The following is a 56,453-nucleotide window of genomic DNA, read 5'->3' as shown; positions in this document are numbered from 1 at the left end:
GCTTGGGGTTCTGGACATGCTAAATGAGCAGGCCACAGAGTCAGCCTCGTACTGCATCGGCGGTTTTGACTGGTTGCCGGAAGGCATTGCAGCCATTCAAAATGGTCAATTGAGTGCCAGTGTCGGAGGGCATTACATGATGGGAGCCTGGGCAATGGTGGCGGTTTATGATCATTGGCAAGGTGCCCTGCCAGCAGGTAAGTTAGCTGGTAGCCCCGCTTTCGCTCTAGAGGTGATATCCAGTGACAATGTGCAGCAATACCTCCCTTTACTGCAACCTGACTATTGGCAAAACTTTGATTTTCGAAGCTTAACTTTTCGGCATCAGCCGGAACAAAGCCACTACGCTTTTCAGCTTTTAGCAAAATAAATGACAGGTGATAGCCAATGAACTGGATCCACTGGGTGGGGATGATCCCTGCTATTATTTTTCCGGCAGCAACCATGATACAAATTATCCATTTGTTGCGGGTTAAAAACGCTGCCGGGGTGTCCGCTCTTAGTTGGAGTGCCTTTGCTGTAGGCAATCTGGCACTCTATGTGTACACTGAAAAATACTTGGAATGGCAGGCTTTGCTTGGGTTGCTGGGTACTGCTTTATTGCAGCTCTATTTAATCGTTTTGATCCTATATTATCAGCGCCAGGCTACCCAAACCGAGGTTTAAGTCTGCTCGTCAGGTTCTTGCACGCCCCAGCCATCGTATTTGCCGGCGAACTTTTTTGCTAAAGTTTCCAGCTCAGTTTCAAAGGCTGTGACAGCTTCGTAGCAAAGAGGGAGCAACTGGCTTATCTTCAGCTCCCACTGACTTGCGGCATCTAATGCCAGTTGCAAACTGGCCTCAGGGAACTGCAGGCTAAGGGCGGTCTGGGCCGCTTCTGCCTTGTCCTGTCGTTTAAAAAACACGTAAAAATCTAGTTCGGTTGCTTGATGTAACACAAAGCCTGACTCAACAAGCAGTTGCAACATATCGCCATTGGCATCGTCTGGAAATTGCATAATGGATGGTTCCTGATAGTTTCTGTTGCAGAGTATATCAGTTTCATTCGCGCTAGGCTTGAAGGAACTGGCATGGTAGGATCTTTGTAGAAAACTCAGGAGAAGAAATGGTATGAAATTTAGCTACCCGGTGCTGTTGCTGGCTCTGTTGTGTTGTAGCGCTCCGCTCTCTGCGTATACCTCGCAGTCTGAGAGCCTGGAAGTGATTATGAAAACCTTTTCATTTCAATACCGACAAGCAGTTGAAGCAGAATCAGCTGCACAACGGCTAGAATATGTACAGCAGATGCAGCAGGGCATGGTTGCTGCGAAACAAGCCCCAATGCGTGATGATCTGGCTGAAAAATTTGTCGAAGGCTTTAAAAAAGTGGCAGCAAAGCTGGATGCTATTGAACAGGCCATCCTGGCTGGTGAGCTGGCGCAGGCTGAGCAGCAGTTGCTACAAATTGACCAGTTGCGTATTGAGTACCATCGTTTGCGCAAACGCAGTTTCTGGCAATGGTTGTTTGGCAATCGTTAAGCGCGCGGGTGTCAACCAGATAATCGATGGGTTCAATTGAGAATGCGGATGCTGACACCTTTTTTACGTGCCAAGTTTGATGTGGTGGCCTTTGATTTGGATGGGACTCTGGTTGATAGTCCGTTGAATTTAGCCGCCATTCGTCAGGAACTGGGTTGGCAAGACGGCTGTGATTTATTGCAGTCACTGGCGATGTTGCCGGATGATGCCAGCCGGCAACATGCTGCTGAGGTTATTTATCGGCATGAGATGCAAGCAGCAGAAAACTCTACATTATTCCCAGGCGTGCTGGATTGCTTGCTGCAGTTACAGCAGAGTGGCATCGCTACGGCCATACTGACCCGTAATATGCGTGCAGCAACTGAGTTGATGATTGATAAGCTTGGTATTCCAATCTCGCTGGTGTTGACGCGGGAAGATTGCGCGGCAAAGCCGGATCCTGAGGGGTTGCAACGCATTGCTACTCATTATCAGGCCGCCATGCATCGCCTGTTGTATGTCGGAGACTTTCACTTTGATTTGTCTACAGCAGCCAATGCTGGCGCTCAATCTTGCCTGTTACTTAACGCGAGTAATCAGCAGTACGCTGTGAATGCGGACTGGGTGATGCAGGATTATGCGCAATTGAGCAGAGCTTTACGCTAACTGCATCAAGCAGCCTTAATCGGTATTGCTTGCTGTTAGTGTGCAATTGTTTTGAAGCAGGTGAGGTAACAACACCGGCTCCAGGCTCTTGAGAACTTGCACCGGCAAGGCCGAGGTAAAGCGCAACTGTTCAGACTGAGCTCCGGCCGCGTATGCGGTTAAGGTGCCGAAATAATCTGGTCCCAGATAAAACACAAAGGTTGCAGTGCGGTTTAGGCTGCGCTGATCTAAGCGGTTACCCCGGCTATCAACTGTAGTGATTCTGTTATCGCCCGTACCTGTTTTTCCGCCGCTGATACCAAGCTGCTGATACATACCCTGCAAGCGTCGTGCAGTCCCGTCCCGCACAACTTCACTTAATACCCAGCGCAGTGTGGCTGCAACTTCTGGTTCCATAACCCGGCTACCCTGATTGGTAGCTTGCTCCCAACGGGTGTGGTAAGGCGTATTCTCACCCAGGGTGGCGGCTCGCAGCACCTGACTGGGATAACGCAGACCATCATTCATAATAATGGCCATTAATTCGGCCAAGGCAGCCGGCCTGTCGCCAGAGCTGCCCAAAGCGGTAGCCAGCGAGGGAACCAGATAATCAAAAGGGTAACCAAGTTGCTGCCAGCGGTAATGCAGATCCCAGAAGGCTTCTACTTCCAGCATGATACTGATGCGATTATCGCGGGCGCTGCGATGACGGGTGCGAAACAGCCATTGATACACTTCTTGTCGCTCAGCTTTGCTCGTTGCCAGCAGTTCCGCCCAGCTCAGATCAGGTCTTTCTAGCAACTGCCCTACCAGCCAAAGCTCCAAAGGGTGGAGCCGGGCATGGTACGCTTGATCCGGTAAGCTAAGCTTGCGTGCGGCAAAGCTTTGATACCAGCGTTGCAATTGTTGGCTACTTACACCGCCTGCGGACTCTCTTTCCAAAAAGCGTGTCAGTTGCTCGGGGCTGGCATCCGGATACAACCATAAATAAATGGCCGCCATGCGATCCGGGCGTTGACGGGCCGTTTGCAATAACATCTCCAAGCGTTGTTCTGATGATTTCTGGCGATGCTTGCGCCAGAATTGCTGCAGGTAACTGGCTCCTTCACGCTCGGCAAAGCTACTGAGGTAAGCTGCCCGACGGGTGTCGTCATCGCTTTCAAGCAGTCGGTCACCCTGAGTGTCTTTATGGTAAGTGCTGTAATTAATGATATCGCGCAATAAACGGACAAATGGCAGATTGATGGATTCTCTGGTTGCTTCCAGTATGGTTGGATTTCGGCTGTTGTCTTCAGCCATAAAGTTGCCAAAGCTGTGCAATCCTCCTCCGGTAAAAAAGCTTTCTGCCGGGTTGGCGCTGTAGCGACGTTGCAGGGACAGTTGCAGTAAATCGGTCAGCTCCATGTCAGGTTTCAGCAGTAATTGATCGATCACCCAACGACTGATGTGGTCCTGTGGTGCTATGGTTAACAGCTGCAGTTCCTGTACCGCTTCACCAGCGTAGCGTTGATACAGCTCGGCAATAATTTCCAGGTAAGTAACCAATACCCGCAGTTTGGCGGTAGATCCCAATTCCAGTTTACTCTGACTGTTTAAATCAAAAGCTGTGGCAGAAGTGTCTGTCTGGGCCCGCAACTGATAACCGTTTTCCTGGCGTTGAAACAGCACGAAGCTGTATTCGATGTGTGCACTGTCTTGGGCGGATAGTAACCTGTGTCCAATCAGGCCATGTTGAGCCGCTACGGCTGGATCTCTTAGCTGTTGCAGGAAGTAGCCTATTTGTTGTTGTAAAGAGAGGGACACGCTACTTTCTACCCGTAAATCGAGCCTGTCGGTATCGTATGGATGCAACTGGAGCATAGGTGACAGTTGCTGGCGCAGCAGTTGGCTGGCTTTAGCATCGTGATTTTGTTGCAGTGGCAGCCAGCCCTTAGGAGTAAATTCTAGTGGTGTTGTCAGAGCCAATTGCACCAGCTCGGGTGGCAGATAATGATCAGAACCAAGGAGTTGCAGATACAGATGAACAAGCTGTTCGAGCTGAGCCCGACCTTGCACTAAGTAAAAAGATGGGCGGCGTTGCGCAATCATCAATGCCAGCACTTGTTTTAGTGCGAGAGCGGTTTCCTGATTGATATCCAGCTCTGTGAGCAACTGATTGTTGTGCTGATAGTCAGCACCAAACCAGGCCCAAAGGCCATCCGGCAAGCCATGCACCTCGCCAAAGCCAGGCGCAGCAGCCAGTGGGACGGTATTGATGTAATGCAGCAGCAACTGCTGACGGTGAGTTTCGGTAGACGGTGATATCTGATAGGCACGAACACTGGCCGAGAGCATCTGTCGGAATTTTTCGCTCATGTTGCTGGTACGGCCTGATGCGGAATGGCGGTATTTTTCCAGTTGAGTAGCCAAAGTGCTACCACCACCTGCAGCAGCATCATTGTTACCCAACCATTGCTGGGCCTGGCTCAGTGCCGCCGCTCCTAATCGCGGCCATTCTATTGCTGGGTTATGATAAGTTGATTGCGCTGATAAGATGCTCTTATTTTCGATAAAAGCCAGTAACTGCGGCAAAATCGGTGCCATCTGCTGCATAGAGTCAAACTGACGTTGCGGATAATCAAAGCGGTAAATCGTCGTCAGCTGGCAATCCTGCATATGCAAACCCGTTTGTTGTTTTTCCTGGTAAGGCGGATAGAAACCAAACCGGGTATAACGCATCAAACTGGGGGAGAACTCACTTTGCTCTGTGATCATAAAACCATGTGCAGCCAGTGAGCGTTGCCACTCCGGAGCAAGGCTGTAGCCTCGCTGTTGATTGTAAGGGCCATCAGCAGGGTAGCGAATGGCCGTGGAACCGGTTTTTATCACCTTGCTTTCCAGTTGCTGCGCATAACGATGCAGGAAATGCGCCTGATAAAAGCTGGTTTGCACCTCCTGCCATAGTAGTACTGCAAGCAGGACAATAGTCACTGGCAATAACCAGGGCCACCAGCGGCGAGTGGCACGAACTGAGAGAGTAGAGCGAGCCTCAGCCGGACCACCGAAATCTTTGCGCTTTAGCAGGGGGGCTGAACCAAACTTAGGCTCTATCCGCGGCGACATAACGTTTCTCTGCCATCAGGTTAATTTTCAGCACCCAACTGGCGGGCTCTTTGTTGGCGCTCCGGATCGCTTTTTAACTGCCAATGAGCCAGGTTCTGTTCAATTAATTGGCACAAGGCATCAATATGCTCCGGGTTATCATTCAAGGCAGGAATGTATTGGTAGTGTTCACCTCCGGCATGCAGAAAGTATTCCTTGTTTTCTTCACCAATTTCTTCAATGGTTTCCAGGCAATCAGCAGAAAAACCGGGACAAAAAACCTGAACATGTTTCACGCCCTGTGCTGGCAGGCTTTTTAAAGTCTCGTCGGTGTATGGCTTTAGCCACTCTTCCCGCCCAAAGCGTGATTGAAAGCAAGTCAGGTAATCTGCATCGGTAAGGCCTAATTGCTCGGCAATTAACCGTGATGTTTTATAGCATTCGCAGTGATAGGGATCGCCATTTAGCAGATAGCGCTTTGGTATGCCATGGTAGGAAAACAGCAGTTTTTCCGGGCGGCCATGTTGTTGCCAGAACGACTTGATCTGTTGAGCAGCCGCAGCGATGTAAGGTTGAAAGTCATGGTAATGACTGATAAAACGAAAATCCGGTAACCAACGACGTTGTGTAAAATCGCGGGCAATGGCATCAAAGGTGGACGCACTGGTAGAGCCTGAATACTGCGGGTAGAGTGGCAACACCACCAGCTTCCTTACCCCCTTGTCAAACAGATCGTTCAGCACACTTTGCATGCTGGGATTACCGTAACGCATGGCAAAGGCAACCTCCAGGTTCTGATGTCCTTGTGCGAACAACTGGTTACGAATCGCTGTGCACTGCCGCTCTGTGTGGAACAGTAATGGTGAGCCTTGCTCAGTAAAAACAGTGGCATAGGCTTTCGCTGAACGCCGGGGGCGTATACGTAAGATCACTCCATGCAGTATGAGCCACCAGAGCAGCCGTGGTACTTCAACCACTCTCGGATCTGATAAAAACTCAGCAAGGTAACGCCTGAGTGCTTTCGGGGTAGGGGCATCGGGTGTGCCCAGGTTGGTTAGCAGGACGCCTACTTTATCTTGTTGTTGGTGTTGGAAGTTTTGGCTGTTGGTATAGCGCATTGGGTTTTCTGCCTAAAAGTCGTAAGGGTTGGCTGGTCAGTACGCAGAGAATCACGATTCAGATGTCTGTTCAGGTCCGTTTCATTTGCAGGAGTACTACTCCCAGATGATTGGACTGCCTTTAGTTCCTCAGTATACGCAGTCCATTGAGGGAATGCCAAACCTGCTGCATGGAGTTGCTTGAAAACTGTACAAAAAGCGCAGCTTGCATCTATTATTTCCTGCAGGGACATGATGATAAACGAATAAAACTATGATCCAACTTGATATAGGGTTGATTTTACTATGAAATGACAGGGTGCGTACGACAGATCCTGCCAGCAGGACGAATGGTCAGCTGTTTGTACACGAATCCGTTTCACATGTATTCAGGGTCTATGGCTTACTCAGGGACTTTAATGCCATTGGGAGCTCTGATACTGGTGCAGCATGATTAAATATTTTTTCCTCATTAGTTTATTCTTTCTCAGTGTCGACTGCCATGCTGTCCAGGTGATAGCACACCCGTCCGTCGAGTTGCAGCAGCTAAGCCCGGCACAGCTTCGGGCACTATTCAGTATGCGACAAACTCAGTGGCCGGACGGCACGGCTGTGCGTGTTTATGTGCTAAGCAATGATCACTTGGTGCATCAGAATTTTTGCAAGCAGCAACTGCGAATGTTTCCTTATCAGTTGGATAATATCTGGAATCGCTTAAGCTTTTCAGGGATTGGTACCAGGCCACAGTTGGTGAGTTCAGAGGCTGAGTTGGTACAGATGATTCAACAGACACCAGGCAGCATAGGCTACCGATCGATCAGTGCAGATGAAACAGGGGTTCGTATCATTGAAATACTTTAATCCACTCCGCCAGGCTGTTGCTTCCTTTCAGCCACTTCTGTATGGCTTTATTGCCGCATTGTTTGGTGGCATGGCCTTTTCAGGTCAGGCACAGGAATGGCAATGGCATGGCTTTATGGCGCAAGGCATGATCCAGGCGGATAAAAGTAATTTTATTAATCGAAGTGGTGATCCCTCGTTTGCATTAACCGAAGTAGGGCTGAATGCATCGTTGCAGTTACAACCAAGTTTCCGCCTGGCCGGTCAAGTGGTGTATTTGGATGGTGGTAACCGATATCCGGATGGCTTAAAGCTGGATTATCTGTTTGTAGACTGGTCACTGATGAGCCAACTGGATTGGCAAATCAATGCTTATGCCGGTCGTTTTAAGAACCAGCACTGGCTGTATTCAAGTACTCGCGATGTGCCGTTAACCCGGCCAAGTATCGTATTGCCGCAATCGGTGTATTTTGATGCGTTTCGGGATATTGCGGTTAGCAGTGATGGTGTCGCACTAAAAGCTCGTGTGAACTCGGCCGTTGGGCACTGGGAGCTTAACTGGAGTTTGGGTGCCACGCCCTTGTCTGATAAGCAGACTTCATTATTGCTTGGCGAGTCAGTGCTTGGGAAATCACAGCAAAAATATGTGCATCAGGCCAGTATGTTTTGGCAACCTGAGCTTAGTAACTGGACCTTGGGTATTTCTTTACTGGATTCTGAGTTCAGCTTTCGTCGGGCCGAAGGTGATGATTTTTGGGATGCTGACTTTGTGGTGCAACGCGTTATGTTTAATGCACAATATCAGCAGGAGCGCTGGCAACTGGTATCTGAGATTTTTCAGGAGCGGATGGATACGCGAGGCTTTTTTTCGCCGGCATTTGAGGTGCAACAGTTTGGCCAGGGAGGCTATCTTCAGGGGAGCTATCAGCTAAACTCAAAGCTACGCTTTAATGCAACTATGGATTATTTTGTGGCAAATAAAGATGATCGCCAAGGGCGGCAACTGGCCGAGGCTAGTCAGGGGATGGTCCCTGAACACTTTGGCTATCAGCATAGTTTTATGCTGGCTGCCAGCAGAGAGCTGGCACCACGTGTCCGATTGCAGTTGGAGCATCACTGGGTTCATGGAACGGGACGGTTAGCTCCGGTTATTGTACCGGAGCTGGATAAAAACCGACAGCCATACTGGCAACTTTGGGCCGTACAGCTCATGTACTGGTTTTAACAGATGCGTCGTTTTATTAGTTTGCCATGGAAACTGCTGCTGGTGATGTTGCTGGTGCTTTTTATTATGGCATCTGCTTTAACCAGTTTTTCATTAATGCGGGTGCAGGATGAATTCTATCAGCAACAACAGCACAAGCGTGTGCTTGGTGAGCAGCAGTTTCGTCAGTACAACCAACTGATTGAGAATCAGTTAAGGATCTGGGTAGAGTCTTTTGCCGAGATTAGCCTGGTGTCGCAGCAGGATTCTGGCCTGGCTGATTTTAAGCGGGCGCTGGCGCAGCAAATTGAAACCTTACATCTGCATTTAAATGTTGATAATGTTTGGTTGTACTCTAATGCCGATGTGGTGCTGTATCAAAGCACAGCAGTGATTCCTGCCGCCATTGATGATTTGGTAGAGCAAGCCTTTGTCCGGCAAGAGCCTCAAAGCAAAATTCTATGCGAACAGTATTGTGTAAAATCACTGGTATTTCCACTGTTGCTGGACGATGACAATATTGCCGTGATTGCGATGACCACCACCTTGGTGGATATTCTATTTTATCTGAACCGCTCTTTGCAGGCCGAGGTTGCTATCGTCAGTCATCAGCGTAGTAGCACGGCCCGGCCGTCTGATATTCAGCTATTATCCAGTTCCAATACTTCGCTGCTCAGTGATTTGTATGGTGAGCTGCCGCAGTTGCTGGATGTGGATCGTATCAGCAGCCAGGGGTTGCGCTTGCGCGCGGGCAATCGTCATTATTTTGCTCAAATGCAACTGCTGGATGATCGGCATGAGCGTCAGTTTCACTTAATTTTGATCGAAGACATTACCAGTTATGCGAAGGCAAATCAGCGCTATCAGCTACGTATTATTTTAATTGCTCTGCTGGCGTTTGTTTTACTGGCTTTATTGACCTATGCAATTACCAAGCGACTGAGTGCACGATTAATGACCCTGGCTGCTCGTTTGCCTCTGTTAGCCAATCGTGAGTTCAGTCGTTTCCGGGCAGCCAGTGAACGTAAAACGGCTTTTTTTAGTGATGAAGTGGATAATCTCAATGAGGCGACATTAAAACTAAGCTGGCAACTGGAAGCTTTAAATGAACAGGTAGAGTTGCATACGCAAGAGCTGGAAAATATTGCGATGTATGATTTACTAACCGGTTTGCCCAACCGCAATATGCTGCAATATCAGTTAAAAAAGGCACTGGCAGCTCTGGATGAAGCGCCTGGCCTGGTTGGCTTGCTATTTATGGACCTGGACCAGTTTAAAAAAGTCAATGACAGCCGGGGACATAAGCTGGGCGACCAATTGCTTATTGAAGCCGCGACCCGCTTACGGGCCTGCATTCATAGCTCCGATACGGTTTGCCGTTTTGGTGGTGATGAGTTTGTCATTATTTTATCAAAAATGGCTGATGAAGAGGAAACCGCACGAGTGGCTCAGGCTGTGTTGCAGGTCTTCAGTCAGCCCATGACTGTACTGGGTGAAGATTTTCTGATTGGCACCAGTATTGGTATCAGCTGCACCGCCGATAGTGCGACGCCGACTGAGGATTTAATCCGTCAGGCTGATTTGGCCATGTACCAGGCAAAAGCAAAAGGTGGCAATAGTTGGCATCATTACACCGCAGAAATGTATCGTGCTTTTGCCTATCGGCTGCAACTGGAAAATGAAGTAAGGGGAGCGCTGGAGCGGCAAGAGTTCAGCTTGAGTTTACAGCCTCAAATTAACGTTGCCAGTGGCAAACTGTATGGGTTTGAAGCCTTATTACGGTGGCAACACCCCGAGCGGGGGATGGTACCGCCAGATGATTTTATTGGGGTTATTGAGAACTCGCATTTAATGGTGCCTTTGGGCTATTGGGTGATGGAACGTTGCTTTGTGATTGCCCGGCAACTGGTCGAACGGGGGTATCACAACTTAAAAATTGCCATTAATTTGTCTGCTGATCAGTTAGCCGATCCGGGGTTATCCGACTTTCTGCAGCAACAGTTGAGCAAGTATCAGCTTGCCGCCAGTAATTTTGAGCTGGAATTGACCGAAAGTACGCTGGTAAAAAATGTTGCTGAAACCCTGGCTAGCATGCATGCATTGAAAAGCATGGGGTTTGGTTTTGCGATTGATGACTTTGGAACCGGTTATTCATCCTTGAGTTATTTGAAACAGATGCCGGTTGATACCATTAAAATTGATAAAAGCTTTTTGTTCGGCATGCTGGATAACCATGCCGACTTCCAGATTATTACCTCAACCATAGCGATGGTGCATAAGCTGGATTTGAAAGTGGTTGCTGAGGGTGTCGAAAGCAGTGCGCAGCTTAGGGTGCTGCGCCAGCATCATTGCGATTATGCCCAGGGCTTTTACTTTTCCAAAGCTGTGCCTGAAAAAGAGTTGCTTCACTTTTTACAAGACAAGTTCCGAGACGGTTACTGGCTTGGCAGTGTCCGGGACGACGATTCGGGCGCATAGAGCTTAATCGAGGATGAAGACCTGTAGCTAACTGGCCTTCATCACCACTTGCTCAAGCGACCATAAGCCTCTGTTATGAGAGGCGCTAAAATCAAGATCTGGTCCGGCAGGGACGATTTGGGTTGGATTAATCATCGGGTGACTGATGTAGTAATGCCGTTTAATATGGGACCAGTTCACCGTATCGGCAATACCGGGCAATTGATACAAAGAGCGCAGGTAATTGCTCAGCACCGGGTAGTCTGCGATACGGCGCTGGTTGCATTTGAAATGCCCAACATAGACCGCATCAAATCGGATCAGGGTGGTAAACAAACGCCAGTCTGCTTCTGTCAGATAATCACCGGTTAAAAAGCGTTGTTCACTTAATAACTGCTCTGCTTTATCCAGGGCTTTAAACAAGGCAGTGAACGCTTCCTGATACGCTGTTTGTGTTGTGGCAAAACCTGCTTTGTAGACCCCGTTGTTGATGTCGTGATAAACCCACTCATTGACTTTATCGATGCTGGCTTGCAGTGCTCGTGGATAAAAATCAAGCTGATTACCGGTTTGATGATTGAAAGCATTGTTGAAAATTCGCAGAATATCGGCCGATTCGTTATTGATCAGGCTGCCTTTGGTTTTGTCCCATAACACCGGCACTGTAACCCGACCGCTGTAATCTGGCTTGGCTTTGGTGTACAGCTGATGCAAATAGCTGGCTGCATATAATGGTTCCTTGTCTCCGTTGTCACCAGCAAACTCCCAGCCATGTTGCAGCATAATAGGGGATACCACAGTCACATCGATCAGAGATTGTAGCGATTTCAATTGACGAAAAATTAAAGTCCGGTGTGCCCAGGGACAAGCCAGCGAGACATACAGTTGGTAACGACTGGCATTGGCTTGCTGTGATGGCGTTATGTTACTTCGAAAACTGGCATCCTGACGTTGAAATTTACCGGCACTCTTTTTGGTATCGTACCAGTCATCCTGCCATTTGCCTTCAACTAACAATCCCATAATGTACTCCTTAATCTATCGATAGAGGGACTGTAGCAGAGTGAAAAACGAATAATAACTGCTAAAATTAGCTTCAATCATTCTGTTTTTTTGATCTTTTGAGCATCAATGCCAAAGGTTGCGCCAGCGGCCAAGTTGTAAGCCGCGCTGAAGCCATTGATGAGCAGCACGACTGGCTGGCTCTTTTGTGGTTAGCCAGCAAACAAACGTAGAGCTGAACAAAGCGGACAGGAAAATCTCTTGTTCAATCCGGGTCATGTTCTGTGCTTTCAGATCGGCCAGCTCACGCAGCCATTGCACTGTACGACTGATCCGCAGTAATGCCGCTGCCTGCAAATGAACATGACCAGGCTCCAGTTTGTAATAGAGCATCTGCCTGGTAACCTGACGGTGTGCAGCCAGGGCATTGAGCCACTGCATGATGGCGGTTTGTAATTTTTCCTGAGGGGTACAATGTTCAAAGTCAGGCCTGTGTTGGCAGGCCAGCATGGCTTGGTCGGCCAGATCAAACCATGCATCCACCAAATCATCTTTCTGCTTGAAATGATGCTGTATATCCAGCAGGGTAATATTCAGAGCCTGGGCGATATCACGAAGTCGTAAAGCCTCCCAGCTGCTTTGTTCTGCCAGTTGCATGGCTTGTTGCAAGATAGCCTGATAGGGATCATTCATGCTTGATTACCTGTGAGTATTTCGCATTTGAAACAATATTTTGCTATAAGTATGGCACAGTTAAACGGGACGGCAGCTTTGTATGGTGCAGGCTGAATGGATCTTATTGGCGTTAAGCCCGGTTTTTCTGACACTGGTCGCTTTGGAGTGTTGGTATGGGCTGCGCTTACGGTTAGATTGGTATCAATGGCGGGATACACTTGCCAATGCTGCCCTGGCGCTGATGCACCAGGCGGCTGAATTATTAACCTTGCTGTTGCTGCTGCCATTTTACTGGTGGCTGTTTCAATACCGGTTACTGGATATTCCGCTCAATGCCTGGACCTTGCTGCTGGCTTTTTTGATGCAAGACTTTCTGTATTACTGGTTTCATCGTGCTTCGCATCACATTCGCTGGTTTTGGGCATCACATATTGTGCATCACAGTTCCAGGCACTTAAATTTCAGTACCGCTTTTCGCCAAAGTCTGATGTATCCGGTATCAGGTATGTGGCTGTTTTGGTTGCCAATGATGTTGCTGGGTTTTTCTCCCTGGCTGGTACTTGCTGTAGTGGCGCTCAATCTGGCATTTCAGTTTTTTGTGCATACACAAGCGGTACAAAAACTGGGCTGGTTGGAGTGGGTGTTGAACACTCCATCCCATCATCGGGTGCATCATGCCAGCAACTCCAGATACATCGATAAGAACTTTGGCGGAGTTTTGATTCTATGGGACAAGCTGTTTGGTACTTTTGCTGCCGAAAGCAGCGAAGAGGCTTGTCGCTATGGCATTACCACAGATTTTCAATCCTACAATCCGCTGATTATTACTTTTGATGAATGGCGCTTGCTGTGGTTGGATTGGCGTCAGGCCAAAGGTTGGCGTCGAAAACTGGCGGTCTTGGTTGCAGCTCCGGCTAAAGCTGTGCCGTCGCAGGCTCAAGCAGAAGCTAATGCATCGGATAAAAAGCAAGCTATCAAAGTGGAGTGATTTAAGGAAAAGAGGTTGATGCAAGAGGAAATTTTCTAAATTTCCACTAAGCTTGAAGTAGTTACACAAATTGCAGAGGTGTTTTATGAAATGTTTCTTGCTTGTAGTGTTTTCTACTGTTTTTTTCTTAGTGGGTTGCGAACCTCAGGTACAACCACCCAGCCTCACAGATGACACCGAACCGCTGGAGATCAGTCAGGCTTCCCAGGAACCGCAAAGTACCCCGCTGCAGGAATGCCGGCTTACCATGGGGTTCGATGCTTGGGAGCCATACCAATACATTGGTGTTGGTAATGTTGTCACCGGTCTGGATGTTGAGATTGTGCATGCCATTGCTGAGACCATGGGCTGCTCGGTAACAAAGCAGCAAGCCACCTGGGTTGAATTATTAAATGCTTTACGTAATGGGGAGGTTGATTTTGTCCTGGGTGCTTCCATGACCGAGGACCGCCAGCAGTATGCTCATTTTTCTGATCCTTACCGTGAAGAGCGCTTTATCCTCTACGTACGGCGTTACGAAGGCAATCTGCCGTACCAGACCATCACCGAGTTCGTTGAAGCGGGTCATAAGCTGGGGATAGTCAATGAGTACTTTTATGGTGACGAAATTACCAGCCTTTATACCAATGATAGTTACCACAACCAGTTTGTCGGCGCTATTATCAGCGAAATGAATATGGCCCGCTTAATTGATGAAGAAATAGATGGCTTTTTAGAAGACAGTTTTGTTGGTGCATCCATATTGCGGCGTAAAGGTCTGGATCAGTTCATCGAGCCGCATGGCATCAGCCTTGGCAGCTCTGAAGTCTATGTGATGTTCAGCAAAGAGTCGGTCGACGAAGCAACAGTCCAGGCTTTTAATCAGGGGCTGGCAGAGATTAAGGCCAGTGGACGGTATCAAAAAATTATTGAGAAATATGATCATTAGCCGGATTGTTGGAAAGTAAGGTTTTGCACTTCAACAAGCATTAGCAGAAAACTTTCCGCAACACTTGCTGAGTGAAGGCTGTTTTAAGATAGAAGCCTCTGGGTAAAGCCTTGATTGGTTGCCCGGAGGTGCCATAAGCTGAGGTGAGTGCCCTGCTATTAGCTGCTTTGGGCCTGAGTTGCAGGACCTGGCCATGTGTCCCCCGGATCTGATCGATTCCCCCCAACGTAATCAGGTCCATCAACTCTTCCCAATCCTGTTGTAATAACTGCATTTCACGCGCATCCGGCCGCCATAAAAAGCCGGTGCCAATGACGCGCTCGGCTACCGGAATACTGCGCTCAGCAAGCAATGGCAGCCAAAGCACATGACTTAGCTTTTGGCAAACCCAGGAGTCTTGCCAACGCTGCTGTGTAAGCCCGGTAAGAGGAGCCACACAAACATAGGTACTTTCTAATGGTTTTCCGTGTTGATCGATGGGCAGGGTCTTTAATTCAATGCCTAAATGAGGGAAGTCCGGCTCAGCTTTGGAAGCCGAGCTTGCACCTAAAGCCTGCTCTATAAGCTGGCCAGCCCAGCCCTTATCTTTTTTTAAGTTGGCCGGAACAGCAGCTCCCAGTTGCCTGGCTAGCTGACCAAGGGTTAAACCGGCCAGAGCCTGGCAGCGTTGCATAAGTTCATTCGTTGTTTTTGGTGGATTCATGGACACTAAAGGTAAGTCTGTCGATGAATGCAGCATAACACGAAGCAATTTTGGCCGTTGCGTAAAAAGTCAGCGATCTGTGTTATGCACAGATAATAGTGACTTCCGTCTCTTAGGTGAATCTGTAATTGCATGATATATATTGTTATTTTTGGACTTTCTCGGTAGGTTACGTCATCTGATAGAAGTTGTTCGTGGATTAAACCATGGTTTTTCACAGTGTTATGCACAGATACTGTGAAGAAGTGCACATTTCATCTTGTCAGCTGCACTTTCTGTGGGTAACTTTGTTGTGACGCGGCAAGAAAATAGAGATTGCCGTCTTTCAGACTTTGTGAAAGAATCTTTGGTATAGCTGCTGTAAATAAGCTCGAGGTTTATGTGATTGATGCCGAAGGTTTTCGGGCCAATGTCGGCATAGTGATCTGCAATCACCAGGGACAGGTGTTTTGGGCAAGACGATACGGACAGCACTCGTGGCAATACCCGCAAGGGGGCATTGATCAAGGGGAAACCCCTGAACAAGCCATGTACCGTGAGCTGAATGAGGAAGTAGGTTTAAAGGCAGAGGATGTTGAAATTCTAGCGGTAACTAAGCATTGGCTTCGTTATCGGCTGCCAAAACGACTGATTCGGCGAGACAGTAACCCTGTCTGCATTGGGCAAAAGCAAAAGTGGTTTTTATTGCGATTAACCTGCCCTGACGGCGATGTAGACCTGGCAAAAACCACGCACCCAGAGTTTGATGGCTGGCGCTGGGTGAGTTACTGGTATCCTGTACGCCAGGTTGTTGCTTTCAAACGCGATGTGTACCGTAAAGTTATGAAAGAGTTTGCCCCGATCGCTTTGCCGTTTCCCCGTAAAACAGGAAAACAAAAAGGGTAACTCGGATGGATAAACCATGGTCATGCTTAGCCAGTTAAGACGCATTGTTCAGGATGTGGCACAAGAGCCTGTTCTGAGCAGGGCGTTGTCGGGGCTGGTTGCGGATGTGAAGCAAGCACTCAAAACGGAGTGCTGCTCGGTTTATCTTGCGAATTACGATCAACAACATTTTATGCTGATGGCAACCGATGGTCTTAACCCTGATGCGGTTGGGAAGGTTGCCATTGGTTTTTCAGAAGGACTGATTGGTTGGGTTGGACAAAGAGAAGAACCCATTAATCTGGCTGCTGCACAGCAACATCCCCGCTTTAAAGTGACTCCTGAAGTCAGTGAGGATCGCTTTTCTGCTTTTTTAGGCTGTCCTATTATTCATCACCGCAAAGTTTTGGGGGTTTTAACCATCCAACAAGGCACGGAGCGTGTTTTTAGCGAGGATGAAGAGTCTTTTCTGGTGACACTGGGCGCACAGCTAGCCGCTGTGCTCGCCAATGCAGAGCTCCGTGAACTTGCCAGCAGTGGCACTGGCTCGAAAAGCCGTTCCAGCCAGTTGAATGGTCTGCCAGGTGCACCCGGCATTGCCATAGGTGAAGCCTTTGTGTTGCAGCCTGCCTGTGACTTTAATGCAGTTTCCTTGCAGCGTTCGGAGGAGCCAGATAAAGAGCTATCGCGTTTTTATCGGGCGGTAAAAATAACTAAAGCCGAGTTTAAGCGTTTATCTGAGCGCATGGCAGATCATCTGCCAACCGATGCTCTGGCCATTTTTGATGTGTACCAGCAGTTGCTGGATGCTGCCAGTCTCGGCAATGAAATTGAGCAGCAAATTGCCGAAGGATGGTGTGCTAAAAGTGCCCTCAAGCGGGTGGTGGAGAAGTTTGCCCGCCAGTTTGAGGATATGGAAGACGCCTACTTCAAAGAGAGGGCAACCGATATTCGTGACCTGGGTGAGCGTGTGCTTATTCATTTGCTCGATACCGAAAAGCGACAATTCAAGCTGCCCGAAAAAGTAGTACTGGTTGCTGAAAATGTCACGGCATCTATGTTGGCAGAAGTTCCCAGAGCGCAGCTGGTTGCTGTTATTTCGCTTTGTGGCTCAGTGAACTCGCATGCAGCTATTATGGCCAGAGCTTTGGGTATTCCTGCCGTCATGGGGGTAGAGGGTTTATCCCTGATGCAATGGCAAGGGCTTCGTTTGATTGTGGATGGTTACCAGGGGCAAATTTTATTGGATCCCGCTGAAGCCATTTATGCAGAATACCAACAGCTTATCAGTGAAGATGCCGAATTATCAGCGCATTACCAGGCTGAAGTTGACCTGGCTGCTCAGTCCCTGTGTGGTCATCGCTTTTCTTTGATGATCAATGCCGGCCTTGCTGTCGACCCAGATCAAAGCAACAGCGATGTGAGCGATGGCGTTGGCCTATATCGGACAGAGTTTCCGTTTATCGTCCGCAATCAGTTCCCAACAGAGCAGGAGCAAGTCGAGCTGTACCAAGGGATGTTGAATGCTTACCCAGGGAAGCCGGTGATCATGCGAACTCTGGATGTGGGTGGCGACAAGCCTTTGCCTTATTTTGCTATCAATGAGGAAAACCCGTTTTTAGGTTGGCGCGGCATCCGTTTGACCCTCGATCATCCTGAGATTTTTTTGGTGCAAATCCGCGCTATGTTAAAAGCCAGTATTCAATCCAATAATTTGCACATTTTGTTGCCAATGATCTCCGACTTGTCGGAGATAGATGAGTCCATACGTCTGATTAGGCAAGCTTGCTTTGAAGTGGGCGACGAACTGGCCCTGGAATTGGCCAAGCCCAAAGTCGGTGTGATGATAGAAGTGCCTTCCATCATGTATCAGTTGACCGAGTTAGCCGCTAAGGTTGATTTTTGCTCGGTGGGTACCAATGATTTAACCCAGTATCTGTTGGCGGTGGATCGGAACAATGCCCGGGTGGCCAGTTTATACGATGCCATGCATCCCGCTGTGCTTCGTGCGCTTTACCAGATGGGACAGCAGTTGCAGGCATTGCAGTTACCTACCAGCATTTGTGGTGAGCTGGCGGGTGAACCTGCCGGTGTGTTGCTGTTGGCCGCGATGGGATACGATTCCTTCAGTATGAACAGCAGTCAGTTGGCAAAAATTAAATGGTTGTTAAGGCGGGTAAGCCTGAAAGAACTACAGACTGTGTTGCGAGATGCACTCGATAGCGAGTCGCCCAAAGAAGTCAGAAATAAAGTACACCGCTTCCTCGAGCAGAAATCATTAACTGCTCAGCTGCGTTCCTAAGCTGCGACCTTGTGTTGAAACTGGTAGACTAGGCTTAACTTTTTTAATGGGACACACTCCTTGCTCAGTATCATTATTATTTCTGCCCTGATGGGGGCTATCGTCGGTTTGTTGGCCGGCTTGTTAGGCATCGGTGGCGGTTTGATTGTCGTACCAGTGTTGTTGGTACTGTTGCCTGCCTTTGGTATCGTTGCCCCTGAGCATGCCATGTTGGTGGCGATTGCCACTTCGCTTGGCTCTATTGTGATTACTGCTACTTCATCCATCCGGGCCCATCATAAGTGGGGGAATGTACCCTGGCCTTTAGCCAGCCGTATTATGCTCGGCTCTGCAGTTGGTGCCTGGTGTGTTGGTTATCTTGCGCATTTGGTCGATGGTGTTGTGTTGCAACGGATTTTCGCAGTAGCGGTTACTTTAATTGCATTGCGGATGCTGGCTTCACGCTCCGTGATTGGCAAACGGGCTTTACCCGGCAACTCTGCTGTTATTGGCGCATCCGGTGTTTTGGGAGGCCTGGCCAGTTTGCTTGGTATTGGTGGCGGGGCTTTGTTTGTACCAGTACTTAATTATTATTCGGTTGATATGAAGCGAGCCATTGGCTGTGCTGCCGCCAGTGGGGTAGCCATCGCACTTTTTGGCACTCTGGGCTATGTTATTGCTGGCTGGCAGCAGTATCAACTGAGCGATGGATTCCTTGGCTTTATCTATTTACCAGCGATGTTTGGTATTATCCTGACATCTATTTTCACGGCTCCTGTCGGAGCCCGTTTAACACAGCAGCTACCAGTGATGAAAATAAAACGCTTTTTTGGTGTTTTTCTGATGCTGGTTGCGCTTCGCATGTTTTTCGCTTAAGCAGGATTTAACAGAGCTCATGTCACAGACTTTTCTGAATTACCCAAGTATCGATCCCGTTGCTATCAGTATTGGCCCAGTGGCCGTTCATTGGTATGGTTTGATGTATCTGGTGGCTTTTTTGATTGCCTGGTGGCTGGCAAACCGTCAGGCCAGGGCACCCGCCTCTGGCTGGGACAAACAGCAGGTGAGTGATCTGCTGTTTTATGGTTTTTTGGGGGTTATCTTAGGCGGCCGCATCGGTTATGTGCTGTTTTATCAATTTGATAGTTTTTTGGCCGATCCATTGTATCTGGTAAAAATATGGACTGGTGGTATGTCGTTTCATGGTGGTTTACTGGGCGTGTTGGTTGCCATGGCTTTGTTTGCCCGCAAGTACCGCAAGGACTATCTGGCACTTGGGGATTTTGTTGCCCCGTTAATCCCGCTGGGATTAGCCGCTGGTCGCATCGGTAATTTTATTAATGCCGAGCTCTGGGGACGGGTGACCGATGTTCCCTGGGGCATGGTATTTCCTGGTGCGGGTCCACTGCCGCGGCATCCATCGCAGTTGTACCATGTCGCTCTGGAAGGGATTCTGCTGTTTGTGATCATCCTGTTGGTACGTCACTTTAAGCCAGCCAGAGGCACTCTGGGAGGCGTCTTTTTGTTAGGTTATGGCGTGGCCCGCTTTATTGTCGAGTTTTTCCGTGAGCCAGATGCACATTTAGGTGTTTTGTCACTTGGGATGACCATGGGGCAGTGGCTCTGTCTGCCAATGATACTGGCTGGGCTTGGACTTATTATCTACAGCCAGACACACAAAAACGCAGCAGCGAGGACGGCATGAAAAACTATTTAACACTGTGTCAGCGTATCCTGGACGAAGGACGCTGGGTATACAATGAGCGCACTGGTAAGCGATGCCTGACGGTGATTAACGCCGATCTGGAATACGATGTTGGCAACAATGAGTTCCCGTTGATTACAACCCGGAAAAGTTACTGGAAAGCAGCCGTTGCGGAGCTGCTGGGCTACCTACGCGGTTACAGCAATGCGGCTGATTTCAGAGCCCTTGGTACCAAAACCTGGGATGCCAATGCCAATGATAATGCTGCCTGGCTGGCGAACCCTCATCGCAAAGGCGTTGATGATATGGGGCGGGTTTATGGTGTTCAGGGCCGGGCGTGGGCCGGGCCTGAGGGGCAGGTGATCGATCAGTTAAAAAAAGTGGTGGATGATTTACGCCAAGGCAAGGACGACCGTGGCGAAATCATTACTTTTTACAATCCGGGGGAATTTGACCGTGGCTGTTTGCGTCCATGCATGCATACTCATACTTTCTCCTTACTGGAAGATACCCTCTATTTGACCAGTTATCAGCGCTCCTGCGATGTACCTTTGGGACTGAACTTTAATCAGGTACAGGTATTTGCCTTTCTTGCTCTGATGGCGCAAATTTGTGGTGTGAAGCCGGGTAAGGCGTATCATAAAATTGTCAATGCACATATCTATGAAGACCAACTAACTTTGATGCGGGATGTGCAGTTAAAACGGGATCCTTATCCGGCACCCAAGCTTATTATCAACCCAAAAATCCAATCGTTGCAGGATCTGGAAACCTGGGTAAGCATGGACGATTTTCGGGTTGAAGGCTATCAGCATCATCCTGCGATCCAGTATCCTTTCTCGGTTTAGTGCTTGCTGCAAGCTTGGCACTGTTTTTGTATTGCTTCTGCCAGTAAAGGATCATTCCAGAGGCCGTACCGTGAAAATTTGGCTACTTCTAACACTGGCGCTTACGCTGACTGCATGCAGTCAGTCTCCTGCAAGGCAACAAAGTGCCGATACTGCGGCAAAACCACGCCTTGATCCTGTGCTGTTTTATACGGAGCGGTTGGCAGAGCAGTTGCTTAGGGACTTACCTGCACTGCCACATGGTAGCATGACCGCCGTTACCTTTACCGACAGCGCAACCCTGCAACCGGATGCCACCAATGTACGGATGCGCCATTTAGGCTTGCAGCTGCAGGAAAGTATGCTGACAGTGGCCAGCCAGCTTGGCTATCAGGTCACTGAGTTTCGGGCCGGCCAGAGCCTGCAGTTGCATAGCCAACATGATAGTTTGCTAACCAGGCAACTAGCCAGCCTGGCAACAGAACAAAACATCCGCTACATCATTGCCGGAACCCTGTCACAACATGAAGATTTTACTATAGTTAATGCACGACTGGTCGATACAAAGACGAACCGGGTAGTGGCAGCTGCTGCCGATCAAATCCCAACTGCGGTATTAGGATCTGCCAAGCAGGTACAACTACGTCAGCAAATGATTTACCGGTCGTCTCATTAATTCGAAAGCGAGGGTACTATGCGCAGCGGTATTATGCACAAAGGAATCATGGGGCTGGCTATCAGCTTATTGCTAACAAGCTGTGCATCGCAGCAAAAGTGGCAGGATTACCGCGACCGCTCCTTGCAAGTGGCGCCGGCAACAGCTCCGGCACAGTCTGCGGCGGATGCCAGTTATTACCAGAGCCTGGTTAGCCAACAAGCGAGCTACAGCAGCAATCGTCGGGCTGAAGCTCGGCTAGAGCAGCGTTACCAGGGGGAGCAGCGTCGCTCGCTGAATCATTATGTCCAAGGCATGATGCATGATCTGATTGCAGTGATGAGCCCGTCTATTGCTGATTCGGTCTTTGCCGTGACCAGTTTCGTCTATCTTGATGGAGCCTATGACGATACCGATCTGCTTGGCAATCAACTGGCTGAAAGCTTTATGCATGAAGTGCATCAGTTTGGTTTGGAGCAGATAGACTTTAAAACCACCGACTTTATTCGGGTCACCCCACAAGGCGACTTTGTTTTTAGTCGTGATTTTCTGGAGCTGCGTGAAGAGCAGCCCATTGAGTATGTGCTTGGTGGAACTTTAGTCCGGCATCAATCCGGTGTTATGGTGAATGCGCGTTTGGTCGGTATTGACTCAAAGCGGGTACTGGCTTCGGCTCAGGGGTTTATTCCTCAAGCTGTGATCGCCGGCTTGCAGCCTTCTGAACGCCAACAGCGGGTGATCCTGCAGCAGGGGGCTGAATGATGCGGGGTTTGATTTGCTTAGTGCCGCTGATACTTGCCGCTTGCAGTAACTTATCATTTTGTGGGGCTTCCCATTGTCAGACTATCGACCCAGAGCCGGTAACGTTGCCAGAGCCAACTCCCTGGTACAGGGTGCCGGCAACGGCTGAACAAAGTGAACCAGCCAGCTACCAGATGCCATACTGGGCTCAGAGTCAAAAACGATTGCAACATTACGCGGACCAACTGGCGTATCAACTGGCTCAGGCCGATGCGGTCAAAGGGCAGCGATTGGCTATCAGCAGCTTTGTCGAGCTGGATGAAACCCTAAGCCAAAGCACACCGCTTGGCAACCAGCTGTCGGAATTGCTCCGTACTTTGTTGCCACAGCATGGGGTTACTGTCGTAGAGCACAAGCTAACCAGTCGCCTGTGGGTTGGCCCGCACGGTGATTTTGCTTTATCCCGGGATGCCCGCTTACTGGCAAAACAGCTGGAGATGGATGCAATTCTAACCGGGACCCTGGTGACCACTGAGCGTGGTATGGAAATTCAGGCCAGGGTGGTACAGCTGGACACTCAGTCTATCAGCAGCAGCGCCACGGGCTTTATTCCTCATCTGGTTTTAAACCAAATTCGGCCTTAAGCCTGCTTGGACTCAAGCTGATTGCTGCGCTTTAGCCAGTGCCTGAATTTTCCCAACAATGGCACGCAAGCCATTACCACGGGTAGGGCTGATATGGCGCTCTAAATCCAATGCTTTAAAATAGTTATCAATGTCAAAAGCCAGAATGTTGGCAGGAGTTTGGTTGTGATAAGCAGCCAATACAATCGCCAGCAAGCCATTGACAATGACTGCATCGCTGTCGGCCTGAAATTGCAAGACACCATCTTTGCACTGGCTTAATAACCAAACTTTGCTTTGGCAGCCAGGGACCAACAAGGCATCGGTCTTGTAGTGTTCGTCCAGTGCAGGAATGCTTTTTCCCAGATCAATGATGTACTGATAGCGTTGCTCCCAGTCATCAAAAAAAGCAATGTCGTCTACGATATCTTGATGGCTTGGTAAGGTCATAAAACACTCTTGTAATAGTTGCATTCAGATTAAAAGAACAGGCCGGCTTCCAATTGGGCTTCTTCGCTCATCATTTCACGTGACCAGGCCGGATCAAACACCAGGTTCACCTGCACTTTTTTCACGTTGGGTACCATACTAACCCGGTGCTCTACGTCGCCAACCAGGACTGGCCCCATACCGCATGCAGGTGCGGTCAGGGTCATATCAATATGAACGCTATGGTCTGATTGCTCTACCTTAACCCGGTAGATCAGCCCCAGTGACAATAAATTGATCGGGATCTCTGGATCGTAAACAGTTTCAAGCGCCTGATAGATCTGACGTTCTTCGATTTTGTCATCTTTGGGTGTGCTGAACTCCAGCTTGAGTGGTTTGCGGCCAATCGCATCGGCATCGGTACCGTCTACCCGGTACATGTTACCGCGCCAGGTGATGGTAAAGTTACCTCCCAGATCCTGGGTAATGGTGACAAACTCTCCCTCGGGGATAAGCTGCTTATCCCCATTGGGAACCCGCCGCACGATGCAATCGCGCTCGGTAGAAACTATTTTTTGTTGCATTCATCCACCTGCAGAGCAAACAGCAGCAGCACAGCAGTGCTGCTTAGCTCACATTAAAGCTTTCGCCGCAACCACATTCTGCGACCACATTCGGATTGTTGAACTTCAACACACCGTTTAAGCCTTCTTTGACGTAATCAATTTCCGTGTTGCGCACCAGCGGCAGCGCATCAGCTGCAATGCAAAACGTCAGCTGTTCACTGACATGCAGCTCAGTATCGCCAGCTGTAGCTTGTGCGACAATATCCAGAACATAGGCATAGCCGGTGCAGCCACTGGTTTTGGTGGATAATCGCACCACATGGCCAGGAGTTTTTGCGACTTTGCTTTCAAAGTGGCGGATAGCGGCATCTGTCAGCTGCACTGCATCGCCACTAACTGTCTTGCTTGGGGTAAAGGTTTCTACCTGCATAATCTATCCTTAAGCGAGCATACGCTGGGTTTTCTTTAATGCGCGGAATAGGGCGTCCACTTCTTCCAAGGTATTGTACACCGAAAATGAGGCTCTGGCGGTGCCGGGTAGGCCCAGACGCTGCATCAGCGGTTGGGCGCAGTGTGAACCAGTGCGAATGGCAATACCTTGTTTATCGAGCAGAAAGCCGACATCTGCCGGGTGACTGCCTTGCAGCACAAAGCTAAAAACACCGATCTTATCGGCAGCGGTACCCACCAGTTGGATGCCTTCAAAGTCGGTTGCCAGCGTTGTTGCGTAAGCCAGCAGGGCGCGCTCGTGTGCCTGGATGGCCGATACATCAAACTGAGTTAACCAATCAATAGCCGCTGCCAGACCAATCACGCCGGCTATGTTGGGGGTACCAGCTTCCAATCGGTTGGGTAACTCGCCCCAGGTCGCGTTGTGGTAAGTTACCTGAGCAATCATTTCCCCACCGGTTTGCCATACCGGCCAGTCTTGCAGCACTTCTGCTTTGCCCCAAAGTACACCAACGCCAGTTGGGCCAAATACTTTATGACCCGAGAAAGCGTAAAAGTCACAGCCTATCTCGCGGACATTGACGCCACCATGCGCAATGCCCTGAGCACCATCGATCAGGACCAGTGCACCATGGGCTTTGGCAAGCCTGGTTAAATCCTGAATGGGATTCACGGTGCCAAGTGCGTTGGAGACATGGGGTAGGGCAACCAGCCTGGTATTGGCTGATAGCAGGGCTGCAAAGGCTTCAGTATCCAAAGCACCATTGTCGTGGATAGGCACTATTTTTAAGCTGGCACCACTACGCAGGCATGCCTGTTGCCAGGTGACCAGATTGGCATGGTGCTCCATTTCCGTCACCAGAACTTCATCACTGGGTTTCAGGCGCTGTGCGATGCCATTGGCTACGATATTGATGGCTTCGGTAGTGCCGCTGGTCCAGATCACCTCGCAGCGATCGTAGGCTTGTATAAAGCTAGCTACTTTATCCCGGCTAAGCTCAAAGCGGCGGGTGGCTTCATCTGCCAACTGGTGAGCACCACGATGCACATTGGCGTTGCACTGGCTGTAATAATCTGTAATGGCCTGTATTACCGCCATGGGCTTTTGGGTGGTGGCAGCGTTGTCCAGATAAACCAGTGGTTTGCCTTCCAGTTGCTGTTGTAAAATTGGAAACTCAGCCCGAATGGCGGCTACATCAAATGGGCGTAGGGCTGCATTCATCGAACTTCCATCTCCTTAAAGCGGGCACGTAACTGTGGTGCCAGCCAATGGGCCAGTTGCTGGTTTGGCATCTGGTTGATTAGCTCCTGAATAAAGCCAAAGTTCAGCATGATCAATGCCTGCGAGCGTGAAATTCCGCGCGAGCGCAAGTAATAAAGGGCTTCTTCTTCAATTTCTGCCACGGTGGCACCATGTGCACACTGCACATCATCGGCATAAATTTCCAATTCGGGCTTGGTATTGATTTGACCACGACGCGATAGCAACAGGTTACGGTTGTTCAACTCTGCCAGTGTTTTTTGAGCATCGCGATGGATATGAATGCGGCCATTGAATACTGCATTGGCTTTATCACCAACAATACCACGTACGTTTTCATTGGTGGTGCCATTGGGCTTGGCATGCTCGATGGTAGTATGTAAATCGAAATGCTCGCCTTCAGCCAGCAAATACACCGCATTCAGCTTAGCATTGGCATGCTCGCCGTTGTGAATCACATCGACATCGGTGCGCGACAACTGACTGCCATAACCGATCAGGGTGCTGTCAAGGCGGGCCTGATCATGCAGGCAGAAATGACAACCGCCAAAGTAGATAGCCTGCTTGGTATGCATAAGCAGGCGGTAATGCTCCAGTTGTGCGTGTTCACCCAAATCAAACTCGGTAAACCCAGTGCTCAGACTGTTGCTCTGTCCCTGGGTTTGTTCAATGATGCTTGCTTTTGCCTTATTGCCAAGCTGAACCAGTACGCGCTGGTGCGATTCATGACCATCGCTGCTATGGCTGATAATGCGGATTGGTTGCTGGATGTGGCAGTCCTGTTCAATGCGAATAAAGAGGATGTTTTGAGCCAATACATCGTTGACCAAACCAAAGAGGTGACGCTTAGGTTTGATTTGAGCGTACAGGCTGGTTGCTGCTACTTGATGCAAGGCATCGGCCTGCTCCAACTGACTTACGTGTAATCCTGCCGGCAGATTAAGTGTGGTCAAATCAGTGCGCAGTTCGCCATCGACAAACAACAGATCCAGGCTATCGATACCATCAATGGTTTCAACCTCTGGTTGGGACTGGCTCTGACCTGTAGCCAAAGCCAAATCTTCGACCGCAGATAAGGAGGTGTATTTCCATTGTTCAGTACGACGGCCAGGCCAGGTTGTATCATTCAGTGCCTGCAGCGCCTGACGGCGAACCGGGCTTAACCAGTCCGAAATGGCTTGCCCCCGGTGCAATACCTGTTGCAGCCATGCACTCATGCCTTGGCCTCCTCGCTGCTATCCAGCCCAAGGAAGGCGTAGCCTTCTTTTTCAATTTGTTTAGCCAGGCTCGCATCGCCGCTTTTTACTACCTTGCCATTGGCTAGGATATGCACAAAATCAGGTTCAATGTAATCGAGCAGGCGTTGGTAGTGGGTGATAACCACAAAGCTACGTTTGCCATCCCGCTGGCTGTTGACACCATTGGCAACCACTTGCAAGGCATCAACATCCAAACCAGAGTCGGATTCATCCAAAATACAGAGGCTGGGTTCAAGCAGAATCATCTGCATGATTTCATTGCGTTTCTTCTCACCGCCAGAAAAACCTTCATTAACACCACGCTTGAGAAAGTCCAGTGGTAACTTAACTTGCTGGCAAGCTGCTTTGGCTTTTTTCAGGAACTCGGCTGCACTCAATGGCTCTTCACCGCGCTGCTGACGCATGGTGTTCACTGACTCTTTCATAAACTCCATATTGCTGACGCCAGGGATCTCTACCGGGTACTGAAACGCCAGAAACAGGCCATGACGGGCACGCTCTTCGATATCGAGCTCCAGCAGGTTTTCACCCTGCAACAACACCTCACCATCCAGTACCTCATAGCCTTCACGACCAGAGAGGACATAGCCCAGGGTACTCTTACCGGCGCCATTTGGCCCCATAATGGCGTGGACTTCACCGGGTTGAATGGTTAGATCCAAGCCGTTAAGAATGTTTTTTTGTTCAACACGAGCGTGCAGGTTTTTAATGGTTAGCATCTATCTATTATCCTACTGAGCCTTCGAGACTGATTTCGAGTAATTTGCCCGCTTCCACGGCGAACTCCATTGGCAATTCTTTAAAGACCTCTTTGCAGAAACCGTTGACGATCATCGACACGGCTTTCTCCGTATCCAGCCCTCGTTGTTTGCACAAAAACAGCTGATCATCGCTCACTTTTGAGGTGGTAGCTTCGTGCTCCACCTTCGCGGTTGGGTTGCGACTTTCAATGTATGGGAAAGTATGTGCACCACAGCGATCGCCAATCAATAGCGAATCACACTCGGTAAAGTTACGGGCTCCATCGGCTTTCGGGCCCATATGCACCAGGCCACGATATGCGTTGTTGCTTTGGCCGGCGCTAATACCTTTCGAGATGATGGTGGATTTGGTGTTCTTCCCCAGGTGGATCATCTTGGTGCCGGTATCTGCCTGCTGATGACCGCGGGTCAGAGCCACCGAGTAAAACTCGCCGACGCTGTTATCGCCTTTAAGAATGCAGCTGGGGTATTTCCAGGTAACAGCCGAGCCGGTTTCCACCTGAGTCCAGGAAATTTTGGCATTCCGATGGCAAAGGCCGCGTTTGGTCACAAAGTTATAAATACCGCCTTTGCCGTCTTCATCGCCTGGGTACCAGTTTTGTACGGTGGAATATTTAATCTGTGCATCATCCATTGCTACCAACTCTACCACTGCTGCATGCAGTTGATTTTCATCGCGCTGAGGTGCTGTGCAGCCCTCCAGGTAGCTGACATAACTGCCTTCATCGGCAATAATGAGCGTGCGCTCGAACTGACCGGTATTTTGCTCGTTAATACGGAAATAGGTCGACAATTCCATGGGGCAGCGCACACCTTTGGGAATGTAGACAAAAGAGCCATCGGTAAAGACTGCACTGTTCAGCGCGGCAAAGTAATTGTCTGAGCGGGGAACCACCGAGCCTAGATACTTTTTAACCAGTTCGGGGTATTCTTTAATAGCTTCAGAAATAGGGCAGAAAATAACGCCCGCTTCTTTTAATTTTTCCCGAAAAGTGGTGACTACCGAGACGGAGTCGAACACCACATCCACGGCCACACCTGCCAGCATCTCCTGTTCGTACAATGGAATGCCCAGCTTTTCATAAACTCGCAGCAGCTCCGGGTCGACTTCGTCCAACGATTTTGGCTTGTCTTTCATGCTCTTGGGCGATGAAAAATAGGAAATAGCCTGATAATCCATTTTGGGATACTTCACATGAGCCCAATCCGGTTCTTCCATCGTCAGCCAATTGTGGTAAGCGCGCAAGCGCCATTCAAGCATCCACTCAGGCTCTTCTTTCATGGCTGAAATACGACGAATCACATCCTCATCCAGGCCCGCGGCAAAGGTTTCTGATTCAATATCAGAGACAAAACCCGCTTCGTATTTGCGGGATAACGCCTCATGGATCTGCTCGGTCATAACTTTGTCTCACTGCTGTCGTTGTTTCGTATCAATGGCATCATTGTTGTTATCGTACTGAATTGCTTGCTCTGCACGCTATTGGGCCATATGCCTGGGGGTATTGTATAATACCCGAGTAAAATGCTCAACTATTAATACGGATTACTTAAGCCAATGGTTCAGAGGATGAACATAGTGCCATATCCTCAGCGGGGCTTGGCTGGCTAGAAGCTTGTTGGGTATTAAGTGGATGCTGGGCCAAAAAAGCAGGGGCATTTTACCTGTCTTAGTGCTTTTTTTATAGCGATATAGGGTTTCAAATGCATCTGAAAATCAATCCTTCCGGTTCGCCGGTATTTTCTGATAGAATTCAGCGCCATTGCCCTATAGTTAAATGGATATAACGGCCCCCTCCTAAGGGGCAGTTGCAGGTTCGATTCCTGCTGGGGCAGCCATTTGGGCTTCCTACCTTTTGGACTCCTTGTTATGCTCCATACCAGAGCGGAACAAACGCATTTGTTATACCGAATCTCAATGTGCCACTGCAAAATGAACGCTATTGCAGAGATTCGGCAGCAGGTACCGCTTTCTTTCAAAGATGGTGGTGGCCCGTCGAGCGAGGATTACAGCCGCAGTGTTGATGATACCCTTTTTCGTCGAAACCAATTACAGTGGTTTGAGCTGTAATTTTATTCTCACGTAAGTAGGTATGTGTCACTGGCCTCACCCAATGTTCTCTTTTTTCAAGATCTGTTGTTTCGAGTAAAATTTCATCATCACGCAGTTCAAAATGGCTATGCAACAATGAAATACCAAATCGCTCCAGACAGTTGTACTTGAGTAATACTTGACGTACTTCTTCCAAACATGCGCTATCACTATCATCGATCGGTCTGACATCGGCAATGTGCGTTAATGCGTTCCATTGCATTGATTCCACAATCACTTGATTCATAAAAGCTCCTAATCTCGCCCCTAATCAGTTAGTCATTCCATGGACGGCGAGTATCAACAGAATGACATCTCTAACAGCTTGCTTTTTTGTTGCTAACTCCTATGTCAACTCATTCTTGCTAGCCGTGCTATAGCACTCGAGCGCCGCGACTCACTATTTCAGGCTAGGGAATGCTTTGTTTGTTAAACAGCTAAGTTGTTTTAGGTCGTGGTGGATGAGGATGCAAGCGTAATCAGGATTGGGTGAATTTTAACTGCCATTAACCGGCGTTTAGTGACGATTGAATACATAGATGCAGTTCATATTGATGATTAAACGTGCAATTTGAGCAGTGCTTCGCTACTATCAATTTACTCACTTGCTTCACGTCAACTGAACATGGACGGTAGAAAACGTAAACGCGGAGTCAGAGCATCCAGAGAAAAGCTGGAAGCTGCTATGTTGGCAAGCGGCTTTGAAACACAAGCCGATTTGGCACAGCAAATCGCATACAATGAAGGCATCACGAAACCACCTCGTGACCTGGTCAGCAAAGTCTTCCGGGAGCAAGCAGTCTCCCCTCATAATTTGGCGCGCATTGCCAAGGCGCTGCAGGTTCCGACCTACACTATTTACCTGTCAAAAGACGACAACCGTTTCTCTGAAGTGCTCTCCGGCCAGAGCGATGAGCCAGAAACATTGCAGGCTAATGTAATGTATTCGCAGTCAGGCCCGTTTGCAGCCAGCCGCGTCATTCCTAAGATCGGTTTCGCCATGCTAGCCTTGGTGATCCTGATGGGGAGTCTGATTTGGTGGCAACAGAGCAGTGCAGATCATGCTTCTTCGCATCCTGCGAGCACCAGGCTCACGTCACCATTGGGTAAGGTGTTGATTGTGGTGCAGGCACCGGCCAATCTCCACGAGTTGGCAGAGCTAATTGCCAGCCAACTATCTGAGCAGAATGCGATTAGAGCCATTGTTCTCAGCAGGCCAGAAGCATATCTGTTGCCGGCAAATGAGGTGATGACCACCTGGCAGGCCCATGGTGTTTTACACCTCACTCAGCACGAAGAGCGCTATTACGATGCCATTTCTGCCACAATGATATCGAATCAGCACAGTCTGATTATCCATCAGAGTTTGTTTCATCACGCCGCCTTTGCAGCTCAAACTGCAGCGATAGGCAATTCGATTGTGCTGCAAAGCCAGCGTTTTATTGCCGGCGAGCCTCTTGCGCCCATTTTGTCAAACTCTGGTGTTGCACTGAACTATTTTTTACAGGGAAAAAATCAGTTATTTATCAGTAATTCAGCTAACAGCTTTTTGCTTGCTGAATCCCATTTGTTGCAGGCTTTGGAGCAGGACACAAGCTTCGCCGCTGCTCATGCAGAGCTATGCCGTCTTTACGTTCGAAGCAGTTGGATCCAGGAAGAAACGGCCTCGCTTGAAAAAGCTGCCACCTACTGCCAATTAGCTGCAGAGCAACGACCAGACTTACTTGAGGTCATCACGGCGCAAGCCGAGCTACTGGCCCGGAGCGGCCGCACCGAACAAGCCTTAGTACTGTTAAACGAGCATGCTAGCTTAACCAGCACCGATGCCGATGCGCTTGCTGTCAAAGCCAGCGTTTATCAGGCCCGTTTTGGTGAGGACGACACGGTTCCTCCAGGGGAGCTAGCCATTGCGTATGCAAAGCAAGCCGTTGATTTAGTCCCCGGGCATTGGTACGCCAACAATATTTTAGGAAGTCTGTATTTTATGCAAGGCAACGCACAGCAGGCTATCGCGCAGTTTGCAAAGGCAAGCATGCAGCACGAAATAATCCTGGCTAATCTGGGCACGCTGCAGCTGTGTTATGGTGAACTGGAACAGGCAGAAGAAACCTATTGGGCCGTCATCAATAACTTTGACAACGACCGGTTGGGTCATGAAAACTTAGGGACTATTTACCAGATGCAAGGCAAGTATGAGCTGGCCATTAAACACAAGCAGCTTGCCATCAATGAGCAACCGGAGGTGGCCATCCATCAGGTTTGGAGCAACTTGGGCGAGCTTTATTTTTTGCTCGGACAGCCCGAGTCAGCAAAGCACTATTACAACCATGCACTGACTTTGATTGAGCGGGATGAGCTGCTGGGGAATCTATCCCGAAGCGACCTGCTGCACAAAGTGTACTACCAAACCAAATTGCAAAAGCTGACGACAGAAATGGCACTACCGGACAGCCTGCCACAGCAAGTTGCGGTGTTTTTTGATGTCAAAGACGAGCTTGATCTGCACGCGAAAAGCCACCTGGCCTGGTTACTGGGCATCGTTAACCTACCGGAGGAAAAACAACAAATCAGACAAGAGCTCGCGGCTGCTTGCCCAGTTTACGAGCTTTTGCCGGAGCTTAGCTTGAAGGATCAGAGTTGAGTTTACAGGCTTTATGGTTGGCTTAAAGGGGAAAATGAGCCGCTACTTATGGGGCCGCTGCTCCAAAAGCAACGCCGCCAGCAGACGTTGTGCATTGCCAATGCCATACACCTCTTGCCTGCCTTGCCAGTTGTCGAGCAAGGCTTGCCAATGCAATAATTGAGAAGGGCTCCATGGGTTGGCATTCAGCACATAAGTGATGAGTTCAGTTCGCAGCTCATTGGCGTGTTGCTCGAGAAATGGCATCCCAAGCTGCTGTACACAGTGCTGCAGGGAATGACGGATCAGCAGCAGATCGCTGCCCAAAAAGTCAGGGCAGTGGGTTGGCTCAGAGCAAGCCAGTTGTCGAAACACCGGGTGAAGCGGCTGATGCTGCTGCATTAAACGAAAAGCCAGCCAAAACAGTGGAAACAGTGTTTCAAAATCCGCAGCTGAGCTGGCATCACCGTCACTTAAATCGCCCCTGCTGTAGAAGTGGGCGGCAGCATATTCAAGGCAGTGACTGGCCTCAGCCAGCATGGCATCTGACAGCTCTGTTGGCAAAGCAGGCTCTGTTTGTTGAAGGGCCGCTTGCCAGACGGATTCCAGGTGTGGCCAGCCGCTTTTTGACTGCGGCTCCTCTGTACTTAACTGCTTAAAACAAACTGGCAGTTTCAGCAGCTCCTGCTCTATAACACGCAGTTGCCAGTAGGGATGATAGGATTTTACCGCACTAAGCCAGAGCTCTGGCAGTTCCGATGGTTCAGGCGATTCAAACAAAGCGTAACAGCCCTCATCCGAACCAGGCTGTGAGTTTTGTTCATCCAAACTATCGGGTAGCACAAAACGTCCCCTGTGGTGAAAGTTGCAACAAAGCGCTGCCTCTATGCAGTAACCGCACATCATTTGTTTCCTTTTAAGCAGATTTTTTGTTTGGGCAGCAATGGGTAGGCATCTTTGCTGATGGCCAGCCGGTCGATGGCCTCTGTGTAGGGGGCAGCATAATCAGCCATCGCGGACAAGCGTCTGGCATACGGCAGGTTGAAGCGATGACTACTGCGGCATGTCAATAACAGCTCAGTCTTGACGCTGCCAATGCGTAAACAATTCGCCAGGCTCAAGCCTTCTGCAACTAAGGTGGCCAGCATACCGCTGTGAGGAGCGGTAGCGAGTTGTTGCTGAAGCGAAGAGGAAGGGCAGGGCCACAACATTGCCCCGGGGCCGTCAGGCAATTGCTGAGGTTCCCAAGGTGCAGTTTGCACCTGCAGATCCATCAACACCAGGTAATTGCTGTCATCATCGTTGTAATACGGATCGTCATCATGCAGGCAAAAGTAAAGTCGTGCATTGCACTGGAAAGAGGCTGCCTGGCCATGCAGCGACAGGGCTGGTAGCTCTTCCATTACAGCCGCTATGTCGTTTGCGAGTTCTTGCTCCAGTGCACAAAGCCGTTTGTTGAGCCTTGCAAATGTCAGACGCTCGGTTCGGGTAAGTTCATTACCATGAAGCGTCCCCATGAAATAAGGCGACAACTCAGGCAGGCGCTGTTGCCAGCACAAGGTCGGTGAAAGTAGCAGCAGCTTGGCCATGGTAATTCCTCAAACCAATGTGCTGCCAGCTTACTGTTTTCCAGCGACAAAATAGGTCGCTTTGCGGCTGGGTTCTGCTGCGGCTTATTTTGTCGCAATGCTGCCGTATGCTGTCGTTATGACAGATTCGGAGTCTTTGCATGCCAGCCGTTCAAGCAACATCAACCAAAAGTCCACTGCACAGGATGCTCAGCAGGCTCAGGCCGGTTCAGCTGCATCTGTGTTACTGCTAGGGGTAGGTAGTTTGGGCTGTTATCTGGTTGCCAAAACTCAGCAAGCGGAGCTGCCCGTCCCGGTCTGCTATGCACTGATGCACCACAAAGCTGCCTTGCTGCAAAACAGAGCCGATACGCTATGTTTTCAACTTAATGAAACTTCGGGCCCCTTACCTCAGCGGCTGACCGAAGAGGATTATCTGATGGTGCAGCGTACTTTAACAGAACAACCTTAATTGGAGGCCGCATGGTCTGGGAAATGGATGAATTGCACTATGAAAGCGTCAATCACGATCTGCAGAAGTTTCAGCGTGACTTTGGTTTAGGCACAACAAGCATTGGACGGCCCTGTGAAGGCGACTTCAAAGATTATGCCGACATGTACGATTGGCTGTCGAATACAGTGCAGCGCCGACGGCAGCTACACTTGATGGCTCTTACCAACAAAATGCAGGAGAAAGTCAAAGCATTGTCCTACCAAGAGCAGCAGGGCGGGCCATACTGCGCAGCTTTTCATCTGCTCAAAGGATGCCTCAACAATGGCGAGCTGCATTATCTGGGTGAGGCCGAGCTGCGCGAACAGGTGTATTATCCTGCTATCAGCTTGGAGTGGGAGCAGTTATGGGACCATGCGGCCAAATGGTATGCTAAAGAGCATATGCGCTACCGGCTGTGGGATCATCATGCCATAAAGGCTGCCATGTCGTATCTTTTCGTCGCATGCGATTTGGATGAGCTTCCCTACGATGCGGAGTTAAGAACTGAGCCGGCCATGACGCAGTACGACTTTATCGATTACCTGAGTGAAAGCCTGCTGGACGTACCAGTAGTCAATGGTGAAGAGCTGGCTTATCCCGTGGTGGGATTGGGCAAGCCAGTATTCTTGGGTGAGTACTTGCCCTTGCACTTAGCCTGTGAACAAAGCCGGCTGGCCTTGTACGAAGCGTATTTGTCGTGGTTGCAGCCGTCAGCAAAAAACAAAGAGTAAATCTAAGAAGATCGCCGGAAAAGCCATGCAATCTAAAAAAGAAAAAATCGTTGTGATAAGCGGCGCCGGTATCAGCGCCGAGAGCGGCCTGGCCACCTTTCGGGATGCCGATGGTTTGTGGCAAAAATACGCGGTTGAAGAGCTGGCCACGGCAGAGGCTTTTGCTGCCAACCCGGAGCTGGTGCATCGTTTTTACAATGCACGGCGAAAACAAGCTGCTGCAGCCAGCCCGAATGCGGCTCACCTTGCCATTGCCAGTTTGGAGCGGCACTATCAGGTGGTGGTGATTACGCAGAATGTGGATGATTTGCATGAGCGAGCCGGCTCTACACAGGTCATTCATTTGCACGGCAAACTCTGCGAAGCTCGCAGCAGCCTCAGCCCGGAACTGGTGGAATACATCGGCGATGTGGAGTTAACCGAGCACGATACCGCAGCCGATGGTTCTGCCCTTCGCCCCAACATTGTTTGGTTTGGTGAAGAGGTCCCCGCCATGATAACGGCGATAGAAGAGGTGGAAAGTGCCGATAAAATTCTGGTGGTTGGCACCTCGTTGCAAGTCTATCCGGCTGCCTCCTTGCTGTCTTACGCCCACCACAAGGCGGAAAAAGTACTGGTTAATCTGGAGTCACCTGGCTTTGTCAGCGAGTACCGCTTCCTGCAGGGCAAAGCTGCCGCAGAAGTGCCGAAACTGGTGGCTAACTGGCTTGCCCAAGACGCTATCTAACTCCTACACCGTGCTTTGATACTGCTGCATGGCCTTACTCAGACGCTTAATCACCCGCTCGCGCAGCGATGCGGGTGCTATTACCGTAAGCGAACTGCTTTGCATCATCAACCATAAATCCAGCTGGATGCCACTAAACACCGTAGCGGTAAGTCGGTAGCTTTCATCGGGGTATGGCCGCAGTGTCATATCATGCGATAACGGAGTTTCCTGTAGCAGAGTCACCAAGTCGCCACGCACCTGCGCTTCCAGCTTAATTTGCTCGCCCTCACTAAATTGCATTGCGCCATTGGCTAGGTAGTCTTGTAACTTAAAGTCTGCAGGGCGAATGGCCGCTTCGTCGCACAAGGTTACCGACTTAAATCGATGCAACACAAAACGCAGCGGATCATGGTAGGGCACGCAGCTGGCAATCAGGTAACTGACGGCACCGCGCTGTACCAATGCCAGGGGATTCAGCCTATAAGACTTAGGTGCATTGTGGTGCGGCGACATATACTGCGCATCCAGCTGTTTATCGCGAAGCAGTGCTTCCTGAATACTTTCCAGTAAGACAGCATCAACCCCCGGCGGCAGCAGTGCCATCCCGGGTTCAACCACCGCCACTTTATCCAGCCAGGCCGCCCCAGGTGCATCTTCCTGCAGTGCGCGCAGTTTATTGTGCGCCTGCATAAAACGTGAGGTCAGCGGCTGCAGCATGGAGGAGGGCACCACAAACCGCAGGCTTTGCTCCACCAACTGCAGACTTAGTGCATCCATCAGGCTGATCCCCGGTAAATCCAGTGAGGTTTCTTGCATCCAATACCAACCATAGGGCGTGCCTTTGTCGTTGCATTGCAGTGGGAAAATGCCAGAGAGCATCTGCAAATCGCGCTCAACCGTGCGTTTGGTGACGGTAAAGCCGCGATCCATTAGCTGTGCGGTCAGGTGCTTTGCTTCAGCTCCGGGCGCTCTGCTTGGCAGTAGCTTTAACAGCTCCCAGTGCCGGCTGATGGTCGGTGCGCTTTTTACAGAAGACATACGGATATCCAATGAGTTTAAAGGGATCTCATGTCCTGTAGGATAGCATTTAATCGCGACGTATGGTGTCGCAGTGCGGCGTTAAAGTACCCATATCAAGCGAAGAGGAGTTGATGCAATGCCTGTAAAGCCTAAGCAAGTATCCAGGGTGGAAAATTCCACATCTGATCTAGCCAATCAATTGCAAGTCCCGTCCATGGTTATACTGCTTTGGCTACCTGAAGCTGTAGCAAACTGAACAACTATTCAGGCGTTACTGCAAGCAGATGCAGCTAAAACCATGCAAACAAGCCATGGCCCAAGCTATAAGCCTAGCGTGCCTGACCCCAGGCGATAGCGGCTTAATGCAAGCTAAAAGCTGTAGCGCCTTCGCGACCAATTGGGTTTGTTTTATAGTCAGTATATTGGCCATAAAAGCTTGCTTAGCTGTAGGCTTTTATGGCATTAATGAAAAAATTAGGTAGTTCGGATGCTGTAATATAATGGTACTGATGGACTTTTCATATAATACCAACCTCTAAGGAATCGGAAAATACGATTCGCCAATTTGCTTCTTCAGCGGTACTTTATCTTCCTCATTGAAAGTCCATACTGAAAATTTGGAATCTAGTTCAGTTAGCTTTTCTAAGAAGATTTTATAGTCAGATGGGACATGATTAATAACCAACCACCTTTCAATGAAACTAAATGAGCATTGTTTTGCTTGTTGAATGGAGTAGTCAAGCAATTGACCATAAGCAAGTCGGATCTTAGTACGATCAATAGAGTTAGATTCACTATTACCTAAAAATTTAAGCTCTAAAATGGCCAGTGGGAGATCTGAATTATTATTTTTCGGGCATAACATAATGTCTATACGGCCAATATCTGATTTCTGCTCTGAAGAAACTTCATATTCATCAATGGCATGTTGTTGCTTCAAGTACTTCACTAATGGTTCTTGGAGTATCGTTACTTCATTAAGCCATGCTTCAATTTCACCTTCATTAGGCTTACGTACAACAGACTTTGGTGATGAAGCTGCATTCCCCTCAGGCAATCTCATAAAAGAGAGATCGCAAATGGAATTTCCATCAAAGTATCTTTGTAGTAAAGTAGAGCCCTCATGCCGCTGTAAAAATTCGAAATATCGCTCTATAGCAGAAGAATCAATATCCCCAAGCTCGATCCCTTTAACTGTACCAAATACGTTCTCTACACCATCTAGCTTATGGATTTTGGACTTTAAGGCTTTTTCTTTCTTCGTGCCTTGCCCCCCCCACGAAACAACAGGCCCCTTGCCATTTCTTGGCGAACCTATTGAAAGTACGACTCGATTTTTAACTTCGTTATCGAGATGACTTCGCTTAGATCCAATCCGAATAACGGGCTTCATTTTTTTCGAATTTGTAACAACAAAAAGATCGCACTGATGAAAAACTGCTCGAGTCGCTTCTAATAATGACTTAATAACAAGTAGTTCAGACTCCTCTGCCATTGACTCAAACTGTTCGGCTAATTCTTTTGAACTATGTGCCATTTTTTATTCCTGTAAATTATTCTAACTTATAGCATAGAGGTATCGTTTAAATTTCACCAGTTGGTACTGGCTATTGTTTTCATTGTTTAATTGGAAGCAGTTGGCAGTAAATTCCCAGTACGGAATTACTGTGAAAATTTGCTCAAAAACCATCAAAAAGCATGCCGCTGCACCTCAGCTAAATTAGCCACCATGATCTGCTGGGCCTCGGGCCTGGCGTCTATTTTGGTCAAATCCAGGTTCAGTGCCTGCACGGCATAAGGCACCAGGGCGGAGCGCACTTCGATGATGCGCTTGCCTTGGTTCATGTTGTAGTCGGTTTCAATAATGGCTTTTTGGTACTCGGTTAACCGGGTATCAGCTCTATCGGTACCAGGGTATTCCAGCGGTTGTCATCCTGCTGGTGCTGCTAGGCTTTGCCTTCCACGCTATGAAAGCGGCTTAGCACAAAATCCCGAAAATCACGGTTCTTTTCGCAGTAAGCCCGCACATGCCAGCGCTGTGGGGTGAAAACCAGACTGTGCGGCGCAATGCAGTACAGTACAGCCTAAACTTGGCATGCTGCCGGTTTTGCTGTTGCTGTTTCCACTCTACGTGCAGGTCTTTTGCTTTCCACTTGCCAAAACCGGTTAAATTGTCTGAGCGGGTAGCCGTTTGGGTGAGAGAGGATGTGCTGGATTGGATCCAGAGTAAAGTAGCCGAGCGCGAGCAACGTTAGCCAGCTCGACTTAGCTTTAGGTGTTTCAAAGCAGTAAGGATTCGTTAGTTTTGTAACACCTGAAGCACCACCGAGCCATCTGATCGTCTGCAAGCCTTGCAGGTATTGGCAGTTCGACTGCTGAGCTGGAAGTCGAACTGGTTCTGACTGCGAACGATAGTTTGATTCCGTTTTATTGCTGTCTGATACCGGTTTACGGTAGATTGACTCTGTTTTGTGAGCTATGATTGCTTTTATTCGGTAACAAAGTTCCGGTGGTAGGGTGAAGAAGCTTACGTTGCAGTTGTTCAATCAGGGGCGGTGGTGGGATGCAGCCGAACTCAACTTTCTGGGTGATGATCTCAGCAGTCCTGTTCGGCTCAGCTATCTGAGCGCGTATATTCGTGATGCGGCCAAGTACGACACCGTTGACAGTTGGGCTTGTTCAGTCAACGCACCGGTTAGCATTTTGCCCGTCGATTACCCTGGTTGGCCTTCGTTGCTGGACGACTTGTTGCCGGTTGGCAAATCACGTGACTGGTGGCTGAATTATCTTGATGTCAGCCGACAAAGTATTTTTTCGCAAAACTTCGCTTTACTAACCCATGCCTGCACGGCACCTATTGGTAATCTTCGCATTAAAGAGTCCGTTGCTTTAGTAAGTGGAGTCAACCAAAAAGCCTTTCCTCTCGATGCCGTTGTGGCGCTGCAACACGACTTTTTAGAGTATGCCAATGAACACGGTGCTGCGGTTGGCGGTGCGACCGGGGCTGTTGGGGTTGCACCAAAGCTGCTGTTGATGGTGAGCGGGCAGTTGGTATACATCGATGCAGATTTTGCTGGCAAACCCCTAAACGCCATTCCATATTTGACCAAATTTGCCCGCAATCAGCGCACTGCGCGTGATAATCATATTTTGCAGGCCGAAGGTGCATTTTACCAAATTTTGGCCGAGGTTTTACAAGGCACTGAGATTGCTAGCCTGGATGCAAGCCGAATGATGGTGCTGGAACATGAAGGCCAAACCAGCTTGTGGCTTCCGCGCTTTGATGTTGTGGTTGAGGAGGGCAAAGCGGTTCGGCTGGGTATGGAAAGCATTTACTCAATGCTGAATGCCGGCCCTGGCAGTTATCAAAACCATTTTGCGGTGATGGACGCTATTTGGTCGAAAATAAGCCACTGTACCAGCATGTCGTCGGTTGATTTTGCCAAACAGTATCTGGCCAGGGATTTTCTGAATGTGATGTTTGGTAATTCCGACAACCATGGTCGCAATATCTCATTTTTGAAATCTCAGGGCGATATCCGGTTTGCTCCCATTTATGATTTTGCGCCGATGAAAGCGGATCCCGAAAACATCACGCGGCTTTTTAAATGGGGCGAGCATTTTGAAATGGCTGGTGTTGTTCGATTTGACAAAGTGGTCCAGCAGTTAGCGCATTATGGCTCTCCTTCAGAGCTGCTGGATTTTTTAATCATGCTTAGTAAACCCTTATTGCGTTTACCTGAGTTACTGCAGCAGCATGGTTGCCCTGCTGAAATTATCAACTTTCCGGCCCTTGGTTTTTATCGTGTGCATGAAAAGCTAACTGAATTGGGGGTGCAGCATGACAAGCTCGTCAGCTGAGCAACGGCTGGAGTTAATCCACGACATTGAAACGGCGATTGAGGCCGGGTCCCTTTCGCTGGGTGAGGCCATTAGGCGCATTCGTACCGAATTGTATGACATGACTCAAACGCAATACGCAGCGTACACCAAGGTGTCGGATAAAACGCTCAGAGACATTGAAAGAGGTCAGACGGATCCACGTTTGTCCGTACTAGCGAAGCTATTAGCTCCGGGTGGTTTTAAACTAAGCGCCCGCTTTGTGCCACGCAGAGTTGTTTAACCGCTCGAAAAAAGTGATGGTTATGACGAAACACCTGCTGATTGTCGATCTGGAAGCCACTTGCTGGGATGGTGATGTGCCTGGCCTTAATCGTCGTCAAACTGTTGAAGATATGGAAGTCATTGAGTTTGGCTGCGTAGTGGCAGATCCCGATGGCACGGTGGTGGATGCTCAGTCGTTTCTGGTGCGCCCAGTGTTACGGCCACAGCTTAGTGCCTTTTGCACCGAGTTAACTGGGATTACGCAGCAGCAAGTAGCTGTCGCGCCGGTTTATGCTGAGGTGGTTTTAGCCGTAGATGCATGGCTAGCCAAATATCAGCCGGTATGCTGGGCCTCTTGGGGCGAGTACGACCGCCGTCAACTGGAAGCGGAACAACAGCGGCATGGCTGCGCGCCAAAATTCTTGGCTTTGCCGCACAAAAACCTGAAGCAATTGTGGCGTGAGGGCAGGGCCGCTAAACGCCGCTCTGGTTTGCAAGCTGCATTTGCTTTTCATGGGCTTGTCTTTGAAGGCCGTTATCATCGGGGTATCGACGATGCACGCAACATGGCTCGGTTGCTGCCGTGGATCCCTTTGTAGGCTTTGGGTTTAAATTAATGATATCGGTAGCACAGCAAATACCAGTTGAGCGGGGGAGAGCATGAGTGATACCTGGATTGTCGATCTGCGCCACTATCTCAATGAGTATGGCGCCATTGCCATAAGCTCAGGCCCTGGCTGGCGATTGGCCGAGTACTTTACTGCGATAACACAAGAAACGACGGGAGATCCCTATGGGGAACATCTGTACCCCAAGGTTCCTTGTCGCAGGCGACCCAACCGTAAGTCGTGTGTTGGTGAAATTGCCAGCTATATTGATCCAGACGATCAACAGATTGTTTGGATTTGCCCTGTCTGTGGTGACAATGGCACGATATCAGGCTGGCAGGGCACGCTGTGGGACCTTACCCGAGCTGACACTACTGCACACTGAGTTGGCGTGAACACACAAAAGCCAAACCATCACTTTTTTCTAGTCCGCAGTTTTTCTGGCGAATGAACAGCTTATGAGTTAGGGGCTGAAGCATGGCATCGAATAAAGCGTTGCGCGATATTGAAAAAGCCAAACGGCTCCACGCCTGTTGGTGCTGACGAGGCCATTAACGCCGACTTTTCGAAGCGTTATAGCTTGGAAATATAAGCCAGTGTTTCTGGATGACGCTGGACTAACTTTAAAAGTGTGACTGCCTGACCATTGGGTGCACTGCGTCCTTGTTCCCAGTTTTCTAATGTGCGCGAAGACGTGTGAAGTAACCGCGCAAAAACACCACGGGACATATTAAACTGCTCTCGAATACTCACAATTTCATTTGGTGTAATATTCAACTCACCCACATCACTGACTTGATGTGTTTTTAGCGTCAACTTTCCTTCAGAATGCTGCTTAGCTTCCACAAGAGCCAAGCTTAACTCTGCAAATAAATCACGATTGCTCATTGCGCCACGCCTCCATAAAAGCCATCAGTTGTTTTCTTTGACTTGCGTTCAAATCTGACATTTCATTTTTGCCATAAATCGTCAGCAAGTAGAAGCGCCTTTTCTCATCAAGAAAGTAATAGATAACACGGGAGCCACCACTTTTTCCCTTACCTTTACTTGCAACTCGAGTTTTCCGCAAACCGCCAGTACCTTGAATCACATCACCCATTTTCGGGTTAAGCATTAACTCAGCCTGGAAGAGCCTATACTCTTCATCATTGAGATAAGCTTCGCGGTATTTTTCAAAAATAGATGATTCGACAAATACGCTTTTCATCTACAAATTGTACGCGATAAGCGTATAGATGGCAAGGGGCACGAATTTTGGCTTGCAAGCTGCATTGGCTTTTCATGGGCTTGTATTTGAAGGGCGCCATCACCGCGGTATCGACGATGCCTGCAACATGGCCCGGCTGTTGCCGTGGATTTCACTGTAAGTTAAACAGTCAGTTAAACAGTCAGTCCTGCCTATCAAGCACAGAAGGATTCATTGAATGCAACAAGCTATGGCATACTGTGAAAAAGTAAGTGACACAGATTAGAACAGGGATCCGATGACAGCTCAGGATTGGCCTACAGGTTTTATGGTGCTACAGGGCAACCGGCTGGAGCAATTGCGTGATGTGATGCTGCAGTGGTGTCAGCGCTATCCGTTAGCACCGCTGGAAACCGAAACTTTTCTGGTACAAAGCAATGGGATTGCCCAGTGGCTGAAACTGGCGCTGGCCGCACCAAAAGCGCAGGGAGGTCTTGGCATTGCAGCCGGGATTTGTACCGAGTTGCCGGGCCGGTTTTTATGGCAGGCTTACCGCACTGTGCTGCCGGCCTTACCGGCCGAGTCGCCTTACAACAAAGATGCACTTGGCTGGCGCTTGTACCGCCTGCTTCAGCAGTTGCCGGAGCTTTCGGAACTTGCACCCTTGCATGGTTTTTTGGCCAAAGATCCCACCGATGCCAGGCGTTGTTATCAGCTGGCGTTTCAGCTGGCCGATTTATTTGACCAGTATCAGGTGTATCGGGCCGATTGGCTGCAGCAGTGGCAGCAAGGCAACGACAGCATCGATGGCCATCCGCTGCCGGCTCACCAGCTGTGGCAGCCTTGGCTGTGGCGTCAGTTGCAGCAGGAGATCCAAAGCCAGCAGCCCACAGCTTTAAGCCGTGCTGATGTGCATCAGCAATTTTTAACCGCCTGCCAGCAATTACAGGCCCGACCGGCCGGCTTGCCACGGCGGGTGGTAGTGTTTGGCATTTCCTCATTGCCGCGCCAAACGCTGGATGCTCTGCACGCCTTATCGCCGTTTTGTCAGGTGCTGCTTTTTGTCAGCAATCCCTGCCAGCAGTATTGGGGCGATTTGATTGATGGCCGCGATTTATTGCGCCAGGAATACCGCCGGGCCAGGCGGCCCGGTGAGCACCCACTGGCTCAGTTATCGGCAGAGCAGTTGCACCTGGCCGGGAACCCTTTACTGGCAGCGCTTGGCAAGCAAGGCCGGGATTACCTGCATTTGTTGGATGAGCTGGATGACAGCGGCCGTTATCAGCAGTATTTTGCCGGTCGCATTGATTTGTTTGAGTCGCCAGGCGAAGACAGCTTATTGCAGCAGCTGCAGCAGGATATTCTTGAGCTGCGCTCGGCCGAAGAGCGCGCCGGCATGAAAACGAAGGTACCAGTCAGTGATCGCAGCCTGCAGTTTATGCGTTGTCATAGCCCGTTGCGGGAGCTGGAAGTCCTGCACGACCAACTGCTGCATGAGCTCAGTCAGGCCAATGAGCAGGGCCAGTCGCTTACGCCACGCGATATTCTGGTGATGGTGCCGGATATCAACCAATATGCCCCTTACATTGCGGCTACTTTTGGGCGGTTTCGGCCAGAAGATCCGCGGTATTTGCCGTACTTTGTTGCCGATCAGGGACTGCGTCACCGCAATAGCCTGTTGCTGGCTTTTGAAACCCTGCTTCGTTTGCCGGATAACCGTTTTACCGTCAGCGCCATGCTGGACTTGCTGGACACCTCTGCGCTGCAACAGCGCTTTGGGCTGGATGAAGCCGGCGTTGCCCGCTTAAAGCCCTGGATTGAAGGGGCCAATATTCGCTGGGGATTAAGCGGCCAGCAACGGGCAGCCTTTGGCTTGCCCGAACAACTGGAGCAAAACAGCTGGTGGTTTGGCCTAAAGCGGATGCTGCTGGGCTATGTGGTTGGCGAGGGCGAAGCCTGGCAGGACATCGAGCCTTACGATGAAGTGGCAGGGCTGGATGCCGCTTTGGTTGGGCCTTTGGCCGAGCTGGTGCATGCGCTGGAACAAAGTTGGCAGCAGTTGCAGCAGCCCCATAAAGCGGCAGACTGGCAACCGTTGCTCTTGATGTTGCTGGAGCAATTTTTTGTGCCGCAAAGCCCGGCCGATCAGCAGGCAGATGCCCGCATTCGCCAGCAATTAAGCCGCTTTTTGCAACACCTGGCCGACAGCGGACTGGCTGAGCAGCCGCTGGCATTGGAGGTGGTGCGCGATGCGCTGTTAAGCGAGCTGGATCAGCCCAGTCTGCAGCAGCGCTTTTTGGCCGGAGCGGTGAACTTTGCCACCCTGATGCCGATGCGGGCCATTCCTTTTGGTCAGATCTGGCTGCTGGGCATGAACGATGGCGATTATCCGCGTCCGGTCCGGCGCAATGATTTTGATCTGATGCAAGCCGGTTATCGCCCGGGGGATCGTTCGCGCCGGGACGATGATCATTACCTGTTTTTAGAAGCTCTGCAGGCGGCCCGCCACAAATTGGTGCTGAGCTGGGTGGGTTTTAGTATCCGTGATAACAGCGAAAAACCGCCTTCAGTACTGGTTGGGCTGTTAAGGGATTATCTGGAAACAGCCTATCCAGAGCAAAAGCTGTTGCAGCAGCTGACGGTGGATCATCCCCTGCAACCCTTTAGCCGCCGTTACTTTGAAGCGGTGCGGGACCCGCGCTTGTTCAGCTATGCCGAAGACTGGCGCGCCGCTTTGGAGCCAGGCATGGCTGAGGCTGCGGATACAGCGCCGCCAGATTTTCCACTGGAAGCCACGCACATTCGTCTGAGCGATTTGGCCAGTTTTTTACGGCATCCGGCCCGCGTGCTGTATCAAAAGCGGCTGGGAATTTACAGTGGCTTTGAGCCGGACAGTGAACGTGACGATGAGCTTTTTGTCGCTGGTGGCCTGGATGGCTGGGTGCTGGATCAGGCGTTGATCGCCCGGTTGGAGCAGGGGTTAAGTGCTGGCAGTACGCCCCAAGGCCAACCACTGACTACCGAGCAACTGCTGCAGCAGGAAACAACCCGGTTGCAGCGGGCCGGCGCTTTACCGATGGGCGGCTTTGGCGCTTTATTGATGCAGCAAAAAAATCAACAGCTGGCGCCGTTGCTACAGCAGTGGCAACAGCTGCAGCTGCAATCGGTACCTTATGGCGACACCCTCTACTGGCAGCAGATGCTGGATGAAACGCTGCCGGTAGTGTTTGAAGACAGCCTGAGCGATATTCGTCAGCATCAGGATGGCCGTTTGCTGCGTTTAATGGTGCAGCCCAGCCGGTTGTTTGATGCGAAGCAGCAACTGAAAAGCTACCATCTGTGTCGCTTTTGGCCGGCGCATCTGCTGGCACAGCAGGCCGGTGCAGTTGAAACCCTGTTGATTGGGCCGGATGCAATTTTTCGCTTGCCGTCGCTTGATCAAGCGCAGGCTATGCAGCTGTTTAATCAATTGTTGGATGCTTACCTGCAAGCGCTGCAACGTCCTTTGCCGCTGGCCTGTAAAACCATGCTGGCCTTTTTCGGCGGCGATGAAAAAGCCGCCATCCAGAGTTACGAAGGCAGTGATTTTCAAGGCGATTACGCCATTACTGCTGAAGTGCGCGATTATCCGCTGTTGCAACGCTACTGGCCTGATTTTGAGCAACTTAGCATCGATGCCGACTTTGCAGCTCTTGGCGAGGCGCTGTATGCACCACTGTTGCAGCAGCTGGCGTTAGGAGGAAGCCAATGATGAAAGCACAGGACTTGGATTTACTGCGTTTTCCGCTTTATGGCAGTCGCCTGATTGAAGCCAGTGCCGGCACCGGCAAGACCTTTTCGCTGGCCTTGCTCTATGTGCGGCTGGTGCTGGGCCATGGGGATGCGCCTAGCTCTGAGCATAGCTATGAGCCTAGTTCTGAACATAGTTCTGAGCAAAACTCAGAAACATCAGCCTACAGCCGGCCGCTCACGCCACGAGATATCCTGGTGCTGACCTTTACCGAAGCGGCGACAGAGGAACTCCGTAGCCGGGTGCGGCAACGCCTGGTGGAAGCGGCCCGCCTGTTTCGTCAGTCCCCGTCTGCGCTGCGTCAACAGCCCCCGGCGGCGGATCCGTTGTGGCAGTTGGTACTGAGTTACCCGGATCAGGATTGGCCAGCTTGTGCTTTGCGCTTAAAGCGGGCGGCGGAAGCCATGGATGAAGCCATGATTGCCACCATTCATGGTTGGTGCCATAAAATGCTGGCGGAGCATGCCTTTGATAGCCGCGGCTTGTTTCAACGAGAGCTGTTAACCGATCAGACGGAATTGCTGGATACGCTGGTTAAAGACTACTGGCGCCAGCACTTTTACCCCTTATCGGCCGATGGTGCTGCCGTGGTGCAGCAGTGTTATCTGAACCCGGATCGGTTGCGTAAAGCCTTGCTCTCCCTGTTAAGCCAGGCCGAGCCGGTGCTGCTGTTTGCCGGTGCTCCTCTTAAGCTTGAGCAGGACGCTGAGTTGCAGGCATTGCTAACTGAAGCCATCGCCGCCAGGCAACAGCAGCAAGCGCAGCAGGCCGCCTTTGCCACTTTGGAGCAGTCAGTACAAAAGTTATGGGCTGAGCATTGGCCGGAACTTGAGCAGCAGCTGCTGGCATTGCAAAGTCGCTTTAATGCCACCCGGCATTATTCCAATACCACAGACAAGTTTCAGCGCATGTTAAGCGAGCTGGCGCAGTGGAGCCTGGGGCAGCGCGCCTTCGATAAGAAAATGGCCAATTTTGCCACCGGGCGTTTTGTCTGGAAAAAAGATCAGGCACCAGAGTCCGAGCCGGATCACCCGGCCTTTATCGCTATGGCTGCTTTGGCCGACTTGCTGGAGCAGCAGGCAGAGGCGGACGATGCGAGTCAGATCTGCCTGAAAGAGGGCATTTTAAGCCATGCCCTTTACTGGTGCCGGCGCGAGCTGAAGCGGCGGCTGAACCGCCAGGCGCAGCTGGGGTTTAACGATTTACTGACCGAACTGCATCAGGCACTGGATCCGGAGCAGGCCGGTGAGCACGCCAGCCAATTGGCGGCCGCTATTCGGGCAGCGTATCCGGTGGCACTGATTGACGAGTTTCAGGATACCGATCCGGTGCAATACGGTATTTTCAACCGTATTTACCGTATTGCTGACAACGATACCCATACCGCCGTGGTGCTGATTGGTGATCCCAAGCAAGCCATTTACAGCTTTCGCGGTGCCGATATTCATACCTACTTGCAGGCACGGCAGGATACCGCCGGCCGCCATTACAGTTTAAGCCGCAACTTTCGCTCTACCCAGGCGGTGGTCGATGCCTGCAATCAGCTGTTTATGCAGGCTGAGGCCCATCCGCGCGCTGCCTTTCGCTTTAAAAGCGAGCATGGTGCCGATAATCCGCTGCCCTATACGGCGGTCAGTGCAAGTGGTCGCAACGAGCAACTGCTGCTGGATGGCAAGCCGTTGCCGGCGCTGCACATTCAGCATCTGGCCGGCGATGAGCCCTGGCGTATCGGTGCTTACCGTGAGTACAGTGCGACTCAGTGTGCCAGCCGGATTGCCTTTTTGCTCAATGCCGCCAGTGCCGGACGCTGCCGCTTTGAGGGCGAGCAGAGCCGGCCGCTGGCAGCAGAAGACATTGCGGTGCTGGTGCGCAGCCAGCAAGAGGCGCAGTTGATCAAGGCTGAACTTAGCAAGCTGCAGGTACCGGCGGTGTATTTGTCCGATCGCGGCTCGGTGTTTGCCACGGCCGAAGCGGCGGATGTATTGCTCTGGCTGCGGGCCTGTGCCAGTCCGATGGATTTAAGTTTGGTAAAAGCTGCGCTGGCCACCCCCAGCCTTGGACTCTCGTTGCAGCAACTGATGGCCTGGCAGCAGGATGAGCTGGCGCTGGAAGCCCAGGTTCAGTGTTTTTTGCGCTTGCAGGCCTGCTGGCGCAGCCAGGGGGTGCTGGCGATGCTGCGTCAATTGCTGGATCAGTATCAGCTGCCGGCCCGTTTACTGCGCCAGCAACAGGGCGAGCGGCAACTGACCAATCTGCTGCATCTGGCCGACTGGCTGCAGCAACAGGCGGTGCAGTTGGAGGGCGAGCAGGCACTGATCCGCCACCTGGCCGAGCATCTGGCTGAGCCGGGCGAAGAGCAGGTGATCCGGTTGGAAAGCGATGCGGCCCTGGTCAAAATCATCACCATTCATAAATCCAAAGGCCTGGAGTACCCGCTGGTGTTTTTGCCCTTTGTGGTCGGTTGGCGGCCCATCGATGGCAAGGTACGGCAGGTCCCTTACCGGGATGCGGGCTATAGCGGCACCGAAGTGGCCGGCAAAGAGGCTTTTCCTGCTGCCTGGCAACAAGCCGATGATGAGCGGTTAAGTGAGGATATGCGGCTGTTGTATGTTGCTCTGACCCGGGCACGGCATGGCCTCTGGCTTGGCACCGCGGCTGTTTGTCTGCAGGGCAAAAAAATGCAAAACCATCAGGGCGCTTTTGGCTATTTGTTCAACGGGGATACGCCTTACCAGCAACCAGCCGAGTTGCAGCAGCAGTTGCAGGATCTCCCTAGAGAGGGCGTCCTGCTGCAGCTGGAGCCAGAGGTTGACACTGAGCCTTATCAGCCTACAGAGGCGCTGCCACTGCTGGAGCCGGCCGCTTGCCCACAGCTACCACCTTATCAGCGCTGGTGGATAGCCAGTTACTCGGCCATTCGTTTTCAGGCTCATGCCCATGAGCACCATACGCAGGCAAGCCGCGCGGCAGCAACCGATGTAAGCGAGCCTGACGATGCCAAAGCGGCGCTGCAAGCCGAGCTGTATGCAGCAGACAGCGCCGGAATAACCGGGAATACAGCGAGCTCCCTGCGCCCAACTGTCTCGACCGTCTCATCACAGCTGATGCATCAGCTGCCCAAAGGAGCGGCCTTTGGCACCTTTATTCACGCTTTACTGGAATGGGCAGCTGCGCATCGTTATCTGGATAGCGATGGCCGCAGCTGGTCTGGTTTTGCTGCTGCGGTGCAGGATGCTGCGGGGCGGCTGGCGGAGCTGCAAAGCCGTTGCCAGGCTCTGGGGCTGGCAGAGGCTGCTGAGGCTCTGAGCGACTGGCTGGGGAGTTTTTTGCAGCAGTCGGTGCCAGTGGAGGCGGGCGAGCTGCCGCTGCAACTGATGGCATTAACCCCAGCGCAGATAGCGGTGGAGCTGGAATTTTTATTGCCCAGTGAACAGGTCAGCAGTTGTCAGCTGGATCGGCTGATCCATCACTTTGTGCTGCCAGGGGAGGCGCGGCCACAGGCCGAGCCGGAGCAACTAAACGGTATGGTGAAAGGCTTTATCGATATGGTGGTTGAGCATCAGGGCCGCTACTTTGTGCTGGACTGGAAAACCAACAGCCTGGGGGATGAGGATAGCAGTTACCACCAACAGGCGATGCAGCAGGCGATGTTGAGCCATCGCTACGACATGCAGTTGGTGCTGTACGTCCTTGCGCTGCATCGTTTATTGCAAAGCCGCTTGGCGGATTACGATTACGATCGCCATATCGGCGGCGCCTGGTACTGGTTTGTGCGTGGTGCTGCCGAGCCCAACCAGCACGGACTATGGCAGTACCGGCCAGAGCGGGCATTGATAGAGCAGCTGGATGCACTGTTTCAGGGGGAAACCATGACTGATTCCCTGTGGCAGCAGAGCGATGCGGTGACGGAGGGCTTTGCATGACAACACAGAGCATGACAGCACCGAACATGACAGCACAGGGCGAAACTTCAAATGGGGCTAGGTTATTGCAGCAAGCGCAAGCCTGGAGTGAGGCCGGGCTTGTCCGTAAGCTTGACTGGATGCTGGCCCATTTTTTTTACCGGCAATTGCCAGAGCTGAGCGAATTGGAGCTGCTGGCCATTTTGCTGTGCAGTGAGGCCAATGGTCGCGGCCATGTTTGTCTGGATATCGCTGCTACCCTGGCGCAAGGCACTAATCAGGCGCAGGGCTCTATTCAGACCCAGCCCGGGCGCAGTGAACTCTGGCAGCAGGCCGATGCCGGCTTAAAACAGTACCTGAGCGCTTACACTTTGCAGGATTGGCTACAGCTGTTGCAAGGCTCCAGCCTGGTAAGCTGCCAGTTGCACGATCAGCAAGCGCCTGCCAATGCTCCCTTGGTACTGGCGGGTAGTGCTCCTTTTGTAATGGCAGGCAGCGCGCATCAGCCGCTGTTGTACATGCGTCGTTACTGGCAGTACGAACAGTTGATTGGCCGTGAAATAACCCGCCGTATGCAAGCCGTGCCGGAGCTGGCCGTAGCTTCTGTCGGGGCCTTGTTGCAGGGGCTTTTCCCACAGCATAAGCGCGCAATGCCTTTTGACTGGCAGATGGCCGCCTGTGCTTTAGCGCTGCGCAGTCGTTTTGCCATTATTACCGGTGGGCCCGGCACCGGCAAAACCACTACGGTGATCAAGTTGCTGGCACTGCTGCAGGGGATTCAGCTGACCGGGCAACAAAAACCACTGCAGATCCTGCTGGCGGCCCCCACCGGCAAAGCCGCTGCCCGCCTGAATGAGTCCATTTCCCAGAGTTTGCAGCAGTTGGATGTGAGCGCCTTACCACTACCAGAGCCTGAGCAGCTAAAAGCCTGGTTGCCAACTCAGGTGCAAACCGTGCATCGTTTGCTGGGTGCCCGGCCCGACAGCCGGCACTTTAAGCATCAGCGGCAAAACCCACTGGCCGCCGATGTGGTGGTGGTGGATGAAGCCTCGATGGTGGATGTAGAACTGATGGCGGCGCTGGTGCAGGCCTTGCCAGCCAATTGCCGCTTGTATTTGTTGGGCGACAAGGATCAGTTGGCCTCGGTGGAGGCGGGATCGGTGCTGGGGGACTTGTGTCGTTTTGCCGAAGCCGGCAACTACCGGCCAGGCATAGCGGCCTATTTGCAAGACTTGTGCGCAGCCAGGGTGCCAGAGCAGTTTGTGGCAACAGAGGATGCCCCGGCGCTGGCACAGGTTACTGCGATGCTGCGCCACAGTTATCGCTTTAAAGAAGGGGGGGCTATTCATCAGTTGGCCAGCCTGGTCAATCGTGGCGGTACTGCTACTGAGGTTGAAGCTGCTGCGGCCATGGATCCTTCTGAAAATGCCCGTTCTGCAATAGCGGTTATCAAAGCGATAGCCGCTAAGCAGGACAGCCCGGTACAGTTGCTGCAGCAAAGTATGTCCACATCGGTCGGAGCAGTAGCCCGGACCACGGCATCCACTTTTGCAGCAACGTCTTTTGGCGATGCCCTGAAGGCGTTGCTGCTGACCGGCTACCGGCCGTATTTAACCGCCGTGGCTGGGTTTGACCCTGCAGCCGAGCCAGTGCAGCGTAACCAGGCTGCACTGCAGATTTTGGCATTGCAACGTGATTTTCAGCTGCTTGGCGCTGTGCGCGAAGGGGACTGGGGCGTGCAAGGGCTGAATACCCGCATCGAGCAGCTACTGGCCCGGCATGATCTGATCAAGCCGCAGAGCCAGGCCTGGTATCCGGGCCGGCCGGTGCTGATGACCCGCAACGATTATCACTTGCAGCTGATGAATGGCGATATTGGTGTCTGTTTAGCCATGCAGGAGCAAGCGGGCACGGTACTGCGGGTGGCGTTTTCGGATGGTGAGGGAGGTATTCGCTGGGTGTTGCCCAGCCGGTTGCACAGCGTCGAAACGGTGTTTGCCATGACGGTGCATAAATCACAGGGTTCAGAGTTTGGCCATACTGCCTTGCTGTTGCCGGCGAGCAGTAGTCCGGTGCTGACCCGTGAGCTGCTTTATACCGGTATCACCCGGGCCAAAACAAGGTTTACCCTGATTTACGATAATGATGCTGTGCTGGCCAGTACCATAGCGCAGCGTGTGCAGCGGGCCAGTGGCTTTGCTTTGGTGTGATAGGGGCTTTAACCCAAAGAAAATGCCGGCTTCTAGCCGGCATTTTTAATCAGTAAAGCAGCGCCTTAGTTGGCGATGGTAGCAATCACTCGTACCTGATCCGTCACGTCACTGGCAGGGATATAACCCAGGCTATTTGGGTTGGCTGCAACAAACTCAATTTTAGCAGCAACTGAGTCGACCTCCACCGGTGGGCGGCCTTTGCCGGTAAAGACCAGGCGAGACCAGTAAGCTTTCATTTGTGCTGGGCTGCGACCCAGAGCTTCCTGCTCGAACTGATCACGCAGGGCATGGTTCTCAGGCAGGTTAACTGGCATCAGGCTACCAGCGCGTCCCATATAAATGCGAGACACTTCTTCCAAGCTGACATCGGCCGCTGCCGGGTGGGCGATAATAGCAATCTCGGCTGAACACAGCGTGGAAACCAGAGCGAATGCAGCAATCAGAGTTTTTTTCATAGCGATGGCTCCTTAAAATACCAAATCAATGCCGACGGTCAGCAACTGATCACGGCGATCGGCCACTTTATTTTTCTGCGAGCTAAACTGCATCTTCAGTGCGGCAGATGGATGGAAATCGTAACGGCTGCCGATATTCCAGGTATCGCGCTGGATGGTGAAGTATTCCACGGTCTCAGCAACGAAAGGGCGGAGCGGGTTGCCTTCGGCCATCGCCTGGTAAATTTCAGACCGTCCTTCGTTATCACGACGCTCAAAGCTAACAAAAGGCGTGTAGCTGTTGATGCGATAGCCAGCTGACAGGTAAAAACCATTCTGCGTTGGGATCACGGTATCTTTGGTACGGGCACGGACGATTTCACCACTCAAGACCAGACTGCCATTGTCGTAGCCAAGTGCTAGACCCATAAAAGCACTGCGGGCATCATCAATGCGGATTTGGCTGGCGGTGTCAGCAAAACCAGACTGCTCCAGCAGGTTCAGCAAACCGGACAGTTCGCCATCCTGATCAACCATGGTTAATTTACCGGTTAAATAAGCAAGTCTGGCGCTGAAATTGCCTTGTGTCAGTTCCCAAGTAGCCCCTGCCACCCGGTCGATATTAGCATCGAATGGCACCGGAGTCATGTTGGTGGTGCCGCTGTAGCTGCCCAGGATGAATTGTAAGGTGGAGTCAACCGTACCCAATTGACCAAAACGTACCAATGAAACGCCTTCCAGATTATTAAAATCCAAGTTGTAGACCGAGTTAGGAACCCGGGCCCAATCATAGGCATAACCAACATCCATAAAATCGGAGTAGCGGTAAAAGGGGGTCCGCAGACGGCCAGCATTGATCCGCGTCTGCTGATTCAGCTCATAAGTTAAATAAGCCCACTCAAATTCTGCTTTGAAGTCGTTGGCACCACGGCCCATCAATTGAGCGGTTACTGACAAACGGTCGGCTAAGTCGGCCTGCACCTGCAGTGCAAAAAGTGACTCATTTTTAAAGTCGACTTCTTTATCATAACCATACAAGTTATCTGAACTTGATAATGTGCTGCCTGCTTTGATGGAGGCAAAACCATTGAAACGAACATCTGCCTGTGCGGCTGAAGCGGTTGCTGCCAGTAGCACAGCCAGGCTGAGTTGTTTGATCTTTGATACCATGTTGAATGTCTACCCCGGTAGTTGATTGTACCACTGTGCTTTGGCAATCCAGCTGTTAACACAGTGCAATTTCCATCGAGGCAAGCCAATGCTTGAAGAGGTGCAGTCTGGCTGCCATAGGAATTCAGTTCCGTTAGGCCCATGACTTTGCGTGTTCAGCTTTTCAGCTGACTTGCCAGGATGAGGCGCGGATTGTACAGATAATGGTCAGACCTGTAAAGTAATACCGAATAAAGTACCAAGCCCCGGTTATCACCAGGGCTGCAGGTGAATGACGCTCAGGGCTGGCACCAAAAGTGGTATTGGCCATCTTTATGAATAGTGCTTTTTTGAATCATTTATTGGTCAATTTTGTGGCGACATCACCAACCTGCACATTGCTTAATAATTGTTCGTTGCTGCTCACGGCGATGGCCCAGTCGAAGCCCAGCTCAGTAATACGGACTGTGAGTGGGCTGATACGAAAGCGGGTATTGTCTCCTTGGATGCCTTGCTGACGATACAAGATAGTCAGCTCATCTCCATGGCGGAGGCCGGCATTCTGCCCACTTTGTAACTGGATCCGGTTGTTACCAACTTCAGTGATAGCGGCAACGAAAGGTTCGCAGCGCAGTGCATCGTCAATATCCATCACAGCAGCATCCAGGACCCGGCTAACCGCTTCGCCGTAGCTGGTCTGCCAGAAGCGATGATCATGTGGAGTGATGCTGGTGCGTTTACGGAAATCCCAGCGTGCCTGGGTACGGTATTCCTGTTGAAACAGCACCTTACCTGTACTTAATTGTTGCAGTTGCAGCCGCATATGAAAAAAACGCTCACGTCTGGCATCGGACCAAAAGCGCAGGTTCATATCGGTGCGCTCGCCCAAAGAGATATCTTCTATACTGGCCGTCACCAGGTAGTCCGCATTGGTTTGTTGCAATAAACTGCTTCGTTCGCGTGTGGACAAGGGACGACTTAGATCAGGGTGCTCCAGCCAGGTGGGGATGGTACTGTTGGATAATCCCTGCAACTGCTGATGCAGCTTTCTGGCACTGACTTCACCGAGGGGGTGTAGATCACCAATCACGCTTTGCTGAGGATGACGCAGCGGAAAAGGGCTAATCAAGACTGGTTTTTTGTAGCCGGCACCCTGACATTGGGCATGTTGTGGGAATATATCTGCCCGGATCGTTACTTCCAGGGTGCGGCCAATGCGTTGCTCCCGTACCAGCTCAATTTGCCGGACTTCCGCCTGACTCTGCCATTGCATCGAGCTTTCGGTGAGCAGGCCATTGGTAACTTGTTGCACGCTAGTGATGGAAGCACCTGCATAGAGCAAGGCTCGCCGTACTGCATCTTCAGTGGCTCTGGCACGTGCGTCCGTTTCATCTCCGCCTCGGATCACGGCCTGACCGCTGGCTTCAATCCAGTCAGCTGCAGTATTTAAGCTGATAAGCAGCAATCCCAGCCCGATAAACAGCATTCGCATGACGCATTTCCTCAACACTTACTACGCCAGACTTTTGACGTTGTGTGGTTTCTACTGATTGAAAAAGCAAGTTATGTACCATTGTTAGCAGAAGGGCACCAGAGATAGCAAGTTGGCGCGTGTTTTGCTTTTAAATTTTATCACTTACGGAGATTGATGATGAACAAAGTCCTGATTATGTGCAGCCTGCTGCTGTTATCGGCCTGTAGCCTGGTAGCCGATCGCCATGTCGAGTGGGAAACAGTTGCTCCTGAGCAATTTCCAGTACTGCGGGCTGTTGGCTATGCGCCTTTATCCTTGCAGCCAGGGCAGGATGAACAGCACAAGATGCTGATGGCCTTGCAGGCATCCAAGTTAGATGCCTACCGTGAGCTGGCGGAGCAGGTGTATGGCCAGCGAATTGATGCCAACACCAGCATGCAGCAACTGCTTATTCATAATGAGCAGTTACGAGCATCAGTGCAGGGAGTGATTCGTGGAGCCAGGGTAGTAAAAAGCTATCCGATAGGCGATGCCTACGCCACTGAGCTTGAGCTGGATTTCCGCCATGTCTATGAGTTGTATCAGGCGCAGCAACCGCAACGCCGTATTCGCCATGTCCGTTATTACTAGCTGAAGTGCTGGCTTTTCTTATCAGGCTTTAAAGCCAGTACCTTTATGTTCTACCGCTGGTTTGCCTTTGCGATCGTAGGTAAGGCCGGATTTACCATGCAGTTGCAGCAGTTCGTTTTTAAAATGCTGTAAGTTCAGCTGGCTTTGCTCCAAGGCCAATCGGTTCACTTCATTTTGTTGTTTGCACTCAG

At 50.8% G+C, this 56,453-nt stretch carries 55 protein-coding genes, 1 tRNA gene and 1 riboswitch (2 of these 57 cut by a window edge); of the genes, 30 read left to right on the top strand and 26 right to left on the bottom strand.

What is annotated here, in order from left to right:
* Nucleotides 1-370 carry the 3' end of an ABC transporter substrate-binding protein gene (locus tag ABC502_RS11030; RefSeq protein WP_345915925.1) on the top strand. 659 nt of this gene lie to the left of the window's left edge, so 370 of the gene's 1,029 nt are visible here — the last part of the coding sequence; its start codon lies beyond the left edge, outside the window; the stop codon is at nt 368-370.
* Nucleotides 371-387: 17 nt separating this feature from the next.
* Nucleotides 388-666 (top strand): hypothetical protein, encoded by a 279-nt coding sequence (locus ABC502_RS11025; RefSeq protein ID WP_345915924.1) that lies wholly within the window; start codon nt 388-390, stop codon nt 664-666.
* Here the strand turns inward: ABC502_RS11025 and ABC502_RS11020 are convergent.
* On the bottom strand, nt 663-998 hold the full coding sequence (locus ABC502_RS11020) for a ribonuclease E inhibitor RraB (protein ID WP_330088238.1): 336 nt from the start codon (nt 996-998) through the stop codon (nt 663-665). The two genes, ABC502_RS11025 and ABC502_RS11020, sit on opposite strands and share 4 nt — an antisense overlap.
* A 112-nt stretch (nt 999-1,110) precedes the next feature.
* Between ABC502_RS11020 and ABC502_RS11015 the strand changes: the two genes are divergently transcribed.
* The gene (locus ABC502_RS11015; RefSeq protein ID WP_330088237.1) at nt 1,111-1,518 is read left to right on the top strand and encodes a cytochrome b562; all 408 of its coding nucleotides are present in this window, start codon (nt 1,111-1,113) and stop codon (nt 1,516-1,518) included.
* A 48-nt stretch (nt 1,519-1,566) separates the two neighbouring features.
* On the top strand, nt 1,567-2,163 hold the full coding sequence (locus ABC502_RS11010; RefSeq protein WP_345915923.1) for an HAD-IA family hydrolase: 597 nt from the start codon (nt 1,567-1,569) through the stop codon (nt 2,161-2,163).
* Between the two features lie 15 nt (nt 2,164-2,178).
* On the opposite strand, the gene ABC502_RS11005 is transcribed toward ABC502_RS11010, so the two are convergent.
* Nucleotides 2,179-5,244: a transglycosylase domain-containing protein gene (locus ABC502_RS11005; protein ID WP_345915922.1), complete on the bottom strand. Its 3,066-nt coding sequence runs from the start codon at nt 5,242-5,244 to the stop codon at nt 2,179-2,181.
* Nucleotides 5,245-5,264: 20 nt separating this feature from the next.
* Nucleotides 5,265-6,341, bottom strand: a complete 1,077-nt coding sequence (gene hemH / locus ABC502_RS11000; RefSeq protein ID WP_330088234.1) for a ferrochelatase — start codon at nt 6,339-6,341, stop codon at nt 5,265-5,267.
* Nucleotides 6,342-6,770: 429 nt separating this feature from the next.
* Here hemH and ABC502_RS10995 point away from each other — a divergent pair, with 429 nt between their 5' ends.
* From ABC502_RS10995 to ABC502_RS10985, 3 genes are read left to right on the top strand one after another with little or no spacing between them, the layout of a single operon-like run.
* Nucleotides 6,771-7,181, top strand: coding sequence for a hypothetical protein (locus tag ABC502_RS10995; protein WP_330088233.1), 411 nt, complete (start codon nt 6,771-6,773; stop codon nt 7,179-7,181).
* Nucleotides 7,168-8,385 carry a hypothetical protein gene (locus ABC502_RS10990; protein WP_330088232.1) on the top strand — a complete coding sequence of 406 codons (1,218 nt, stop codon included), beginning with the start codon at nt 7,168-7,170 and terminating at the stop codon, nt 8,383-8,385. Before ABC502_RS10995 ends, ABC502_RS10990 begins: the two co-directional genes overlap by 14 nt.
* A gap of 3 nt (nt 8,386-8,388) precedes the next feature.
* Nucleotides 8,389-10,842 (top strand): EAL domain-containing protein, encoded by a 2,454-nt coding sequence (locus ABC502_RS10985; RefSeq protein WP_345915921.1) that lies wholly within the window; start codon nt 8,389-8,391, stop codon nt 10,840-10,842.
* Nucleotides 10,843-10,869: 27 nt separating this feature from the next.
* On the opposite strand, the gene ABC502_RS10980 is transcribed toward ABC502_RS10985, so the two are convergent.
* Nucleotides 10,870-11,844 (bottom strand): glutathione S-transferase family protein, encoded by a 975-nt coding sequence (locus tag ABC502_RS10980; RefSeq protein ID WP_345915920.1) that lies wholly within the window; start codon nt 11,842-11,844, stop codon nt 10,870-10,872.
* 105 nt (nt 11,845-11,949) lie between these two features.
* Complete coding sequence (locus ABC502_RS10975; protein WP_345915919.1) at nt 11,950-12,516, bottom strand: TetR family transcriptional regulator; 567 nt, start codon at nt 12,514-12,516, stop codon at nt 11,950-11,952.
* Between the two features lie 85 nt (nt 12,517-12,601).
* Here ABC502_RS10975 and ABC502_RS10970 point away from each other — a divergent pair, with 85 nt between their 5' ends.
* Both ABC502_RS10970 and ABC502_RS10965 read left to right on the top strand, forming a co-directional pair.
* Nucleotides 12,602-13,486: a sterol desaturase family protein gene (locus tag ABC502_RS10970; protein ID WP_330088313.1), complete on the top strand. Its 885-nt coding sequence runs from the start codon at nt 12,602-12,604 to the stop codon at nt 13,484-13,486.
* An 85-nt stretch (nt 13,487-13,571) separates the two neighbouring features.
* Nucleotides 13,572-14,414, top strand: a complete 843-nt coding sequence (locus ABC502_RS10965) for a transporter substrate-binding domain-containing protein (protein ID WP_330088228.1) — start codon at nt 13,572-13,574, stop codon at nt 14,412-14,414.
* 40 nt (nt 14,415-14,454) lie between these two features.
* Here the strand turns inward: ABC502_RS10965 and mutH are convergent, their stop codons facing one another.
* A complete protein-coding gene (gene mutH, locus ABC502_RS10960) occupies nt 14,455-15,117 on the bottom strand; it encodes a DNA mismatch repair endonuclease MutH (RefSeq protein ID WP_345915918.1) in 663 nt (220 codons plus the stop codon).
* Nucleotides 15,118-15,498: 381 nt separating this feature from the next.
* Between mutH and rppH the strand changes: the two genes are divergently transcribed.
* From rppH to ABC502_RS10920, 8 genes are all read left to right on the top strand, one after another.
* Nucleotides 15,499-16,002: an RNA pyrophosphohydrolase gene (gene rppH / locus ABC502_RS10955; protein WP_330088226.1), complete on the top strand. Its 504-nt coding sequence runs from the start codon at nt 15,499-15,501 to the stop codon at nt 16,000-16,002.
* Between the two features lie 22 nt (nt 16,003-16,024).
* Nucleotides 16,025-18,283, top strand: coding sequence for a phosphoenolpyruvate--protein phosphotransferase (ptsP, locus tag ABC502_RS10950; protein WP_345915982.1), 2,259 nt, complete (start codon nt 16,025-16,027; stop codon nt 18,281-18,283).
* A 60-nt stretch (nt 18,284-18,343) separates the two neighbouring features.
* Nucleotides 18,344-19,138: a sulfite exporter TauE/SafE family protein gene (locus ABC502_RS10945; RefSeq protein ID WP_330088225.1), complete on the top strand. Its 795-nt coding sequence runs from the start codon at nt 18,344-18,346 to the stop codon at nt 19,136-19,138.
* Nucleotides 19,139-19,157: 19 nt separating this feature from the next.
* Nucleotides 19,158-19,967, top strand: coding sequence for a prolipoprotein diacylglyceryl transferase (lgt, locus tag ABC502_RS10940; protein WP_345915917.1), 810 nt, complete (start codon nt 19,158-19,160; stop codon nt 19,965-19,967).
* Entirely contained in the window at nt 19,964-20,815 is an 852-nt protein-coding gene (locus ABC502_RS10935; RefSeq protein ID WP_345915916.1) for a thymidylate synthase, read from the top strand. Before lgt ends, ABC502_RS10935 begins: the two co-directional genes overlap by 4 nt.
* A gap of 70 nt (nt 20,816-20,885) precedes the next feature.
* Nucleotides 20,886-21,470: a FlgO family outer membrane protein gene (locus ABC502_RS10930; protein ID WP_345915915.1), complete on the top strand. Its 585-nt coding sequence runs from the start codon at nt 20,886-20,888 to the stop codon at nt 21,468-21,470.
* 33 nt (nt 21,471-21,503) lie between these two features.
* On the top strand, nt 21,504-22,211 hold the full coding sequence (locus tag ABC502_RS10925) for a FlgO family outer membrane protein (protein ID WP_330088221.1): 708 nt from the start codon (nt 21,504-21,506) through the stop codon (nt 22,209-22,211).
* Nucleotides 22,208-22,834, top strand: coding sequence for a FlgO family outer membrane protein (locus ABC502_RS10920; protein ID WP_330088220.1), 627 nt, complete (start codon nt 22,208-22,210; stop codon nt 22,832-22,834). The genes ABC502_RS10925 and ABC502_RS10920 overlap by 4 nt, the downstream gene beginning before the upstream one ends.
* Before the next feature lie 12 nt (nt 22,835-22,846).
* Here the strand turns inward: ABC502_RS10920 and ABC502_RS10915 are convergent, their stop codons facing one another.
* Genes ABC502_RS10915 through sufB form a run of 7 tightly spaced genes read right to left on the bottom strand, consistent with a single transcriptional unit; the run spans nt 22,847 to nt 28,941 of the window.
* Complete coding sequence (locus ABC502_RS10915; protein ID WP_330088219.1) at nt 22,847-23,263, bottom strand: SufE family protein; 417 nt, start codon at nt 23,261-23,263, stop codon at nt 22,847-22,849.
* Between the two features lie 29 nt (nt 23,264-23,292).
* Nucleotides 23,293-23,826 (bottom strand): putative Fe-S cluster assembly protein SufT, encoded by a 534-nt coding sequence (gene sufT, locus ABC502_RS10910; RefSeq protein WP_345915914.1) that lies wholly within the window; start codon nt 23,824-23,826, stop codon nt 23,293-23,295.
* A gap of 43 nt (nt 23,827-23,869) precedes the next feature.
* Complete coding sequence (locus ABC502_RS10905) at nt 23,870-24,238, bottom strand: iron-sulfur cluster assembly accessory protein (RefSeq protein ID WP_345915913.1); 369 nt, start codon at nt 24,236-24,238, stop codon at nt 23,870-23,872.
* Nucleotides 24,239-24,247: 9 nt separating this feature from the next.
* A complete protein-coding gene (locus tag ABC502_RS10900; RefSeq protein ID WP_345915912.1) occupies nt 24,248-25,480 on the bottom strand; it encodes a SufS family cysteine desulfurase in 1,233 nt (410 codons plus the stop codon).
* Entirely contained in the window at nt 25,477-26,736 is a 1,260-nt protein-coding gene (gene sufD, locus ABC502_RS10895; protein ID WP_345915911.1) for a Fe-S cluster assembly protein SufD, read from the bottom strand. Before sufD ends, ABC502_RS10900 begins: the two co-directional genes overlap by 4 nt.
* Nucleotides 26,733-27,497 (bottom strand): Fe-S cluster assembly ATPase SufC, encoded by a 765-nt coding sequence (gene sufC, locus ABC502_RS10890; protein ID WP_330088214.1) that lies wholly within the window; start codon nt 27,495-27,497, stop codon nt 26,733-26,735. The genes sufD and sufC overlap by 4 nt, the downstream gene beginning before the upstream one ends.
* Nucleotides 27,498-27,504: 7 nt before the next feature.
* Entirely contained in the window at nt 27,505-28,941 is a 1,437-nt protein-coding gene (gene sufB / locus ABC502_RS10885; RefSeq protein ID WP_330088213.1) for a Fe-S cluster assembly protein SufB, read from the bottom strand.
* Nucleotides 28,942-29,303: 362 nt separating this feature from the next.
* Here sufB and ABC502_RS10880 point away from each other — a divergent pair.
* A tRNA-Arg gene (locus tag ABC502_RS10880) sits at nt 29,304-29,378 on the top strand.
* Between the two features lie 137 nt (nt 29,379-29,515).
* Here ABC502_RS10880 and ABC502_RS10875 read toward each other — a convergent pair.
* On the bottom strand, nt 29,516-29,878 hold the full coding sequence (locus ABC502_RS10875) for a hypothetical protein (protein WP_345915910.1): 363 nt from the start codon (nt 29,876-29,878) through the stop codon (nt 29,516-29,518).
* 438 nt (nt 29,879-30,316) lie between these two features.
* Here ABC502_RS10875 and ABC502_RS10870 point away from each other — a divergent pair, with 438 nt between their 5' ends.
* Nucleotides 30,317-32,272 (top strand): tetratricopeptide repeat protein, encoded by a 1,956-nt coding sequence (locus tag ABC502_RS10870; RefSeq protein ID WP_345915909.1) that lies wholly within the window; start codon nt 30,317-30,319, stop codon nt 32,270-32,272.
* A 42-nt stretch (nt 32,273-32,314) separates the two neighbouring features.
* Here the strand turns inward: ABC502_RS10870 and ABC502_RS10865 are convergent, their stop codons facing one another.
* Complete coding sequence (locus tag ABC502_RS10865; RefSeq protein WP_345915908.1) at nt 32,315-33,094, bottom strand: hypothetical protein; 780 nt, start codon at nt 33,092-33,094, stop codon at nt 32,315-32,317.
* Between the two features lie 59 nt (nt 33,095-33,153).
* Nucleotides 33,154-33,840, bottom strand: a complete 687-nt coding sequence (locus ABC502_RS10860) for a hypothetical protein (protein WP_345915907.1) — start codon at nt 33,838-33,840, stop codon at nt 33,154-33,156.
* 118 nt (nt 33,841-33,958) lie between these two features.
* Between ABC502_RS10860 and ABC502_RS10855 the strand changes: the two genes are divergently transcribed.
* From ABC502_RS10855 to ABC502_RS10845, 3 genes are read left to right on the top strand one after another with little or no spacing between them, the layout of a single operon-like run.
* The gene (locus ABC502_RS10855) at nt 33,959-34,291 is read left to right on the top strand and encodes a hypothetical protein (RefSeq protein WP_345915906.1); all 333 of its coding nucleotides are present in this window, start codon (nt 33,959-33,961) and stop codon (nt 34,289-34,291) included.
* An 11-nt stretch (nt 34,292-34,302) separates the two neighbouring features.
* Nucleotides 34,303-35,043 (top strand): hypothetical protein, encoded by a 741-nt coding sequence (locus ABC502_RS10850; RefSeq protein ID WP_345915905.1) that lies wholly within the window; start codon nt 34,303-34,305, stop codon nt 35,041-35,043.
* 25 nt (nt 35,044-35,068) lie between these two features.
* Nucleotides 35,069-35,770, top strand: coding sequence for a Sir2 family NAD-dependent protein deacetylase (locus ABC502_RS10845; RefSeq protein ID WP_345915904.1), 702 nt, complete (start codon nt 35,069-35,071; stop codon nt 35,768-35,770).
* A gap of 3 nt (nt 35,771-35,773) precedes the next feature.
* Here ABC502_RS10845 and ABC502_RS10840 read toward each other — a convergent pair whose 3' ends face one another.
* The 4 genes from ABC502_RS10840 to ABC502_RS10825 form a co-directional block, all read right to left on the bottom strand.
* Nucleotides 35,774-36,790 (bottom strand): WYL domain-containing protein, encoded by a 1,017-nt coding sequence (locus ABC502_RS10840; protein WP_345915903.1) that lies wholly within the window; start codon nt 36,788-36,790, stop codon nt 35,774-35,776.
* A 517-nt stretch (nt 36,791-37,307) separates the two neighbouring features.
* A complete protein-coding gene (locus ABC502_RS10835; RefSeq protein WP_345915902.1) occupies nt 37,308-38,309 on the bottom strand; it encodes a hypothetical protein in 1,002 nt (333 codons plus the stop codon).
* Between the two features lie 152 nt (nt 38,310-38,461).
* Entirely contained in the window at nt 38,462-38,617 is a 156-nt protein-coding gene (locus ABC502_RS10830; RefSeq protein ID WP_345915901.1) for a hypothetical protein, read from the bottom strand.
* Nucleotides 38,618-38,718: 101 nt separating this feature from the next.
* Nucleotides 38,719-38,799, bottom strand: a complete 81-nt coding sequence (locus ABC502_RS10825; protein ID WP_345915981.1) for a hypothetical protein — start codon at nt 38,797-38,799, stop codon at nt 38,719-38,721.
* A 490-nt stretch (nt 38,800-39,289) separates the two neighbouring features.
* Between ABC502_RS10825 and ABC502_RS10820 the strand changes: the two genes are divergently transcribed.
* The 4 genes from ABC502_RS10820 (at nt 39,290) to ABC502_RS10805 (ending at nt 41,869) form a co-directional block, all read left to right on the top strand.
* A complete protein-coding gene (locus ABC502_RS10820) occupies nt 39,290-40,633 on the top strand; it encodes a HipA domain-containing protein (protein WP_345915900.1) in 1,344 nt (447 codons plus the stop codon).
* Nucleotides 40,614-40,895, top strand: coding sequence for a helix-turn-helix transcriptional regulator (locus ABC502_RS10815; RefSeq protein WP_345915899.1), 282 nt, complete (start codon nt 40,614-40,616; stop codon nt 40,893-40,895). Before ABC502_RS10820 ends, ABC502_RS10815 begins: the two co-directional genes overlap by 20 nt.
* Nucleotides 40,896-40,917: 22 nt before the next feature.
* Nucleotides 40,918-41,475, top strand: coding sequence for a 3'-5' exonuclease (locus ABC502_RS10810; protein WP_345915898.1), 558 nt, complete (start codon nt 40,918-40,920; stop codon nt 41,473-41,475).
* Between the two features lie 61 nt (nt 41,476-41,536).
* The gene (locus tag ABC502_RS10805) at nt 41,537-41,869 is read left to right on the top strand and encodes a hypothetical protein (protein WP_345915897.1); all 333 of its coding nucleotides are present in this window, start codon (nt 41,537-41,539) and stop codon (nt 41,867-41,869) included.
* A 188-nt stretch (nt 41,870-42,057) separates the two neighbouring features.
* On the opposite strand, the gene ABC502_RS10800 is transcribed toward ABC502_RS10805, so the two are convergent.
* Nucleotides 42,058-42,372 (bottom strand): DNA-binding transcriptional regulator, encoded by a 315-nt coding sequence (locus tag ABC502_RS10800; protein WP_330089166.1) that lies wholly within the window; start codon nt 42,370-42,372, stop codon nt 42,058-42,060.
* A complete protein-coding gene (locus tag ABC502_RS10795) occupies nt 42,359-42,691 on the bottom strand; it encodes a type II toxin-antitoxin system RelE/ParE family toxin (RefSeq protein WP_345915896.1) in 333 nt (110 codons plus the stop codon). The genes ABC502_RS10800 and ABC502_RS10795 overlap by 14 nt, the downstream gene beginning before the upstream one ends.
* A 277-nt stretch (nt 42,692-42,968) precedes the next feature.
* Here ABC502_RS10795 and recC point away from each other — a divergent pair, with 277 nt between their 5' ends.
* From recC to recD, 3 genes are read left to right on the top strand one after another with little or no spacing between them, the layout of a single operon-like run.
* Nucleotides 42,969-46,421, top strand: coding sequence for an exodeoxyribonuclease V subunit gamma (gene recC / locus ABC502_RS10790; protein ID WP_345915895.1), 3,453 nt, complete (start codon nt 42,969-42,971; stop codon nt 46,419-46,421).
* Nucleotides 46,418-50,383 (top strand): exodeoxyribonuclease V subunit beta, encoded by a 3,966-nt coding sequence (gene recB, locus ABC502_RS10785; RefSeq protein WP_345915894.1) that lies wholly within the window; start codon nt 46,418-46,420, stop codon nt 50,381-50,383. The genes recC and recB overlap by 4 nt, the downstream gene beginning before the upstream one ends.
* Nucleotides 50,380-52,572 carry an exodeoxyribonuclease V subunit alpha gene (recD, locus tag ABC502_RS10780; protein WP_345915893.1) on the top strand — a complete coding sequence of 731 codons (2,193 nt, stop codon included), beginning with the start codon at nt 50,380-50,382 and terminating at the stop codon, nt 52,570-52,572. Before recB ends, recD begins: the two co-directional genes overlap by 4 nt.
* 65 nt (nt 52,573-52,637) lie before the next feature.
* Here the strand turns inward: recD and ABC502_RS10775 are convergent, their stop codons facing one another.
* The 3 genes from ABC502_RS10775 to ABC502_RS10765 all read right to left on the bottom strand — a co-directional run bounded on the left by ABC502_RS10775 (nt 52,638) and on the right by ABC502_RS10765 (nt 55,650).
* Entirely contained in the window at nt 52,638-53,030 is a 393-nt protein-coding gene (locus ABC502_RS10775; protein ID WP_330089161.1) for a phosphate ABC transporter substrate-binding protein, read from the bottom strand.
* 12 nt (nt 53,031-53,042) lie between these two features.
* On the bottom strand, nt 53,043-54,179 hold the full coding sequence (locus ABC502_RS10770; RefSeq protein ID WP_330089160.1) for a porin: 1,137 nt from the start codon (nt 54,177-54,179) through the stop codon (nt 53,043-53,045).
* A gap of 98 nt (nt 54,180-54,277) precedes the next feature.
* Nucleotides 54,278-54,366: riboswitch (cyclic di-GMP riboswitch) on the bottom strand.
* Nucleotides 54,367-54,513: 147 nt separating this feature from the next.
* On the bottom strand, nt 54,514-55,650 hold the full coding sequence (locus tag ABC502_RS10765) for a flagellar assembly protein T N-terminal domain-containing protein (protein ID WP_345915891.1): 1,137 nt from the start codon (nt 55,648-55,650) through the stop codon (nt 54,514-54,516).
* A 159-nt stretch (nt 55,651-55,809) separates the two neighbouring features.
* On the opposite strand from ABC502_RS10765, the gene ABC502_RS10760 reads away from it, so the two are divergent.
* Nucleotides 55,810-56,262 (top strand): LPP20 family lipoprotein, encoded by a 453-nt coding sequence (locus ABC502_RS10760; RefSeq protein WP_330089177.1) that lies wholly within the window; start codon nt 55,810-55,812, stop codon nt 56,260-56,262.
* A gap of 21 nt (nt 56,263-56,283) precedes the next feature.
* On the opposite strand, the gene ABC502_RS10755 is transcribed toward ABC502_RS10760, so the two are convergent.
* Nucleotides 56,284-56,453: the 3' portion of a flagellar protein FlgN gene (locus ABC502_RS10755; RefSeq protein WP_345915890.1), read on the bottom strand. It continues 259 nt past the right edge of the window; 170 of the gene's 429 nt are visible here — the last part of the coding sequence; its start codon lies beyond the right edge, outside the window; the stop codon is at nt 56,284-56,286.

The sequence above is a fragment of the Alkalimonas sp. NCh-2 genome, from assembly GCF_039631345.1.
In the GTDB taxonomy this organism is placed as follows: domain Bacteria; phylum Pseudomonadota; class Gammaproteobacteria; order Enterobacterales; family Alteromonadaceae; genus Alkalimonas; species Alkalimonas mucilaginosa.
Note: the sequence above shows the minus strand (reverse complement) of the source record. Positions and strands in the feature narration are given on the sequence as shown.

What these genes read in the sequence shown, in the direction of transcription:
- ABC502_RS11025 (WP_345915924.1), top strand. Translation starts at nt 388, where the DNA reads ATGAACTGGATCCACTGGGTGGGGATGATCCCTGCTATTATTTTTCCG.
- ABC502_RS11020 (WP_330088238.1), bottom strand. Translation starts at nt 998, where the DNA reads ATGCAATTTCCAGACGATGCCAATGGCGATATGTTGCAACTGCTTGTT.
- ABC502_RS11015 (WP_330088237.1), top strand. Translation starts at nt 1,111, where the DNA reads ATGAAATTTAGCTACCCGGTGCTGTTGCTGGCTCTGTTGTGTTGTAGC.
- ABC502_RS11010 (WP_345915923.1), top strand. Translation starts at nt 1,567, where the DNA reads ATGCTGACACCTTTTTTACGTGCCAAGTTTGATGTGGTGGCCTTTGAT.
- ABC502_RS11005 (WP_345915922.1), bottom strand. Translation starts at nt 5,244, where the DNA reads ATGTCGCCGCGGATAGAGCCTAAGTTTGGTTCAGCCCCCCTGCTAAAG.
- hemH (WP_330088234.1), bottom strand. Translation starts at nt 6,341, where the DNA reads ATGCGCTATACCAACAGCCAAAACTTCCAACACCAACAACAAGATAAA.
- ABC502_RS10995 (WP_330088233.1), top strand. Translation starts at nt 6,771, where the DNA reads ATGATTAAATATTTTTTCCTCATTAGTTTATTCTTTCTCAGTGTCGAC.
- ABC502_RS10985 (WP_345915921.1), top strand. Translation starts at nt 8,389, where the DNA reads ATGCGTCGTTTTATTAGTTTGCCATGGAAACTGCTGCTGGTGATGTTG.
- ABC502_RS10980 (WP_345915920.1), bottom strand. Translation starts at nt 11,844, where the DNA reads ATGGGATTGTTAGTTGAAGGCAAATGGCAGGATGACTGGTACGATACC.
- ABC502_RS10975 (WP_345915919.1), bottom strand. Translation starts at nt 12,516, where the DNA reads ATGAATGATCCCTATCAGGCTATCTTGCAACAAGCCATGCAACTGGCA.
- ABC502_RS10965 (WP_330088228.1), top strand. Translation starts at nt 13,572, where the DNA reads ATGAAATGTTTCTTGCTTGTAGTGTTTTCTACTGTTTTTTTCTTAGTG.
- mutH (WP_345915918.1), bottom strand. Translation starts at nt 15,117, where the DNA reads ATGAATCCACCAAAAACAACGAATGAACTTATGCAACGCTGCCAGGCT.
- ptsP (WP_345915982.1), top strand. Translation starts at nt 16,025, where the DNA reads ATGCTTAGCCAGTTAAGACGCATTGTTCAGGATGTGGCACAAGAGCCT.
- lgt (WP_345915917.1), top strand. Translation starts at nt 19,158, where the DNA reads ATGTCACAGACTTTTCTGAATTACCCAAGTATCGATCCCGTTGCTATC.
- ABC502_RS10935 (WP_345915916.1), top strand. Translation starts at nt 19,964, where the DNA reads ATGAAAAACTATTTAACACTGTGTCAGCGTATCCTGGACGAAGGACGC.
- ABC502_RS10925 (WP_330088221.1), top strand. Translation starts at nt 21,504, where the DNA reads ATGCACAAAGGAATCATGGGGCTGGCTATCAGCTTATTGCTAACAAGC.
- ABC502_RS10920 (WP_330088220.1), top strand. Translation starts at nt 22,208, where the DNA reads ATGATGCGGGGTTTGATTTGCTTAGTGCCGCTGATACTTGCCGCTTGC.
- ABC502_RS10915 (WP_330088219.1), bottom strand. Translation starts at nt 23,263, where the DNA reads ATGACCTTACCAAGCCATCAAGATATCGTAGACGACATTGCTTTTTTT.
- sufT (WP_345915914.1), bottom strand. Translation starts at nt 23,826, where the DNA reads ATGCAACAAAAAATAGTTTCTACCGAGCGCGATTGCATCGTGCGGCGG.
- ABC502_RS10905 (WP_345915913.1), bottom strand. Translation starts at nt 24,238, where the DNA reads ATGCAGGTAGAAACCTTTACCCCAAGCAAGACAGTTAGTGGCGATGCA.
- ABC502_RS10900 (WP_345915912.1), bottom strand. Translation starts at nt 25,480, where the DNA reads ATGAATGCAGCCCTACGCCCATTTGATGTAGCCGCCATTCGGGCTGAG.
- sufD (WP_345915911.1), bottom strand. Translation starts at nt 26,736, where the DNA reads ATGAGTGCATGGCTGCAACAGGTATTGCACCGGGGGCAAGCCATTTCG.
- sufC (WP_330088214.1), bottom strand. Translation starts at nt 27,497, where the DNA reads ATGCTAACCATTAAAAACCTGCACGCTCGTGTTGAACAAAAAAACATT.
- sufB (WP_330088213.1), bottom strand. Translation starts at nt 28,941, where the DNA reads ATGACCGAGCAGATCCATGAGGCGTTATCCCGCAAATACGAAGCGGGT.
- ABC502_RS10875 (WP_345915910.1), bottom strand. Translation starts at nt 29,878, where the DNA reads ATGAATCAAGTGATTGTGGAATCAATGCAATGGAACGCATTAACGCAC.
- ABC502_RS10870 (WP_345915909.1), top strand. Translation starts at nt 30,317, where the DNA reads ATGTTGGCAAGCGGCTTTGAAACACAAGCCGATTTGGCACAGCAAATC.
- ABC502_RS10860 (WP_345915907.1), bottom strand. Translation starts at nt 33,840, where the DNA reads ATGGCCAAGCTGCTGCTACTTTCACCGACCTTGTGCTGGCAACAGCGC.
- ABC502_RS10855 (WP_345915906.1), top strand. Translation starts at nt 33,959, where the DNA reads ATGACAGATTCGGAGTCTTTGCATGCCAGCCGTTCAAGCAACATCAAC.
- ABC502_RS10850 (WP_345915905.1), top strand. Translation starts at nt 34,303, where the DNA reads ATGGTCTGGGAAATGGATGAATTGCACTATGAAAGCGTCAATCACGAT.
- ABC502_RS10845 (WP_345915904.1), top strand. Translation starts at nt 35,069, where the DNA reads ATGCAATCTAAAAAAGAAAAAATCGTTGTGATAAGCGGCGCCGGTATC.
- ABC502_RS10840 (WP_345915903.1), bottom strand. Translation starts at nt 36,790, where the DNA reads ATGTCTTCTGTAAAAAGCGCACCGACCATCAGCCGGCACTGGGAGCTG.
- ABC502_RS10835 (WP_345915902.1), bottom strand. Translation starts at nt 38,309, where the DNA reads ATGGCACATAGTTCAAAAGAATTAGCCGAACAGTTTGAGTCAATGGCA.
- ABC502_RS10830 (WP_345915901.1), bottom strand. Translation starts at nt 38,617, where the DNA reads ATGAACCAAGGCAAGCGCATCATCGAAGTGCGCTCCGCCCTGGTGCCT.
- ABC502_RS10815 (WP_345915899.1), top strand. Translation starts at nt 40,614, where the DNA reads ATGACAAGCTCGTCAGCTGAGCAACGGCTGGAGTTAATCCACGACATT.
- ABC502_RS10810 (WP_345915898.1), top strand. Translation starts at nt 40,918, where the DNA reads ATGACGAAACACCTGCTGATTGTCGATCTGGAAGCCACTTGCTGGGAT.
- ABC502_RS10805 (WP_345915897.1), top strand. Translation starts at nt 41,537, where the DNA reads ATGAGTGATACCTGGATTGTCGATCTGCGCCACTATCTCAATGAGTAT.
- ABC502_RS10800 (WP_330089166.1), bottom strand. Translation starts at nt 42,372, where the DNA reads ATGAGCAATCGTGATTTATTTGCAGAGTTAAGCTTGGCTCTTGTGGAA.
- ABC502_RS10795 (WP_345915896.1), bottom strand. Translation starts at nt 42,691, where the DNA reads ATGAAAAGCGTATTTGTCGAATCATCTATTTTTGAAAAATACCGCGAA.
- recC (WP_345915895.1), top strand. Translation starts at nt 42,969, where the DNA reads ATGACAGCTCAGGATTGGCCTACAGGTTTTATGGTGCTACAGGGCAAC.
- recB (WP_345915894.1), top strand. Translation starts at nt 46,418, where the DNA reads ATGATGAAAGCACAGGACTTGGATTTACTGCGTTTTCCGCTTTATGGC.
- recD (WP_345915893.1), top strand. Translation starts at nt 50,380, where the DNA reads ATGACAACACAGAGCATGACAGCACCGAACATGACAGCACAGGGCGAA.
- ABC502_RS10775 (WP_330089161.1), bottom strand. Translation starts at nt 53,030, where the DNA reads ATGAAAAAAACTCTGATTGCTGCATTCGCTCTGGTTTCCACGCTGTGT.
- ABC502_RS10770 (WP_330089160.1), bottom strand. Translation starts at nt 54,179, where the DNA reads ATGGTATCAAAGATCAAACAACTCAGCCTGGCTGTGCTACTGGCAGCA.
- ABC502_RS10765 (WP_345915891.1), bottom strand. Translation starts at nt 55,650, where the DNA reads ATGCGAATGCTGTTTATCGGGCTGGGATTGCTGCTTATCAGCTTAAAT.
- ABC502_RS10760 (WP_330089177.1), top strand. Translation starts at nt 55,810, where the DNA reads ATGAACAAAGTCCTGATTATGTGCAGCCTGCTGCTGTTATCGGCCTGT.